The organism is Micrococcus sp. SL257, from assembly GCF_026625585.1.
In the GTDB taxonomy this organism is placed as follows: domain Bacteria; phylum Actinomycetota; class Actinomycetes; order Actinomycetales; family Micrococcaceae; genus Micrococcus; species Micrococcus luteus.
On sequence record NZ_CP113053.1, the window covers coordinates 1,012,178 to 1,068,481 of the forward strand.

General features: G+C 74.4%; 51 protein-coding genes (1 of these 51 running past the window's edge). 37 read left to right on the top strand and 14 right to left on the bottom strand.

What is annotated here, in order from left to right; translation table 11 throughout:
* A protein-coding gene (gene istB, locus OVA32_RS04815; protein WP_010078636.1) for an IS21-like element helper ATPase IstB crosses the window boundary here: on the top strand, positions 1–217 show its 3' portion. It extends 569 nt beyond the left edge of the window; 217 of the gene's 786 nt are visible here — the last part of the coding sequence; its start codon lies off the left edge, out of view; the stop codon is at positions 215–217.
* Positions 218–527: 310 nt separating this feature from the next.
* Here the strand turns inward: istB and OVA32_RS04820 are convergent, their stop codons facing one another.
* Positions 528–1,328 carry a peptidoglycan recognition family protein gene (locus OVA32_RS04820; RefSeq protein WP_044659421.1) on the bottom strand — a complete coding sequence of 267 codons (801 nt, stop codon included), beginning with the start codon at positions 1,326–1,328 and terminating at the stop codon, positions 528–530.
* Between the two features lie 160 nt (positions 1,329–1,488).
* Here OVA32_RS04820 and glmM point away from each other — a divergent pair, with 160 nt between their 5' ends.
* Both glmM and OVA32_RS04830 read left to right on the top strand, forming a co-directional pair.
* Positions 1,489–2,844 carry a phosphoglucosamine mutase gene (gene glmM, locus OVA32_RS04825; protein ID WP_029248315.1) on the top strand — a complete coding sequence of 452 codons (1,356 nt, stop codon included), beginning with the start codon at positions 1,489–1,491 and terminating at the stop codon, positions 2,842–2,844.
* 8 nt (positions 2,845–2,852) lie between these two features.
* On the top strand, positions 2,853–3,080 hold the full coding sequence (locus tag OVA32_RS04830; protein WP_010080407.1) for a hypothetical protein: 228 nt from the start codon (positions 2,853–2,855) through the stop codon (positions 3,078–3,080).
* A 94-nt stretch (positions 3,081–3,174) separates the two neighbouring features.
* On the opposite strand, the gene mscL is transcribed toward OVA32_RS04830, so the two are convergent.
* From mscL to coaA, 3 genes are read right to left on the bottom strand one after another with little or no spacing between them, the layout of a single operon-like run.
* Positions 3,175–3,597, bottom strand: coding sequence for a large conductance mechanosensitive channel protein MscL (mscL, locus tag OVA32_RS04835; RefSeq protein ID WP_063190071.1), 423 nt, complete (start codon positions 3,595–3,597; stop codon positions 3,175–3,177).
* A gap of 59 nt (positions 3,598–3,656) precedes the next feature.
* Complete coding sequence (locus tag OVA32_RS04840) at positions 3,657–4,400, bottom strand: M15 family metallopeptidase (protein WP_186313104.1); 744 nt, start codon at positions 4,398–4,400, stop codon at positions 3,657–3,659.
* Positions 4,401–4,403: 3 nt separating this feature from the next.
* Positions 4,404–5,414, bottom strand: a complete 1,011-nt coding sequence (gene coaA / locus OVA32_RS04845) for a type I pantothenate kinase (protein ID WP_036383009.1) — start codon at positions 5,412–5,414, stop codon at positions 4,404–4,406.
* Between the two features lie 74 nt (positions 5,415–5,488).
* On the opposite strand from coaA, the gene galE reads away from it, so the two are divergent.
* The 12 genes from galE (at position 5,489) to OVA32_RS04905 (ending at position 18,222) form a co-directional block, all read left to right on the top strand.
* Positions 5,489–6,544, top strand: a complete 1,056-nt coding sequence (gene galE / locus OVA32_RS04850; protein ID WP_144825608.1) for a UDP-glucose 4-epimerase GalE — start codon at positions 5,489–5,491, stop codon at positions 6,542–6,544.
* Positions 6,545–6,594: 50 nt separating this feature from the next.
* Positions 6,595–8,466 (top strand): glutamine--fructose-6-phosphate transaminase (isomerizing), encoded by a 1,872-nt coding sequence (gene glmS, locus OVA32_RS04855; RefSeq protein ID WP_063190073.1) that lies wholly within the window; start codon positions 6,595–6,597, stop codon positions 8,464–8,466.
* 157 nt (positions 8,467–8,623) lie between these two features.
* Positions 8,624–10,753 carry a glycogen debranching protein GlgX gene (gene glgX, locus OVA32_RS04860; RefSeq protein WP_159228151.1) on the top strand — a complete coding sequence of 710 codons (2,130 nt, stop codon included), beginning with the start codon at positions 8,624–8,626 and terminating at the stop codon, positions 10,751–10,753.
* Positions 10,750–11,481, top strand: a complete 732-nt coding sequence (locus OVA32_RS04865; protein ID WP_210078942.1) for a hypothetical protein — start codon at positions 10,750–10,752, stop codon at positions 11,479–11,481. Before glgX ends, OVA32_RS04865 begins: the two co-directional genes overlap by 4 nt.
* Positions 11,478–11,858 (top strand): holo-ACP synthase, encoded by a 381-nt coding sequence (locus OVA32_RS04870; RefSeq protein WP_144786696.1) that lies wholly within the window; start codon positions 11,478–11,480, stop codon positions 11,856–11,858. Before OVA32_RS04865 ends, OVA32_RS04870 begins: the two co-directional genes overlap by 4 nt.
* Positions 11,855–13,432, top strand: a complete 1,578-nt coding sequence (locus tag OVA32_RS04875; RefSeq protein ID WP_144786695.1) for an NAD(P)H-hydrate dehydratase — start codon at positions 11,855–11,857, stop codon at positions 13,430–13,432. Before OVA32_RS04870 ends, OVA32_RS04875 begins: the two co-directional genes overlap by 4 nt.
* On the top strand, positions 13,429–14,634 hold the full coding sequence (alr, locus tag OVA32_RS04880) for an alanine racemase (protein WP_210078940.1): 1,206 nt from the start codon (positions 13,429–13,431) through the stop codon (positions 14,632–14,634). The genes OVA32_RS04875 and alr overlap by 4 nt, the downstream gene beginning before the upstream one ends.
* Positions 14,631–15,257, top strand: coding sequence for a tRNA (adenosine(37)-N6)-threonylcarbamoyltransferase complex ATPase subunit type 1 TsaE (gene tsaE / locus OVA32_RS04885; RefSeq protein ID WP_036338011.1), 627 nt, complete (start codon positions 14,631–14,633; stop codon positions 15,255–15,257). Before alr ends, tsaE begins: the two co-directional genes overlap by 4 nt.
* 10 nt (positions 15,258–15,267) lie before the next feature.
* Positions 15,268–15,939, top strand: coding sequence for a tRNA (adenosine(37)-N6)-threonylcarbamoyltransferase complex dimerization subunit type 1 TsaB (gene tsaB / locus OVA32_RS04890; RefSeq protein ID WP_210078938.1), 672 nt, complete (start codon positions 15,268–15,270; stop codon positions 15,937–15,939).
* A gap of 83 nt (positions 15,940–16,022) precedes the next feature.
* Positions 16,023–16,523, top strand: a complete 501-nt coding sequence (locus tag OVA32_RS04895; RefSeq protein WP_241247800.1) for a GNAT family N-acetyltransferase — start codon at positions 16,023–16,025, stop codon at positions 16,521–16,523.
* Positions 16,524–16,549: 26 nt separating this feature from the next.
* Positions 16,550–17,641 (top strand): tRNA (adenosine(37)-N6)-threonylcarbamoyltransferase complex transferase subunit TsaD, encoded by a 1,092-nt coding sequence (gene tsaD / locus OVA32_RS04900; protein WP_061867103.1) that lies wholly within the window; start codon positions 16,550–16,552, stop codon positions 17,639–17,641.
* A gap of 50 nt (positions 17,642–17,691) precedes the next feature.
* Positions 17,692–18,222 (top strand): hypothetical protein, encoded by a 531-nt coding sequence (locus tag OVA32_RS04905; protein WP_210078935.1) that lies wholly within the window; start codon positions 17,692–17,694, stop codon positions 18,220–18,222.
* A gap of 8 nt (positions 18,223–18,230) precedes the next feature.
* Here the strand turns inward: OVA32_RS04905 and OVA32_RS04910 are convergent, their stop codons facing one another.
* The 5 genes from OVA32_RS04910 to OVA32_RS04930 form a co-directional block, all read right to left on the bottom strand.
* Entirely contained in the window at positions 18,231–19,262 is a 1,032-nt protein-coding gene (locus OVA32_RS04910) for a cation diffusion facilitator family transporter (protein WP_210078934.1), read from the bottom strand.
* The gene (locus tag OVA32_RS04915; RefSeq protein ID WP_210078933.1) at positions 19,259–19,753 is read right to left on the bottom strand and encodes an ABC transporter substrate-binding protein; all 495 of its coding nucleotides are present in this window, start codon (positions 19,751–19,753) and stop codon (positions 19,259–19,261) included. Before OVA32_RS04915 ends, OVA32_RS04910 begins: the two co-directional genes overlap by 4 nt.
* 5 nt (positions 19,754–19,758) lie before the next feature.
* Positions 19,759–20,790, bottom strand: coding sequence for an NAD-dependent epimerase/dehydratase family protein (locus tag OVA32_RS04920; protein ID WP_210078932.1), 1,032 nt, complete (start codon positions 20,788–20,790; stop codon positions 19,759–19,761).
* Complete coding sequence (locus tag OVA32_RS04925) at positions 20,787–21,962, bottom strand: alcohol dehydrogenase catalytic domain-containing protein (RefSeq protein WP_144825900.1); 1,176 nt, start codon at positions 21,960–21,962, stop codon at positions 20,787–20,789. Before OVA32_RS04925 ends, OVA32_RS04920 begins: the two co-directional genes overlap by 4 nt.
* A gap of 82 nt (positions 21,963–22,044) precedes the next feature.
* On the bottom strand, positions 22,045–23,241 hold the full coding sequence (locus OVA32_RS04930; protein ID WP_135019237.1) for a glutamate--cysteine ligase: 1,197 nt from the start codon (positions 23,239–23,241) through the stop codon (positions 22,045–22,047).
* Between the two features lie 69 nt (positions 23,242–23,310).
* Here OVA32_RS04930 and OVA32_RS04935 point away from each other — a divergent pair, with 69 nt between their 5' ends.
* The 5 genes from OVA32_RS04935 to OVA32_RS04955 all read left to right on the top strand — a co-directional run bounded on the left by OVA32_RS04935 (position 23,311) and on the right by OVA32_RS04955 (position 28,765).
* A complete protein-coding gene (locus tag OVA32_RS04935) occupies positions 23,311–24,642 on the top strand; it encodes a THUMP-like domain-containing protein (RefSeq protein ID WP_210078931.1) in 1,332 nt (443 codons plus the stop codon).
* A 170-nt stretch (positions 24,643–24,812) separates the two neighbouring features.
* Positions 24,813–25,877, top strand: a complete 1,065-nt coding sequence (locus OVA32_RS04940; protein WP_102708506.1) for a siderophore ABC transporter substrate-binding protein — start codon at positions 24,813–24,815, stop codon at positions 25,875–25,877.
* The gene (locus OVA32_RS04945) at positions 25,874–26,932 is read left to right on the top strand and encodes an ABC transporter permease (RefSeq protein ID WP_115165981.1); all 1,059 of its coding nucleotides are present in this window, start codon (positions 25,874–25,876) and stop codon (positions 26,930–26,932) included. The genes OVA32_RS04940 and OVA32_RS04945 overlap by 4 nt, the downstream gene beginning before the upstream one ends.
* Positions 26,925–28,013, top strand: a complete 1,089-nt coding sequence (locus tag OVA32_RS04950) for an iron chelate uptake ABC transporter family permease subunit (protein WP_210078930.1) — start codon at positions 26,925–26,927, stop codon at positions 28,011–28,013. Before OVA32_RS04945 ends, OVA32_RS04950 begins: the two co-directional genes overlap by 8 nt.
* On the top strand, positions 28,010–28,765 hold the full coding sequence (locus tag OVA32_RS04955; protein WP_210078929.1) for an ABC transporter ATP-binding protein: 756 nt from the start codon (positions 28,010–28,012) through the stop codon (positions 28,763–28,765). The genes OVA32_RS04950 and OVA32_RS04955 overlap by 4 nt, the downstream gene beginning before the upstream one ends.
* A gap of 205 nt (positions 28,766–28,970) precedes the next feature.
* On the opposite strand, the gene OVA32_RS04960 is transcribed toward OVA32_RS04955, so the two are convergent.
* Positions 28,971–29,948: a hypothetical protein gene (locus OVA32_RS04960; RefSeq protein ID WP_210078928.1), complete on the bottom strand. Its 978-nt coding sequence runs from the start codon at positions 29,946–29,948 to the stop codon at positions 28,971–28,973.
* A gap of 634 nt (positions 29,949–30,582) precedes the next feature.
* On the opposite strand from OVA32_RS04960, the gene groES reads away from it, so the two are divergent.
* The 3 genes from groES (at position 30,583) to OVA32_RS04975 (ending at position 34,669) form a co-directional block, all read left to right on the top strand.
* Entirely contained in the window at positions 30,583–30,879 is a 297-nt protein-coding gene (groES, locus tag OVA32_RS04965) for a co-chaperone GroES (protein WP_002857590.1), read from the top strand.
* A 108-nt stretch (positions 30,880–30,987) separates the two neighbouring features.
* Positions 30,988–32,595 (top strand): chaperonin GroEL, encoded by a 1,608-nt coding sequence (groL, locus tag OVA32_RS04970; RefSeq protein WP_061867094.1) that lies wholly within the window; start codon positions 30,988–30,990, stop codon positions 32,593–32,595.
* Between the two features lie 118 nt (positions 32,596–32,713).
* Positions 32,714–34,669 (top strand): BCCT family transporter, encoded by a 1,956-nt coding sequence (locus tag OVA32_RS04975; RefSeq protein WP_267715610.1) that lies wholly within the window; start codon positions 32,714–32,716, stop codon positions 34,667–34,669.
* Between the two features lies 1 nt (position 34,670).
* Here OVA32_RS04975 and OVA32_RS04980 read toward each other — a convergent pair whose 3' ends face one another.
* Positions 34,671–36,104, bottom strand: coding sequence for a dicarboxylate/amino acid:cation symporter (locus OVA32_RS04980; RefSeq protein WP_061867093.1), 1,434 nt, complete (start codon positions 36,102–36,104; stop codon positions 34,671–34,673).
* A 185-nt stretch (positions 36,105–36,289) separates the two neighbouring features.
* On the opposite strand from OVA32_RS04980, the gene guaB reads away from it, so the two are divergent.
* The 7 genes from guaB (at position 36,290) to OVA32_RS05015 (ending at position 46,348) form a co-directional block, all read left to right on the top strand.
* Positions 36,290–37,834, top strand: a complete 1,545-nt coding sequence (gene guaB / locus OVA32_RS04985; protein ID WP_036384655.1) for an IMP dehydrogenase — start codon at positions 36,290–36,292, stop codon at positions 37,832–37,834.
* 91 nt (positions 37,835–37,925) lie between these two features.
* Positions 37,926–39,062, top strand: coding sequence for a GuaB3 family IMP dehydrogenase-related protein (locus OVA32_RS04990; RefSeq protein WP_136940245.1), 1,137 nt, complete (start codon positions 37,926–37,928; stop codon positions 39,060–39,062).
* Between the two features lie 47 nt (positions 39,063–39,109).
* Positions 39,110–40,075: an SURF1 family protein gene (locus OVA32_RS04995; RefSeq protein ID WP_036340919.1), complete on the top strand. Its 966-nt coding sequence runs from the start codon at positions 39,110–39,112 to the stop codon at positions 40,073–40,075.
* Positions 40,072–40,620 (top strand): DUF3817 domain-containing protein, encoded by a 549-nt coding sequence (locus tag OVA32_RS05000; protein ID WP_144825882.1) that lies wholly within the window; start codon positions 40,072–40,074, stop codon positions 40,618–40,620. Before OVA32_RS04995 ends, OVA32_RS05000 begins: the two co-directional genes overlap by 4 nt.
* A gap of 22 nt (positions 40,621–40,642) precedes the next feature.
* Complete coding sequence (gene guaA / locus OVA32_RS05005; RefSeq protein WP_324287926.1) at positions 40,643–42,262, top strand: glutamine-hydrolyzing GMP synthase; 1,620 nt, start codon at positions 40,643–40,645, stop codon at positions 42,260–42,262.
* 98 nt (positions 42,263–42,360) lie between these two features.
* Complete coding sequence (locus tag OVA32_RS05010; protein ID WP_267715617.1) at positions 42,361–46,119, top strand: DUF4011 domain-containing protein; 3,759 nt, start codon at positions 42,361–42,363, stop codon at positions 46,117–46,119.
* A complete protein-coding gene (locus OVA32_RS05015) occupies positions 46,109–46,348 on the top strand; it encodes a hypothetical protein (protein ID WP_069941280.1) in 240 nt (79 codons plus the stop codon). Before OVA32_RS05010 ends, OVA32_RS05015 begins: the two co-directional genes overlap by 11 nt.
* A 20-nt stretch (positions 46,349–46,368) precedes the next feature.
* Here the strand turns inward: OVA32_RS05015 and OVA32_RS05020 are convergent, their stop codons facing one another.
* Together OVA32_RS05020 and OVA32_RS05025 are read right to left on the bottom strand one after the other, a co-directional pair.
* Complete coding sequence (locus tag OVA32_RS05020; RefSeq protein WP_182488358.1) at positions 46,369–46,647, bottom strand: FmdB family zinc ribbon protein; 279 nt, start codon at positions 46,645–46,647, stop codon at positions 46,369–46,371.
* 88 nt (positions 46,648–46,735) lie between these two features.
* Positions 46,736–47,401: a 5-formyltetrahydrofolate cyclo-ligase gene (locus OVA32_RS05025; protein ID WP_245245381.1), complete on the bottom strand. Its 666-nt coding sequence runs from the start codon at positions 47,399–47,401 to the stop codon at positions 46,736–46,738.
* A gap of 57 nt (positions 47,402–47,458) precedes the next feature.
* On the opposite strand from OVA32_RS05025, the gene OVA32_RS05030 reads away from it, so the two are divergent.
* From OVA32_RS05030 to OVA32_RS05040, 3 genes are all read left to right on the top strand, one after another.
* Positions 47,459–48,085, top strand: a complete 627-nt coding sequence (locus OVA32_RS05030) for a GNAT family N-acetyltransferase (RefSeq protein ID WP_041104377.1) — start codon at positions 47,459–47,461, stop codon at positions 48,083–48,085.
* Positions 48,086–48,162: 77 nt separating this feature from the next.
* Positions 48,163–49,077, top strand: a complete 915-nt coding sequence (locus OVA32_RS05035; protein WP_210078923.1) for a hypothetical protein — start codon at positions 48,163–48,165, stop codon at positions 49,075–49,077.
* A 22-nt stretch (positions 49,078–49,099) separates the two neighbouring features.
* Complete coding sequence (locus tag OVA32_RS05040) at positions 49,100–50,335, top strand: phosphotransferase (RefSeq protein ID WP_245245380.1); 1,236 nt, start codon at positions 49,100–49,102, stop codon at positions 50,333–50,335.
* 32 nt (positions 50,336–50,367) lie between these two features.
* Here OVA32_RS05040 and OVA32_RS05045 read toward each other — a convergent pair whose 3' ends face one another.
* A complete protein-coding gene (locus OVA32_RS05045) occupies positions 50,368–52,203 on the bottom strand; it encodes a hypothetical protein (protein WP_095354157.1) in 1,836 nt (611 codons plus the stop codon).
* A 159-nt stretch (positions 52,204–52,362) separates the two neighbouring features.
* On the opposite strand from OVA32_RS05045, the gene OVA32_RS05050 reads away from it, so the two are divergent.
* The 4 genes from OVA32_RS05050 to OVA32_RS05065 all read left to right on the top strand — a co-directional run bounded on the left by OVA32_RS05050 (position 52,363) and on the right by OVA32_RS05065 (position 56,207).
* On the top strand, positions 52,363–52,839 hold the full coding sequence (locus OVA32_RS05050) for an NUDIX hydrolase (RefSeq protein WP_036381048.1): 477 nt from the start codon (positions 52,363–52,365) through the stop codon (positions 52,837–52,839).
* On the top strand, positions 52,836–53,972 hold the full coding sequence (locus OVA32_RS05055) for a glycine betaine ABC transporter substrate-binding protein (RefSeq protein WP_144786650.1): 1,137 nt from the start codon (positions 52,836–52,838) through the stop codon (positions 53,970–53,972). Before OVA32_RS05050 ends, OVA32_RS05055 begins: the two co-directional genes overlap by 4 nt.
* A gap of 83 nt (positions 53,973–54,055) precedes the next feature.
* Entirely contained in the window at positions 54,056–55,294 is a 1,239-nt protein-coding gene (locus OVA32_RS05060; RefSeq protein WP_159833379.1) for a pyridoxal phosphate-dependent aminotransferase, read from the top strand.
* The gene (locus OVA32_RS05065; RefSeq protein ID WP_049145656.1) at positions 55,287–56,207 is read left to right on the top strand and encodes a PPK2 family polyphosphate kinase; all 921 of its coding nucleotides are present in this window, start codon (positions 55,287–55,289) and stop codon (positions 56,205–56,207) included. The genes OVA32_RS05060 and OVA32_RS05065 overlap by 8 nt, the downstream gene beginning before the upstream one ends.
* Positions 56,208–56,304 lie beyond the last annotated feature (97 nt).

Below are 56,304 nucleotides of genomic sequence, written 5' to 3' on the forward strand. Positions count from 1 at the left end.
GGGCCTCTACCGCATCGTGGACGCCGCCTACGAGAAACGCTCCGTAGCGATCAGCTCGAACCTGCACCCGGCCGGCTTCGACGAGCTGATGCCCAAGACCCTGGCCACCGCCACCGTGGACCGGCTCCTGCACCACGCCCACGTGTGCCAGACCACCGGAGACTCCGTACGGATGACCCAGGCAATGGCCGGGAAGGGAGTCATGCCACTGAACTGATCCCATCACGGTGGCCAGCACCACCACCCAAACGGGCAAACCAGCTGGCCACCAGTGGGCAGTTCTGATGGCCACCAGCGGGAAGAAACACTGGCCGCCTATGGGCAGAACTCAATGGCCCTTGACACCCGGACAAGGACGAGCGCATCGTCCACCGCCCCGACCCGCAGATCTGCGGCCCGGCCAACGAGCTGGCCGAGTACGGCGAGGTCTCCGGCGGATCGTTCCCGCGCGTGCGCTGACCGGGCCGCGCACGACGGCGCCCCTCACCGTCCGGTGAGGGGCGCCGTCGTGGGGAGCGGGGGCGGGTTCAGCCGCGCTCCTCCTCCACGTACTCCGGGGTGACGTGTGCGTCGTCGAAGAGGTTGTCCGCCCCGAAGCCCTCCGAGACGTGGTACTCGCCCGAGGCCAGGGAGAGGCGGACGTCCTCGCGCAGGATCGGCAGCTTGGCGTAGAACGCGTCGCCGCAGCAGCTGGTGGCGGTGACGTCGCGGTGGCCGATGATGCGGGACGGCGGCAGCTCGTACTGCTGGCAGATGTAGGCGACGAGCGGCACCAGGCCGGCGTAGAGGCTCTGCGGCGGCGGGTTCAGCATGTACAGCCCCTCGCACTCGATGCCGAGCGCATACGCGTTGAACCCGAGCGCGTGGACGCCGAGCATGAACGTCTGTCCGCCCTCGAGCGCGTGCCGGGAGCCGTGGCGGCCCTCCATCGCGAAGCCGCCGCGGGAGACGGTGAAGTGCTGCCCGGTGTCGCCCCAGTCGTTCGCGGGGCTCATGTGCGCGTTCTGGACCACCTGCGCGATGCTCTCCGCCGCCTCCCGGGAGCCGTCCGTGACGTTCGGCGTGGTGGTGTGGTGGATCACCAGGTAGGAGGGGCGCTCGTTCAGGGTCTGCAGGTAGTAGTTGGGCTGCATGGCGCCCCACTGCGCGGTGGTGATGATGTCCGGGGCGGGCAGGCGGGTGGCCTGCTCGTCGCCCTCCGAGCTCTGCTCGGCCTGCTCATCACGCCCGCAGCCGGCCACGCCGGCAGCGATCGCCAGGCCCGTGCCGCCCAGCACGCTGCGGCGCGTCCAGGAATGGGGGAGCGGGGGCGGGGTCACGTCGGGCATGGATCGAGGTCCTTCGGGTTCGGGGCGGGGCCTCCCGGGCGGATGTGAGCGGACGGGCGCGGCCGCGGGGGCTCGACCGGTCCGATGCTACCGCCCCCCGGCCCGTTTCGTGACCCTCCCGTGATGCAGGCCGCAGGGGCGGCCCCTACACTGACTGATCATGTCGAGATTGTTCGGAACCGATGGCGTCCGTGGCCTGGCCAACGAGACCCTCACCGTGGAGTTGTCCGTCCAGCTGGCCCAGGCCGCCTCGCCCGTCCTCGGCGCGGAGGCCTTCGACGCCGGCCGACGCCCGGTCGCCGTCGTGGCCCGGGACCCGCGCATCAGCGGTGAGTTCATCGCGGCCGCCGTGCAGGCGGGCCTGGCGTCCTCCGGCGTGGACGTGTGGGATGCGGGTGTGCTGCCGACCCCCGCCGCCGCCTATCTCGTGGGGGACCTGGACGCCGACTTCGGTGTGATGATCTCCGCCTCCCACAACCCGGCCCCGGACAACGGCATCAAGTTCCTCGCGCGCGGCGGCGAGAAGCTGACCGACGCGCAGGAGGACGAGATCATCCGCCACCTCGAGGGCGTGACGCCGCGACGGCCCCAGGGCGCGGACGTGGGCCGCGTGCGCGTCTTCGCGGATGCCGAGGACCGCTACGTCCTCCACCTCCTGCAGACCCTCCCGCACCGGCTGGACGGGCTCAAGGTCGTCCTGGACTGCGCACACGGCGCGGCCGCCGGCTGCTCGCCCGAGGCGTTCCGCGCCGCCGGCGCGGAGGTCGTCGTGATCGGCGCGTCCCCGGACGGGCTCAACATCAACGACGGCTACGGCTCCACCCACCTCGAGAAGCTCCAGGCGGCCGTGCGCGAGCACGGCGCGGACCTCGGCATCGCGCACGACGGCGACGCCGACCGGTGCCTCGCCGTGGACGAGCGCGGCGAGGTCGTCGACGGCGACCAGATCATGGGCGTCATGGCCGTGGCACTCAAGGACCGCGGCGTCCTGCGCGACGACACCCTGGTCGTGACCGTCATGTCCAACCTGGGCCTGAAGCTGGCCATGGGCCGGGAGGGCGTCCAGCTCGTCGAGACCCAGGTGGGCGACCGCTACGTCCTGGCCGGCATGAAGCTCGGCGACTACTCGCTCGGCGGCGAGCAGTCCGGCCACGTGATCTTCTCGGACCACGCCACCACCGGCGACGGGGTCCTCACCGGCCTGCAGCTCGCCTCGCGCGTCGCCGAGACCGGCACCCCGCTCTCCGAGCTGGCCGCGGTGATGGACCGGCTGCCCCAGGTCCTCGTGAACGTGCGCGGCGTGGACAAGTCCCGCGCCGCCGAGGACGAGGCCGTCCAGGCGGCGGTGGCCGAGGCGGAGGCCCGCCTCGGCGAGACCGGCCGCGTGCTGCTGCGCCCGTCGGGCACGGAGCCGGTCGTGCGCGTCATGGTCGAGGCCCCGGACGAGGAGACCGCCGGCCGGGAGGCCCAGGTGCTGGCCGACGTCGTGCAGCGCGAGCTGCGCCTGCACGACTGACCGGACCGATGACGTCGGACGCGGCCCCCCGGCCCCGCCGCTGGACCCTGTTCGCGGGGCTGCTCGCGGGGCTGGCGGTCCTGTGGTCGGCCGCGTTCCTCGCCGTGGACGCGCCCGTGTGTGCGCGGCAGAGCGCCCCCGTGGAGTGGTTGCCGTGCCTGGATCCGGACCGGCAGGACTCGGAGGTCGCCCCGGACGCCGGGTCCAGCGCGGACCGGACGACGTCGCGGCCCTGAGGGCACGGCCCCGGTGCCGCCGAGGGCATGAAGGAAGGGCCCGGGGCGACTCGCGTGAGTCGTCCCGGGCCCTTCGGCGTCGGACAGGGGGAGATCAGAGGGCGGTGGTCCCGGAGGTGGGGCCGCCGCGGCGCTCGGCGAGCAGGTCGCGGATCTCGGTGAGCACGGCGACGTCGGCGGGCACCTCCTCCTCGGCGGGGTCGATGCCGAGGCGGCGGTTGCGGGCCTCGACCATCTTGTTCATCGGCATCACGATGGCGAAGTACACGGCCGCGGCGATGAGCAGGAAGTTGACGATGGCGGTGAGCAGCACACCGAACTTCACGTCGTTGCCGTTGACCGTCAGCACGGCGAACGAGTCGAAGTTCGGCGAGCCCACGGCGGCGGCGATGAGCGGCATGAGGACCGCCTCGACGAGCGCGTTCACGATCTTGCCGAAGGCGGCGCCGATGATGACGGCGACGGCGAGGTCGAGGACGTTGCCCTTCATGATGAAGTCTTTGAATCCCTGGAGCATGGCGAGAATCCTACGTGTGACGAAGGCGGCGCGGTACAGCGTCGAGCGAGCCGTGCGTCTCAGTCCGCGTAGTCCGGCGCCGGAGGCAGGCCCCATGCGGTCTCGAGGACGCCGCCGACCGCCTCGACCCGGGCCGCCTCCGCGGACCCGACATAGCGCAGGTGCCAGGGCTCGTGGGCGAAGCCCGTCACGTCCTCGGCCCCGCCGGGGTAGCGGATGACGAACCCGTGCTCGGCGGCGTGCGCGGCCACCCAGCGGCCCGCGGCGGTGTCGCCGAAGCACGCTTCCAGGTCACACGCGGGGGTCGCGGCGTCGCCCACGTCCCAGGCCAGGCCGGTCTGGTGCTCGGAGTACCCCGGACGCGCCGAGACGCGGTCGGCCTCGGCGCGGCCCAGCTCGTCGACCCAGTGGCCGTACGTCCGGACCTGGTAGTCGTACGAGCGGTAGGCGCTCAGGGTGGTGAGGCGGTGGCCCGCCGCCGCGGCGGCATCCAGCAGGTCACCGGCCGCCGTCGCGGCCTCCGCCCGCAGGGACAGCTCGCTGCCGGGCACGGCCACCAGATCCGAGGGCGCCCAGTCGGGCGGAGCCACGGGGCGGGTCTTGTTCACGACGACGTCGAGGGCGGCCGGGTCGGCGTGCGTGCTCGACGACGGCGCCGTGCTCGAGGCGGCGCGGGACGACGCGGCCGCGCTCGCGGAGCCGGAAGCCGGCGTCGCCGAGGACGGGCCCGCGGCGGGCGTGCCGCAACCGGCCACGAGCAGCGCGAGCGCGGCCAGCGCGGCGAGAGGGAGGGTGCGACGCATGGATCAGACCTTCCTCAGCAGCACGCGGGTCACCTCGTGTTGCGCGTTCTTCGTGAGCACCAGCCGGGCGCGCCCGCGGGTCGGGCGCACGTTCTGCTCGAGGTTCGGGCCGTTGATGGAGTCCCAGATGGACTCGGCCGTCGCCTGAGCCTCGGCGTCCGACAGGGAGGAGTACCGGTGGAAGTAGCTGCGCGGGTCGGCGAAGGCCCCCGAGCGCAGACCCATGAACCGGTCGATGTACCAGGACCGGATCCAGGACGCGCGCGCGTCCACGTACACCGAGAAGTCGAAGAAGTCGGAGACGGAGAGCCCGGCGGTGCCGTCGGCCCGGGTGCGCGGCGGGGCCAGCACGTTGAGTCCCTCCACGATCAGCACGTCGGGACGGTGCACCACCTGTTCCTCGCCCGGCACGATGTCGTAGGTGATGTGCGAGTACACGGGCGCGCGCACCTCCTGCGCCCCGGACTTGACGTCCGCCATGAAGCGCAGCAGCGCGCGGCGGTCGTAGGACTCGGGGAAGCCCTTGCGGGACAGGATGCCGCGCTCGTGCAGCACCGCGTTGGGGTGCAGGAAGCCGTCCGTGGTGACCAGCTCGACGCGCGGCGTCGTCGGCCAGCGGCGCAGCATCTCCTGGAGCACACGCGCCGTCGTCGACTTGCCGACGGCGACCGACCCGGCCACCCCGATCACGTACGGGGTGCGCCCCGTCCGCTCGCCGAGGAACGCGTTGGTCGCGCTGCGCAGGGCCGCGGAGGCCTCCACGTTGATGCTCAGCAGGCGCGAGAGCGGAAGGTAGACCTCGGCAACCTCGCGCAGGGACAGATGCTCGCCGAGGCCGCGCAGACGCTCCACGTCCGCCTGGTCGAAGGGCTGCGCCATCTCCGAGGCGAGACGGGCCCAGGTCTGGCGGTCCAGCTCCACGAAGGGGGAGCGCTGGTGGCCGTCGGGCACGGCGTCCGCGGGCTCCTCGGGGCCCACGAGGGGCAGCTCGGAGGTCGGGGGGGTGTAGGTCACCCGATCCATTATGGCCGCGGCCCGCCCGGAGCGGGCCCCCGCGTGACGTCACAGGGCCCGGATAGGATCGGCCCATGCGCGTTCTCGTGACCGGCGGTGCCGGATACCTCGGATCCCACACCGTGCTCACGCTGCTCGAGGCGGGCCACGACGTCCTCGTCCTGGACAGCCTGGTCACGGCGACGACGACGGCGCTCGAGCGCGTCGCCGAGCTCGCCGGGACGCGTCTGGGCGGGTCGCGGCTGCGCCTGCACGTGGCCGACATCCGCCGCCCCGAGGACTACCGCGGGGCGCTCGCGGACTTCGGCCCGGCCGCACTCGTGCACTTCGCCGGGCTGAAGTCGCCCACCGAGTCGATGACCCGCCCCGCCGCCTACTACGACGTGAACGTGGGCGGCACGGCCGCCGTCGCCGAGGCCGCGCTCGCGGCCGGCGCCCGCACGGTCCTGTTCTCCTCCTCCGCGACCGTGTACGGCGACCGCGCGCCGGTGCCGGTCGCCGAGGACGCCGCCACAGACCCGGTCTCGCCCTACGGGCACTCCAAGCTCATGGCGGAGCAGGTGCTGCGCGACGTCTGCGCCATGATCGACGGCGGCGGGCTGGCGATGCTGCGCTACTTCAACCCGGTCGGCGCGCATCCCTCCGGGCGGCTGGGCGAGGACCCGAGCGGGGTGCCGGCGAACCTCATGCCCTTCGTGGCGCGGGTGGCCTCCGGCGCGTACCCCGAGCTGCGGGTGTTCGGCGCGGACTTCGACACGCGCGACGGCAGCGCCGTGCGCGACTTCATCCACGTGATGGACCTCGCGGAGGCGCACGTGGCCGGGCTCGAATGGCTCGCGGCCCGGGTGGCGACCGGGGGCGGTACGACGACCCGGGTCTGGAACATCGGCCGGGGTGAGGGCGTCACCGTGTTCGAGATGGTGCGCGCCTTCGAGGCGGTCACGGGCGGCCGCATCCCCTACCGCGTGGTCGAGCGCCGGCCCGGGGACATCGCCGAGTCGTGCGCCGCCGTGGACGCGATCGGCGCCGAGGTGGGCTGGCACGCCCGACGCGATGTGACCGCGATGGTGCGGGACCTCTGGGCCTGGCAGGAGGCCAACCCCGCGGGGTTCTCGTCCCGGACGGAGTGACCCGGCCCGCCGTGCGCCGAAGTCGGGTCCGGCCCGGTATTCTCGTGCGCATGTGCGGAATCGTCGGATACATCGGCCAGCCCCAGTCGGATCGTGAGCACGGCGCTCTCGACGTCCTGATGGAGGGCCTGCGTCGTCTTGAATACCGCGGATACGACTCCGCCGGTGTGGCCGTGGTGGACGGCGGTCAGCTGTACCACCGGAAGAAGGCGGGCAAGCTCGCCAACCTCGCCGAGGAGCTCGCCGAGCACCCCATCCCCACCGGCCTCGTCGGGATCGGCCACACCCGGTGGGCCACCCACGGCGGCCCCACCGACCGCAACGCCCACCCGCATGTGGCGGACGAGGGCCGGCTGGCGCTCATCCACAACGGCATCATCGAGAACTACGCCGAGCTGCGCGAGGAGCTGCTCGCCAAGGGCGTCGAGTTCCTCTCCGAGACGGACACCGAGGTGGCCGCCCACCTCCTCGCCGACGTCTACCGGCACGCGGCCGGCCAGGACCTGACCCGCGCCATGCAGCTGGCCTCCCAGCGCCTCGAGGGTGCCTTCACCCTGCTGGCCGTGCACGTGGACCACCCCGACCGCGTGGTGGCCTCGCGCCGCAACTCGCCGCTCGTCGTCGGCCTGGGCGAGGGGGAGAACTTCCTGGGCTCGGACGTCTCCGGCTTCATCGACTTCACCCGCGAGGCCATCGAGCTCGAGCAGGACCAGGTCGTGACGATCACGGCCGACGCCGTCGAGATCTCGGACTTCCGGGGCGGCCCCGCCGAGGGCAAGCGCTTCACCGTGGACTGGGACGCCTCGGCCGCGGAGAAGGGCGGCTTCGAGACCTTCATGGAGAAGGAGATCCACGACCAGCCCCAGGCCGTGCAGGACACCCTGCTGGGCCGCACGGACGCCGCCGGCGCCCTGATGTTGGACGAGCTGCGGATCGACCCCGAGGAGCTCAAGGCCGTCGACAAGATCATCGTCCTGGCGTGCGGCACGTCCGCCTACGCGGGCACGGTGGCCAAGTACGCCATCGAGCACTGGTGCCGGATCCCCGTGGAGGTGGAGCTCTCCCACGAGTTCCGCTACCGCGACCCGATCATCGACCCGCACACCCTCGTGGTGTCCATCTCCCAGTCCGGCGAGACCATGGACACCCTCATGGCGGTCCGCTACGCCAAGGAGCAGGGCGCCCGCACCGTGTCCATCTGCAACACCAACGGCTCCACGATCCCGCGCGAGTCGGACGCCGTGCTCTACACGCACGCCGGCCCCGAGATCGCCGTCGCCTCCACCAAGGCGTTCCTGGCGCAGATCACCGCCGCCTATCTGCTGGGCCTGTACCTGGCCCAGCTGAACAAGAAGCTGTTCAGCGGCCAGATCAAGGACATCCTGGCGGACCTCGGGGCGATCCCCGACAAGATCGAGGAGATCCTCGCCGCCAAGGACCAGGTCAAGGAGCTCGCCCGCTCGATGGCCGACGCCACCTCCGTCCTGTTCCTCGGCCGCAACGTCGGCTACCCGGTGGCCATGGAGGGCGCGCTCAAGCTCAAGGAGCTCGCGTACATCCACGCCGAGGGCTTCGCCGCGGGCGAGCTCAAGCACGGCCCGATCGCCCTGATCGACGACGGCCAGCCGGTCTTCGTGGTCATGCCCTCGCCCCTGGACCGTCACTCGCTGCACGCCAAGGTGGTCTCGAACATCCAGGAGGTCCGCGCCCGCGGCGCCCGCACCTTCGCCGTCGCCGAGCGCGGCGACGCGGCCGTGCGCGGCCAGGCCGAGGTCGTCTTCGAGGTCCCCGAGACCCAGCCGATGCTCATGCCGCTGCTGACCACGGTCCCGCTGCAGATCTTCGCCCTCGAGCTCGCCACGGCGAAGGGCTACGACGTGGACCAGCCGCGCAACCTCGCCAAGTCCGTCACGGTGGAGTGATCCGCCGCTGAGGCCACCGAGACCTCTCCTGCCGGGCCCGGCCGCCACACAGCGGCCGGGCCCGCGACGCGTCCGGGACGGTGTCCTCCCGCCCCAGTAGACTCCCCGAGGAGGCCCGCCGCACCCGGCGGGCCGCACGACGAGACCCCGGAGAGTCATGCACACAGTGGAGATCGGCCAGCCGTACCCCCTCGGGGCCACCGTGGACGAGACCGGCACCAACTTCGCCCTCGCGGTCTCCCGCGAGGTGGAGGCGGTCGAGCTGTGCCTCGTCGCCGACGACGGCACGGAGACGCGCATCCCCCTCGAGGAGCGGCACGGCACCACATGGCACGCCCACGTGGCGGGCATCGGGCACGGGCAGCGCTACGGCTACCGCGTGCACGGCCCCTGGGACCCCGCCCGCGGCCTGTGGCACAACCGGGCCAAGATCCTCGTGGACCCGTACGCGCGGGCGTTCACCGGCGACTACGAGTGGGGCCAGCAGCACCACTCGTACGACTTCGACGAGCCGGACCGCATCGACACCTCGGACAACCTGGGCACGAGCATGCTCGGCGTCGTCGTCGCCGAGGACTTCGACTGGGGCGATGACGCCCCACCCGCCGTCGAGCTCACGGACACGGTGATCTACGAGACCCACGTCAAGGGCATGACCAAGCTGCACCCCGCCGTCCCGGAGGAGCTGCGCGGCACCTACGCGGGCATGGCCCACCCGGAGGTGGTCCGCCACCTGACCGAGCTCGGGGTGACCGCCGTCGAGCTGATGCCCGTGCACCAGTTCGTCAACGACGCCACCCTGCAGGAGAAGGGGCTGAGCAACTACTGGGGCTACAACACGCTCGGCTTCTTCGCCCCGCACGCCGCCTACGCCTCCTCCTCGGAGGTGGGCGGCCAGGTCCGCGAGTTCAAGCAGATGGTGAAGGACCTGCATGCCGCCGGTCTCGAGGTGATCCTCGACGTGGTCTACAACCACACGGCCGAGGGCAACGACAAGGGCCCCATGCTCAGCCTGCGCGGGCTGGACAACGCCGGCTACTACCACCTCGTCGAGGGTGACGAGCGGCACTACATGGACTACACCGGCACGGGGAACTCGGTGGACCTCTCCAGCCCCAAGGCCCTCCAGCTGGTCATGGACTCCCTGCGCTACTGGGTCACCGAGATGCACGTGGACGGCTTCCGGTTCGACCTGGCCACCACCCTCACCCGGGTGGAGGGGGAGCAGGGCCCCGACATGTTCTCCGGGTTCTTCGACGTGGTCCGCCAGGACCCGGTGCTGCGCACCGTCAAGCTCATCGCCGAGCCGTGGGACGTGGGCTGGGGCGGCTACCAGGTGGGCAACTTCCCCGGCCTCTGGTCCGAGTGGAACGGCATGTACCGGGACACGGTGCGCGACTTCTGGCGAGGCGAGCCCGGCACGCTCGGCGAGTTCGCCACGCGCCTGACCGGCTCGGCGGACCTCTACGAGGGGGACGGGCGCAGCCCCGGCGCGTCCGTGAACTTCGTCACGGCCCACGACGGCTTCACGCTGCGTGACCTCGTCTCCTACAACGAGAAGCACAACGAGGCCAACGGCGAGGACAACAACGACGGCGACGCGCACAACCGCTCGTGGAACTGCGGCGTCGAGGGGGAGACCGACGACCCCGAGGTCGTGACGCTGCGCGCCCGCCAGCGCCGCAACTTCCTGGCCACCCTGCTGATCAGCCAGGGCGTGCCCATGATCAGCCACGGCGACGAGCTGGGCCGCACCCAGGGCGGCAACAACAACGTCTACTGCCAGGACAACGAGATCTCGTGGATCGACTGGTCCGCCATGGACGACTCGCTCGTGGCGTTCACCCGCGACCTGATCGCGCTGCGCCGTGACCACGCGGTGTTCCGCCGTCGCCACCACTTCGACGGTCGCCCCGCGGCCCGTGACATCGAGGCGCCCCTGCCGGACATCGTGTGGCTCGAGCCGGACGCGACCGCCAAGACGGAGGACGACTGGGGCGCCGAGGCCCGGTCGCTCGGCTTCTACCTCAACGGGCACACGCTCCCCCGCGGGGACGAGGACGGGGAGGGGCCCTACCGGGACTTCTACGTCCTCATGAACGCGTGGTGGGAGCCCGTGCCGTACACCCTGCCCGGGCCCACGTTCCCAGCCGAGTGGGAGGTCGTCGTGGACACCTCGTCCCACGTCGCCCCGAGCGGCTCGCACCCCCGCGTGCGTGCCGGGGACGTGCTCGAGGTCCAGGCCCGTTCCACCGTCGTGCTGCGGCAGGTCCCCGAGGGCGCATGAGCGCGCAGGCCGACCGGGGGCGCGTCCGCCGTGGGCTGCCGCGGTGGGCGCGGGCCCTCTGCGCCACCGTGGCGACCCTGGCGGCGCTGGGACTGGCCTTCGGCGCGGGATGGGCCACGCACGCCGTGACGGACCCGCACCCGGACGACGCACCGCGCGTGGACGCCCTCCTCGTCCTCTACAGCCAGCCCCGCGTCTACGACGCCGCGATCGAGCTCGCCGCGTCCGGTGTCACCGACCGGCTCTTCGTCTCCGCGTACCTGGGGCCGGACGGGCACGAGAAGCTGTGCGGCGGCCCGGAGGAGCGCGACCCGCGGCTGGAAGGCGTCAGCGTCGAGTGCTTCGCGCCCGATCCGGTGACCACCCAGGGCGAGGTCATCCACGCGGCCGACCGCATGCGTGAGCTCGGCCTGCACCACCTGGGCGTGCTCACCTTCCACCAGCACGTGGAGCGTGCGCGGCTGCTGGCGGAGCGGTGCCTCACACCCGAGGAGGGCCGTGTGTCCCTGTACGCGTTCGACGCCGGCTTCGACCGGCTCGACCGCCTGCAGCACGGCGTCTACGGCGTGCTGGCCTACGGGAAGGCGATGCTCACGCCGGGCTGCGACCAGCAGCTGCCCGGCGTGCTGCAGTGGCCGCTCGACCTGGCCAAGCGACTGCGCGGGCAGCCCGTCGGGGACGAGGCCGGCGCCGTCGTCGTGGGCGCCCGGCGGGCGGGGGCGGTGTGATCGTCGGCGTGGGGGTGGACGTGGTGGACGTCCCGCGGTTCCGGGCGCAGCTCGAGCGCACGCCGGCGCTGCGCGCACGCCTGTTCACCGAGGACGAGCGGGACCTGCCGCTGCGCTCGCTGGCCGCGCGCTTCGCAGCCAAGGAGGCGATCGCCAAGGCCATGGGCGCCCCGCCCGGGATGATGTGGCACCACTGCTGGATCCCGCGCCCGGACCACGGCGACGGCCGCCCCACCGTGCACCTGACCGGCACCGTCCAGGCCCAGGCCGAGGCCCTGGGCATCACCCACTGGCACCTCTCCCTCAGTCATGACGGGGACGTCGCCACTGCCTACGTGGTCGCCGAACGCCGCGCGGCCGGGGAGGAGTCCGCATGACCGCCGATGACCTGACCCGCATCGCCGTGACCGGCTCGGCCGTGCGCACGGCCGAGGAGCCCCTGCTCGCGGCCGGCCGTGGCCCCGAGCTGATGCGCGCCGCCGCCTGGGCCCTGGCCGAGCACGCCGCCGCCCTGCTGCGTGAGCGCGGCCCGGTGGCCGGGGCGACCGTGGCCGCCCTCGTCGGCCCCGGCAACAACGGCGGGGACGCGCTGTTCGCCCTCGCCTTCCTGCGCCGCCGGGGCGTGGCCGCGGTCGCCGTGCCCGTCCGCCGGGACGACGACGGCGCCCCGCGCTGGCACGCCGAGGGCTGGGCTGCGCTGCAAGCGGCCGGGGGACGCCACGCCGACGCGGTGCCACCCGAGGCCGCGCTCGTGGTGGACGGCGTGCTCGGCACGGGCTTCACCGGCGAGTATGAGCTGCCCGCCGCGGCGCGCGCGCTGCCGGCGGATGCGCTCGTGCTGGCGTGCGACGTCCCCTCGGGGGTGGACGCGGACACCGGCGAGGTGCGGGGGGAGGCCCTCCGCGCGGACGCGACCGTGACGTTCGGCGCCCTCAAGTCCGGTCTCGTCATCGGGGAGGGAGCCACGCGTGCGGGCACCGTGCACGTGGCGGACATCGGGCTGGGACCGCACCTGCCGACGTCGCCGGCCGCGCGGCTGGGCGTGATGGACGAGGCCGCAGCACGGACCGCCCACCCGGCCCCCGCAGCCAAGGCCCACAAGTACACGCGCGGCGTGGTGGCCGTCGTCGCCGGATCGGAGCGCTACCCGGGGGCCGCCGTGCTCGCGAGCGCGGGCGCGCTGCAGACGGGCGCGGGCATGGTGCACCACGCCGGCCCGCAGACCACCCGGGACCTGGTGCTCGCCGCCCACCCCGAGGCGCTGGTCTCGGCGGAGGGGCCCGAGCCGTCGCGCGCGGACGCCTGGGTGGCCGGCCCCGGCCTGGACACCGAGCACGACGCGCGGCGGCGCTGGGCCGGCGTCCTCGCCGCGCTCGAGGAACGGCCGGAGGCGGCCCTGGTCGCCGACGCCTCGGCCCTGGACCTGGTCACCGCCGCCGAGCTGCGGTCGCTGCGCGCGGCCGGCACGCCCGTGGTCCTGACGCCGCACGCCGGGGAGTGGTCCCGGCTGCGCGAGCGCGTCCCCGCGGACGGCGACGACGCCGCCGACCCGCTCGCGGCGCTGCGGGCGTGGACCGCTGCGCACGGGGCCACCGTCCTGCTCAAGGGCCCGCGCACCCTCGTGGTCGCCCCGGACGGCGAGGCGTGGGCCGTGACCGGCGGCGGGCCCGACCTCGCGATGGGCGGCACCGGTGACGTGCTCTCCGGGGCGATCGGTGCCGTCCTGGCCGCGGACGTGGCGCGGCGCTCGCGGGCGCGCCGGGCCGGGGAGGATCCCGGCCCGGCGCCCACGGCCCGGCTCGCGGCCGCCGCCGCCTGGCTGCACGCCCAGGCCGGGGCCGACCAGGCCCGCGCCGGGCGGATCACCACGGCCACGCTGCCGACCGCGCTGGGCGCGCGCGTCGCGCGCCTGTGGTGGCCGGACGACGCCGAGCCGGAGTCCGTCCGATGAGCCTTGCCGACGTCGACCCGGCGGACACCGAGCGCGCCGTACGCATCGACCTGGCGGCCGTCCGGCACAACGTGGGCGTGCTGCAGGAGCGGATCCGCCGCCCCGACGGCAGCCGGCCGCTGCTGACCGCCGTCGTCAAGGCCGACGCCTACGGCCACGGCGCGGTGGCCGTCGCGCGCGCCGCCGCGGCCGCCGGCGCGGACCGGCTCGGGGTGGCCCACGTGCGCGAGGCCCTGGCCCTGCGCGCGGCGGGGGTGCCCCTGCCCGTGCTCGCGTGGCTGCACACCGGGGCCACGGACTTCGCCGCCGCGGTGGAGGCGGAGGTGACCCTCGGCGTCTCGGGCTGGGACCTCGACGCCGTCGCCGACACCGTCCGCGGGCTGCGGGCCCGCGGCGGGGCCGGACTCGACGTCCGCGCCGTCCTGCACCTGAAGGCGGACACCGGCCTGGGCCGCCACGGCTGCGCGCCCGAGCGGTGGCCCGCGTTCGTCGCGCGTGCCGCCGAGCTCGAGGCCACGGGCCTCGTGCGGGTGGAGGGCGTGTTCTCCCACCTCGGCGTGGCGGACGAGCCGGACCGGGCCGCCGAGACCACGGCGCAGCTGCTGCGGTTCGAACGGATGGCCGCCGAGGCCGCCGAGACGCTCGGCCACCCCCTGCTGCGGCACCTGGCCAACACGCCCGCCGCCCTCGCCCGGCCGGACACGCACCTGGACATGGTGCGCGTCGGCCTGGGCCTGTACGGGCTCTCCCCGTTCGCGGACGTCACCGCGGCCGAGTTCGGACTGCGCCCGGCCATGTCCCTCGTCACCGTCCTGGCCAACGTCAAGGCCGTCCCCGCCGGGCAGGGCGTGTCCTACGGGTTCCGCCACGTCACGGCGGAGCCCACCACCCTCGGGCTCGTGCCCCTCGGCTACGCCGACGGCGTCCCGCGCGTCGTCGAGGGCACGCGCGTCCACGTCGGCGGCCGGACCGTCCCCGTGGTGGGCCGCATCGCGATGGACCAGTTCGTGGTGGACCTCGGCCCGGACGCCGCGGACGCGCCCGGCGACGCCGTCGAGCTGTTCGGACCGGCCTCCGGCATTCCGGTGGAGGAGTGGGCCGCGGCCGCCGGGACGATCAACTACGAGCTGGTGACCCGCATCGGAGGCCGCGTGGACCGGGAGCACGTGGACCCCACGCCGACCCAGGAGGCCCGCCCATGAGCGACCACGAGTTCCCCGCCCCCGGCCCGACCCTGCCCGAGCCCGTGCTGACGGCGACGGTCCCGCTCGAGGGCGCCGACGGCACCCGGGCGTTCGGCCGCGCCCTCGCCGGGGTGCTCCGCGCCGGCGACGTACTGATCCTCACGGGCGACCTCGGCGCGGGCAAGACGACCTTCACCCAGGGGCTGGCCAGCGGATTCGGCGTGGCCTCCGGCGTGGTCTCGCCGACGTTCGTCCTCTCCCGCGTCCACCCCGCTCCGGCCGACGCCCCGGCGGGCACCCCGGACCTCGTGCACGTGGACGCGTACCGGCTGCGCTCGGCGGGGGAGCTCACGGACCTCGACCTGGACGCGAGCGTGGACCGCTCCGTGACCGTCGTCGAGTGGGGCCGGGGCATGGCCGAGTCCCTCGCCGGGTTCCCCGAGGACCCGGACGCCTCGTGGCTGGACATCGAGATCGTCCGGGCCCGCGGGGGTGAGGACGCCCCCGCGGCCTCGGCGGGGGAGGGCGAGGACGGCATCGTCACCGACTTCTCCGACGAGGACGGGGGCCAGGCCGAGGAGCTGCGCTCGGCCGTCGTGACCGGCCGCGGCCCGCGCTGGGCCGGCGTCGTGCTTCCGTAGACTGGCGGTCATGGCCCTGCTCCTCGCGATCGACTCCTCCGCCGCCGCCTCCGTCGCCGTCCTGCGGGACGGTGAGGAGCTCGCGCGCTGGGCCACGGACGACACCCACGCCCATGCCGAGGTGCTCGCCCCCGCGGTGCAGGCCGTGCTCGGCGAGGCCGGCGTCACCGGCACCGCGCTGGACGCGCTCGCGGTCGGCGTCGGCCCCGGACCGTTCACGGGACTGCGCGCGGGCCTGGCGACGGCGGCCGCCCTCGGCCTGGCGTGGGACGTGCCCGTGCACGGGGTCCGCAGCCTCGACGCGCTCGCCCATGCGGCCGGCGTCGACGCCTTCCGCCACGGGATCGAGGAGTTCGTGGTCGCCACGGACGCCCGCCGCCGCGAGGTCTACTGGGCCCACTACGCGCAGGTCGGCGGGCAGCCGACCCTGCTGCACGGCCCCTTCGTCTCGCCGGCGGACGAGGTCACTCCGCTGCCCGTCTACGGCGCGGGGGCCGGGCTCTACCCCGAGGCGCTGCGCGCGGTGCCGGACTGGGAGACGGCCACGCCGTCCGCCGTCGGGGTGGGGCAGGTGGCCGAGCTCGCCCTGCGGCGCGGCCGCGGTCTCGTGCCGGCCGAGCCGCTCTACCTGCGCGAGTCCGACGCCAAGGTCCCCGGCCCCCGCAAGCGGGCGGGCGCGTGAGCCCGGCCGAGCCGGCCCCGACCAGTGACGGGCGCCCCGTCGAGGATGAGCACGGGCTGCCGCCCGGGTACCTTCTGCGCCCCATGACCGTGTGGGACGTCCCCGAGGTGCTCGCCCACGAGGCCACGCTCTTCCCGCTCGACGCCTGGCCCGCGCACTTCTACGAGGAGGAGCTCGCCCAGACCGGCCCCGCCGGCGGACGGGACGCGCACGGCCGCCCGCCCACCCGGGACTACCGCGTGGTCGTCCGCGACGTGGCCGCGCCCGGTTCCGCGGACGACGACGGCCCCGCCCCCGGCGAGATCGTCGGCTACGGCGGGATCATGGTGGTCGGCGACGTCGCCGACGTGCAGACCGTGGGCACCGTCGCCGCGGCGCAGGGAAGGGGGATCGGCGCGGCCCAGCTGCGCTGGATGGCCGCGGAGGCCACGGTGCGCGGCGCGAGCGCCCTCATGCTCGAGGTCCGGGCCTCCAACGCCGCCGCCCGGCGCCTCTACGTGCGCCACGGATTCGAGGAGCTGCACGTGCGCCGCCGCTACTACCCGGGCGGCGAGGACGCCGTGATCATGCGCAAGGCCCTGTGACCGGGCCGCTCACTAGACTGGAGCCCATGCCCACCGCCACCGCAGCCCCCCTCGTGCTCGGCATCGAGTCCTCCTGCGACGAGACCGGCGTCGGCGTCGTCCGCGGCACCGCCCTGCTGGCCCACGAGGTCGCCTCCTCCGTCGAGGAGCACGTGCGCTTCGGCGGCGTGATCCCGGAGATCGCCGCCCGTGCGCACCTCGAGGCCCTCGTGCCCACGATCCGCCGCGCTCTGGACGCCGCCGACGTCACCCTCGCGGACCTCGACGCGATCGCCGTCACCTCCGGTCCGGGTCTGGCGGGCGCGCTCATGGTGGGGGTCGCGGGGGCGAAGGCGCTCGCCACGGCCCTCGGCACGCCCCTCTACGGCATCAACCACCTCGTGGCGCATGTGGGCGTGGGCATGCTGGACGGCGTGCGGCCCGCGCAGTGGGACGACCTGCCCGCGGACCTGGGCGCGCTGCTCGTCTCCGGCGGGCACACCGAGATCCTGCGCGTGGGCCGGATCAGCTCCGAGGTCGAGCTGCTGGGCTCGACCATCGACGACGCGGCCGGCGAGGCGTACGACAAGGTCGCCCGGCTCATCGGGGCGGGCTACCCCGGGGGCCCCGTGATCGACCGGCTCGCCGCCGAGGGCGATCCGAGGGCCTTCCGCTTCCCGCGCGGGCTCACCGCGGGCAAGTTCGTCGGCAGCGTCGAGGAGCCCGGCCCGCACCGGCACGACTGGTCCTTCTCCGGGCTGAAGACCGCCGTCTCCCGCGCCGTGGAGCAGTTCGAGGCCCGCGGGCTCGAGGTGCCGCGCGCGGACATCGCCGCCTCCTTCCAGGAGGCCGTCGCGGACGTGATCACCGCCAAGGCCGTCCGCGCCTGCCGCGAGCACGGGCTCACCCACCTGATGCTCGGCGGCGGCGTCGCGGCGAACTCGCGCCTGCGCGCCCTGCTCGCCGACCGGTGCCGCTCCGCGGGCATCGAGCTGACCGTCCCGCCCGTGGACCTGTGCACCGACAACGGGGCGATGGTCGCCGCGCTCGGCGCACGCCTGGTGCGCGACGGCGTCGCCCCCTCCGACGCGTGGTTCGGCGCGGACCCGGGGCAGCCGGTCGAGGTCGTCAGCGTCTGAGCGCGCCCGGCCCCTTGCCGCCACGCCCGCACGTTTCGTACACAGGGCCCATGACCGGCCATGAGCACCCCCGCCCCGAGTCCACCTCCGCCGCCGTGGACGAGCAGATGCTGGAGGACTTCCTCAATCAGCACCTGCTCGGCTCCCGCTCCGGTGTGAAGGCGTTCCGCGCCGCCGAGCAGACCTGGGCCGGCACCCCGCAGGAGGCCGCGCTGCGCCGCCTCGGCGACGCCGTCCAGGACGACCAGGACCGCCTCGAGGCGCTCATCGGCGAACTGGGCCTCCGCACCCCGCTGGTGGACCGGGCCGCCGGCGCGGCGGCCGAGGTCGGCGGACGTCTCAACCCCGTGAACGCGCTGCGCACGCGCGGCTCCGGCTGGACGCAGATCGAACTGGACCTGCTGCAGGGCATGCTCCAGGCCAAGTCCGCGATGTGGCACGTCCTCGAACAGCTCGCGCCGCACCTGCCGGCGGTCGACGCCGCCGAGATGCACGCTCTGCGCCAGAGGGCCGCCGACCAGCAGCGCGAGATCCAGCGCATCACCTCCGCCACCCTCGAGGGACGGTTCCTGGCCGGCTGAGGCCCGGGCTACTCCTCGCCCGTCTGATGCTCCCCGGACCGGCCGCCGTGCACCTCGGCGGGCAGCTCGTCCACCGGGGCGACGACGACGTCCTGCAGCTTCCAGTCCAGGGCGGTGATCGCGTCCCGCAGCGCGCAGCAGCGGGCCACCGTCACGTCCGCCCTCTCGTGCGGCACCACGAACATCTCCACGTGGAACACGTGGCCCTCGTCCCGGACGCGGGCGCCCGCGTGGCGCACCCACGGCTCCGCCCAGGCGACCCGCTCGGCACGGTCGATGAGCGGGTGCGGCCGGGCGCCGTCGATCGTGGCGGCGCGGCGGTCCGCCAGGTTCGTGACGGCCTCCTTCAGGTTCTTCCAGCCGTCCAGCACGATGCTCACGCCCACGAAGATCGCCGCAGCGGAGTCCGCCCACCACCAGCCCAGGCCGATGCCGGCCACGCCGACGATGGTGGCCACGCCCGTCTGCCAGTCCGCCTTGTTCATGTCTGCGTCCGCGTACAGCACGCGGTCGTGGAGTTGCTCGGCCAGTTTGAGCTTCTTGTGGCCGAGGATCATGGGCCCGGGCACGGACAGGGCCATCACGGCCATCATGAACCAGCCCTGCCACACGGTGTGCCCGAACAGGTGGAACGTGCCGATGGGCGGGTGCTCCGCCGTCACCAGGCCCAGGATGGAGTCGCCGACGAGGACCACGCCCATCACGGACAGGGCGACGGCGGCCACGAGGTGCCCCACCCCGACGGACCGGTGAGAGCCGTAGGGCCGGGCCCGCGTCGGGGCCATGCGGGCCACGCGCAGGGCGACGAGGAACGCGATCGGCGGGATCAGGGACAGCAGGTCCTCGATCCACGCGGCCCGCATGGCCTGCGAGGAGCCCATCACGACCGCCACGAGGACGATCGTGACCACGATCACCCCCAGCGTCGCCCATTCGAGCCGCTTAGCCTGCCGGACCACGCGCTCGATCTCCGGGGGTAGCTCCGTGGTGCCGAACCGGTGCCCGCTCGGCCCCTTCTCCCGGGTGTCCCGCCGCGTCATCGGGCGGCCTCCGCTGCGCGCTGGTCGAAGTACGCCTCGAGTGCCGTGAGCATCTGATTCTCACCCAGGGGCACGGCCATCACGAGCTTCACCGGCTCGCCGTCCGGGCCCTGCGCCTCGGCGTAGTCACGGGTGATGCTCGCGTGCGACGTCCACGGGGACGCCGAGGTCAGGCCGCCGGCCACCAGGTCCATGTCGCCCTTCTCCAGCGCGGTCATGAGCGCCTCCTCCCCGGCCACGGTCCACTCGACGCGTGCGTCGTGCGCCGCCGCGAAGCCGCGGATCAGGTCGGGCTCGGGACCGACGGGCTCGGCGCCCGAGGCGTCCACGTGGGGCGGGTGGTGCACGACGCCGGCGCGCAGCACCCCACCCGTGACACGGTCCAGGGTGCCGTCCGGGTCGGCGGGATAGCCGGAGGAGGTGCAGGCGGTGAACCCGAGGGCGGCACCCCCGAGCAGGCCCGTCAGGGCGGCCCGGCGGGTGATGGTCATCGTCCTCATTCCGTGGGCGAGTGCGAGCGGTGCCCGGCGTTGCCGAGGCCTTCGGCGCCGTCGAGATGGTCGAGCACGAGGCGGACCGCCTCCCGGGCGTCGGTGGTCTCGGACCAGCCGGTCGCGGCGCGCAGGGCCGTGGTGTCCATGATGGGGACCGCCGCCGCCATGTCCACCCACCCCGGGTCGGTGGGCTGCAGCCGTGCCCGGTAGGTCAGCGCCGCGGCCGCTCGGAACAGGCCCACGGGCAGCTCCAGGATGCGGCGCGCCCCGAGGACGGTGCCCAGGGTGTGCGCGTCCAGCACGGGGTCGGCGGCCACATTGAAGGCCCCGCCCGCCCGATGGGCGATCACGCGCCAGTACGCGTCCGCCACGTCTTGAGCCGTGAGCGCCTGGAATCGCAGGCCCCGGGGGAACGGGAGCACCGGAGTGCGCAGGCGCGCGACCAGCCGGGCGGGGACGAGGTCGCCCAGGAAGTAGTCCTTGATCTCGGGCCCGGCGGAGGACTGGAAGATCAGCCCGGGGCGCAGCCGGGTCACGAGGAGCTCGGGGTGCTCGGCCTGCACCCGGTCGAGGATCGACTCGACCTCGGCCTTCTGCGCGGCGTAGTGCGAGGTGGGGACCCCGGTGGTGGGGTGGGACTCGGCCACGGCGCGACCCTTCGGCCCGGGACCGTACGCGCCCACCGAGGACGCGTAGACCAGGTGGGGCACGCCCGCCTCGGCCACGGCCCGGAACACCCGCTCGTTGCCGGCCACGTTGACGGCGCGCAGGTGGTCGCGGTCGCGGTTGGGGCGGATCACCCACACCAGGTCGACGACGGCGTCCGCGCCGGCCACGATCTCGCGCAGCCGCCCCGCCGCCGTGGGCTCCGCCACGTCCAGGCGGTGCCACTCGACGCCGTCGTAGGGCGCTCCGGCCCGGTCCGGGCCGCGCCGGCTCACGCCCACGATCGAGCTCACCTCGTCTGCGGCCTGGAGGCGGTGCAGGACAGCGGTGCCGACGTTGCCCGTCGCGCCCAGGACGACGATCCTCACGGCTTCAGTACCACCTTGACGCAGCCGTCCTCCTTCTTCTGGAACGTCTCATAGAGGGCGGGCGCGTCCTCGAGCGGGGCGGTGTGCGTGGTCAGGTCGAGCACGCCGAGGGGGTCGGACGGGTCGTCGAGCAGGGGCAGCAGGTCGTCCACCCAGCGACGGACGTTGCACTGGCCCATCGTCAGGGTGACCTGCTTGTCGAACAGGGTGAGCATCGGCATCGGGTCCTTCATGCCGCCGTAGACCCCGGAGAGCGACACCGTGCCGCCGCGCCGGACCGCGTCGATCGCGGTGTGGAGGGCGCTCAGGCGGTCGACGCCGGCGGTCTTCATGGCCGCCCGGCCGAGCGCGTCGGGCAGCAGGCCCACGGCGGTGTGGGCCGCATGCCCCGCCGGGGAGGCGTGCGCCTCCATGCCGACCGCGTCCACGACCCCGTCGGGGCCGCGGCCGCCGGTGCGCTCGCGGAGCACCTCGGCCTCGCCGCCGTCGGCGTCCAGGACCTCGATGCCGTGCCGGGCCGCCATCGCGCGGCGCTCGGGGACCGGGTCGACGCCGATCACCCGGTACCCCAGGTGCACGCCGATGCGTGCCGCCAGCTGGCCGATGGGGCCGAGGCCGAGCACCGCGAGCGTGCCGCCGTCGGGGACGTTCGCGTACTGGACCCCCTGCCAGGCGGTGGGGACGACGTCCGAGAGGAACAGCCACTGCTCATCCGGGCCGGTGTGCGGCACCTTCACGGGGCCGTAGTCCGCGTGGGGCACGCGCAGCAGCTCGGCCTGTCCGCCGGGGACGGAGCCGTAGAGCCGGGAGTAGCCGAAGAGCGCGGCGCCGGAGCCCTGCTCCCGCACCTGGGTGGTCTCGCACTGGGACTGCAGCCCGCGCTGACACATCCAGCACCGCCCGCAGGAGATGGTGAAGGGCACGACCACCCGGTCACCGGGCCGGATGTGGGTGACCTCGGACCCGACCTCGCGGACGATGCCCATCGGCTCGTGGCCGATCACGTCTCCCGCGTCCATGAACGGCCCCAGGACCTCGTACAGATGCAGGTCCGACCCGCAGATGCCGGTCGAGGTGACCTCGATGATCGCGTCCGTCGGCTCCTGGATCCGAGGATCCGGGACGTCCTCGACGGTGACGTTGCGCTTTCCCTGCCATGTGAGTGCTCGCATGGTGGGACCGTAGCCGCGCCGGGCGGGCCGGCGGAAGCGTGCAGGCGCGGCGGGGCGGCAACCTCGCCGGGGGAGCGGCCGCTCAGCCGGTGCGGCCGTCCAGCGACGCGCGGGTGCGGGCGGCGGCGTCCAGCACGACCGCGCGCAACGGGGCCACCGCGTCATCCGTGTCCTCACCCGCGGCCGGCGGGCCGGCCAGGGCCTGTGCCTCCACGCGACGCTGACGCGCGGCGCCACCGTCGTCGATCATCGCCTGGACGCCGGCGAGCTCCGCCGCGCAGCCCAGCCGCTCGGCGACCGGGGTCAGTCGCTCGATCTCCGCCGGCAGGTGCTCCGCCAGCGGGACCTGGGTGCCCCGGGCGTCCACGATCACGGTGGCGTCCATGCCGTACCGGGCGGCGCGCCACTTGTTCTCCTGCACGTGCCACGGCGGCAGGACCTCGACCGTCTCACCGCGCTCCAGGCTCGCGGACAGGTCGTCCACGAGGCACTGCGTGTAGGCGGTCACGGCGGCGATCTCCTCGAGCGTGGCCAGGCCGTCGCACGCGCGCATCTCCACCGTGCCCAGGCGGGGCACGGCTCGCACGTCCCAGCGGCACTCGGTGACGTCCGCGATCATGCCCACCTGCTCCATCTGGGCCACGCAGCGCTCGAAGTCCTCCCACTCCTGGAACTGGAACGGCAGGCCGGCCGTGGGCAGCTGCTGGAACAGGAGGGTGCGCTGGGACTGGTAGCCCGTGTCCGTGCCCGCCCAGAAGGGGGAGGAGGCCGAGAGTGCGAGCAGGTGCGGCACTCGGTTGACCAGGCCGTTCACCACCGGCATGGCCTTGGAGACGTCGTCCAGGCCCACGTGCACGTGCACGCCGAAGATCAGCAGCTGCCGACCCCAGTACTGGGTGAGATCCAGCATGCGATCGTAGCGCTCACTGGGCGTCGAGGGCTGCGCGATCGCGTCCGCGAACGGGTGCGTGCCCTGGCAGAACAGGGAGATGCCCCGCGCAGCCGCGGCGTCGGCCACACGCGCGGCGATCCGGCCGAGGTCCGCCGTCGCGGCGTCGACGCGCTCGTGCACACCCGTGACGAGCTCCACCGTGTTCTGCAGGAGCTCGCTGGTCATGTGCGGGTTCACGTCGTCCTCGGCGAGGCCCTCGGTCACATGCAGGGCGCGCAGCAGGTCCGGGGCCTCGGAGCGCAGCTCGCCGGACACGGCGTCCACGAGCGCGAGCTCCCACTCGATTCCGAGAGTGGACTGCGCGGAGTCGGCGAAGGGCAGAGTCATGCCGCCCATCCTAGAAGCCCCTGCCGGGTCTGCGCCCGGTGTCCACGCTTCGGACCTAGGGTGGGGCGCATGGCCCGTCCCCGCCCCGCCTCCCGCCCGCCGCGCCCCACGGCCGCCGCCTCGGAGGCGGACGCCACCGCCCTGGCCCCCGTCCTCGAGCCGGAGGGCCGCGCGCTGCTCGACTCCCTCGCCGGGTACCGCGAGGCCGACGCGCTCGCGGTCTCCTCCCGCCTGCGTGCGGCCGGGCATCCTCCCGAGCGCGTGGCCGCCGCGCTGACCCAGGCCGTGCTGCGGTCCCGAGCGGAGGCCCGCCTCGGGCCGGAGGCGCGCCGGATGCTGTTCACCCGCGACGGCCTGGAGCAGGCCACCCGCCCGCTGGTCGCGGGCCTGCACGCGGACCGGCTGGCGGCCGCGGGGGCCCGGCGCGTCGCCGACCTGGGCTGCGGTCTCGGCCTGGACGCGCGCGCCTTCGCCGACCGGGGCCTGGACGTCGTGGCGGTGGAGCGGGACGCCGTCGTCGCCGCGGCCGCCGAGGTGAACCTGGCCGGCCACCGCGGTGCGCGTGTGGTGCACGGCGACGCCGTGGACTGGGCCCGTGCCCACGTGCCCGGTGACGCGGACGCGGTGTGGCTGGACCCCGCCCGCCGTCAGGTCGGCGGGGGCGGGTCCGCGCGCGTGTTCGACCCCGAGGCGTTCTCCCCGCCCCTGAGCGTCGTGACGGACATCGCCGCGACGGGCGTGCCGGTCGGGGTCAAGCTCGGCCCGGGGCTTCCGCACGAGGCCGTGCCGGCGGGCGCCGAGGCCGAGTGGGTGAGCGTCGACGGCGACGTCGTGGAGGCCGCCCTCTGGTTCAACGCGGCGGCCCGCCCCGGGGTGCGGCGGGCGGCGCGCGTCATGACCGTCCGGGGCGGGAAGACGACGACGGCGCAGCTCGTCTCCGGCGCGGACTTCGGCGACTCGCCCGAGGTCGAGGCCGTGGGGGAGGAGGGCATGGCAGGGCTCGTCGGCGCGGTCCTGCACGAGCCGGACGGCGCCGTCATCCGGGCCGGCCTCGTGACGGACCTGGCCGCGTCCTGGCCCGTGCCGACGCGGCAGCTGGACCCCCACCTGGCCTACCTCGTCGCGCCCGAGCCGGTGCGGGACGGCCTGGCCCGCGCCCATCGGATCGAGGCGGTGCGCGGCTTCCACCTGGCCTCCCTGCGGCGCTGGGCGAAGGAGACCGGGGTGGGCCGGCTGGACGTGAAGAAGCGGGGCATCCGCGAGACGCCCGAGGAGGTCCGTCGCGCCGTCCTCGGCGGGACGAAGCCGGGCCGGCGTGGCGGGGCCGGACGGCACGCCACCCTCGTGCTGGCGCGCGTGGGTCGGTCGCGGTTCGCCCTCGAGGTGACGCCGTTGGACTGACGGGGCTCGAGGCCGCGGGCCCCGGGCGGCGGGAGCCGTCGAACCCCCGTTGGGGGATTACGGCACCCTCGTGTACGGTATTCGACTGAGGCAAGGCTCACCTCCACGGGAGCGCGCCCACCACCCCGACTGCTCATCCCGGGGCAGCCCCGCCGCCCAGAAGGAGAACCATGCCGCGTTCCGTCAGCGCCCCCCGCCTCGCCCGTCTCGCCCTGACCTCGGTGGCGGCCCTCGCCCTCGTCGGCTGCTCCGCCGGCGGCGCGGCCACGGGCTCGTCCTCCGCGAGCGCCTCCGGCGAGTCCTCGGCCTCCGCGAGCGCCGCCGGCGGCTCCTCGGCCGCCTCGGGCGGCATCGCGGCCGGGGTCACCGTCACCGACATGTCCGGCGCCGAGGTCACCCTGCCGGAGGAGGTCGACTCCGTCATCGCCACGGACAACCGCACCTTCCGCACGCTGGACGACTGGGGCGTCGAGCTGTCGGCCGCGCCGAAGCAGATCATGTACAAGGGCGAGGGCGGGCCCTCCTACCTCCAGGACGACTCGGTCGCCGACATCGGCAACCACCGGGAGCCGGACATGGAGCTGTTCGTCACCGCCGAGCCGGACGTCGTGTTCAACGGCCAGCGGTTCAACGAGCGCAAGGCCGAGATCGACGAGCTGACCGGCGACGCCGCCGTCGTGGACACGGACTTCGACGTCACGCAGACCCCCATGGACGAGGGCCTGAAGGAGCTGACCACCCTGCTGGGCGAGGCCACCGGCCACGAGGCCGATGCCGAGAAGCTCATCGCCGACTTCGACGCCGCCACCCAGCGCGCCAAGGACGCCTACGACCCCGAGCAGACCGTCATGGGCCTCATCGCCTCGGGCGGCGAACTGTCGTACGTCGCGCCCAGCACCGGTCGCGCCATCGGCCCGTTCTTCGACATGCTGGAGCTGACCCCGGCCCTCGAGCAGTCGGGCACCGACAACCACCAGGGCGACGACATCTCCGTCGAGGCCATCGCGAAGTCGAACCCGGACTGGCTGATCGTCATGGACCGCGACGCCGCCATCGGCGAGGAGAACGCCACCGCCGCCGAGCTGATCGAGCGCTCCGAGGCCCTCCAGGACGTGACCGCGGTGAAGGAGGGCAACATCGTCTACCTGCCCGCCGACTTCTACGTCGCCGAGGACATCCAGAACCACACCACCGTCATGGAGGACCTCGCGAAGGCCTTCGAAGGCGCGCAGTGACTCTCGACGTGCGTCACCACGTCGCCGACGCCCCGCCCCGGCTCGAGGAGCCGGGGCGGGGCGACCGCGTGTGCTGGGTCCCGCCCGCCGTCCTGCGGCCCGAGCGCACCCGCTGGCAGCGCACCTGGCCGCTGCTGGTCGGCGTCGTGGTGACCGCGGCCCTCGTCGTCGTCTCACTGTTCGTGGGCGTGTACGACGTCGGCGCGGAGGGCGGACGCGAGATGTTCGCCATCACGCGCGTGCCGCGCACGGTCGCCCTCGTGCTGGCCGGCGCCTCGATGGCGATGTGCGGGCTGATCATGCAGCTCATGACGCAGAACCGCTTCGTGGAGCCCAGCACCACGGGCACCACCGAGTGGGCCGGCCTCGGCCTGCTGGTGACCATGGTGCTCGTGCCGGGGGCGGGCCTGGTGACCCGGATGGTCGGGGCCATCCTCTTCGCCTTCGTCGGCACCCTCGTGTTCTTCCTCTTCCTGCGGCGTGTGCGCCTGCAGTCCTCCCTCATCGTGCCGATCGTGGGCATCATGCTCGGCGCCGTCGTGGGCGCCGCGTCGACGTTCCTCGCCCTCCAGACGGACATGCTGCAGCAGGTGGGCGCGTGGTTCGCGGGCTCGTTCACCTCCGTGGTCCGCGGCCGGTACGAGCTGCTCTTCCTCGTGCTGATCGTGTGCGTGGCGGTCTTCGTCATCGCGGACCGCTTCACCGTGGCCGGCCTCGGCAAGGACGTCGCCACGAACGTCGGCCTCAACTACGACGCCGTGATCCTCACCGGCGTGGCCATGGTGGCCGTGGCCACCGGCGTGGTCACCGTGGTGATCGGGGCCCTCCCGTTCCTGGGGCTCGTGGTCCCCAACCTCGTGTCCATGGTGCGCGGCGACAACCTGCGGACGAACCTGCCCTGGGTGGTCATGGTCGGCGTGTGGATCGTGATCGTCTGCGACCTGATCGGGCGCACCGTGATCGCCCCGTTCGAGGTGCCCATCTCGCTGATCCTGGGCCTCGTGGGCGCGATCGTGTTCCTCGCCCTGCTGCTGAGGCAGGCCAAGCATGGTTGAGCCGCTCGCGACCGCCCCGGGTCGCATCCCCGCCCCGCCCGGCGGCGCCACCGCGGCCGGGTCCGTCGACGCCGACGCCCCGCGCCGGTCCGGGGCGTTCGTCACCGCCGCCGACCGCCGGAGGTATGCGGTCGTCGTCGCGGTGCTGGCCGTCGTCGCCGTGCTCTCCACCGCCGGGGTCCTGCTCTGGGGCAACGAGGCCGAACCCGGTTCGCGCGCGTTCTGGATGATCGCGCGGATGCGCGTGGAGTCCCTGGGCGTGATCGGCATCGTGGCGCTGTGCCACTCCTTCGCGACCGTCAGCTTCCACACGGTGACGGGCAACCGCATCATCACGCCCTCGATCATGGGGTTCGAGGCGCTCTACACGGCCGTGTCGACCGCCGCCGTGTACGTGCTGGGGGCCGCGGGCGTCGCGGTGCTGACCGGGGTGGGGCCGTTCCTCGCCCAGGCCGCGCTCATGGTGGCGCTGGCGACGGCCCTGTACTCGTGGCTGCTCTCCCGGCCCTACGGCAGCGTCCATCTGATGCTGCTCGTGGGCGTGGTGCTGGGCGGCGGGCTGGCCGCGCTGAGCACGTTCATGCACCGACTGCTGGACCCGAACTCGTTCGACCTGCTGAGCGCGCGGCTCTTCGGCAACATCTCGAACGCCCGGACCGAGTACGTGGCGATCGCCGCGCCCATCGCCGTCGTCGTGTGCGCGCTGCTGTGGCTGCGCTCCCGCCGCCTGAACACGGTGGCGCTCGGCGCCGACGCCGCGACCAACCTGGGCCTGCACCACCGGCGCGAGCTCATGGTGACGCTGCTGCTGGTCTCCGTGCTGATGGCCATGACCACCGCGCTCGTGGGCCCGATGACGTTCCTCGGGTTCCTCGTGGCGACGCTGGCGTACAGCCTCGTCGACACCCACGACCACCGGTTCATCCTCCCGGTGGCGGCGCTGGCCGGGTACGCGGTGCTCACGAGCGCCTACTTCGTGCTGCGGCACGTGTTCTACGCGGGGGGTGCGGTCACGGTGGTCATCGAGCTGATCGGCGGCATCACCTTCCTGGTCGTCGTGATGAGAAAGGGACGTCTGTGATCGAGCTGCGCGGCGTGGTGAAGCGCCACAGCGACGAGGTGTGCATCGGGCCCGTGGACCTGGACATCCAGGCCGGGGGAGTGACCGCGCTCGTGGGGCCCAACGGAGCGGGCAAGTCCACGCTGCTGACGATGATCGGCCGGCTGCAGGACGCCGACGCCGGGACGATCGCCGTGGGCGGGCACGACATCACCACGACGCCGTCCCGGAAGATCGCGCAGACCCTGTCCATCCTGCGGCAGGAGAACCACTTCGTGACGCGGCTGACCGTGCGACAGCTCGTGGGGTTCGGGCGCTACCCGTACACGTGCGGCCGGCTGACCCTGGAGGACGAGCGGCACGTGTCCGACGCGATCGACTTCCTCAACCTCGGCCCGTTCGAGAACCGCTACCTCGACCAGCTCTCGGGCGGCCAGCGGCAGCGCGCGTACGTGGCGATGGTGCTGGCGCAGAACACCGAGTACGTGCTGCTGGACGAGCCGCTGAACAACCTGGACATGCAGCACTCGGTGCAGATGATGCAGCAGCTGCGTCGGGCCGCCGACGAGCTGGGCCGGACCGTGGTGATCGTGCTGCACGACATCAACTTCGCCGCCCACTACGCCGACCGGATCGTGGCCATGGGCGACGGCCAGGTGGTGGAGACCGGCACCCCGGCCGAGATCCTGTGCCCTGAGGTGCTGGAGCGGATCTTCAAGACCCCCTGCAGCGTGGTGGACGGACCGCACGGGCCGCTGGCCGTGTACTACTGAGCGGGGCGACGGTGAGGCCGGCCCGGGTCGGTCCGGGCGGGGGTCGGGTGCCCGGCCGACGCGAGCGTTCCGTGGGCAGAACCCGCCGGGTCTCGCCTTCCGGGGGCAGGACCCGCGTGTTTCCAGGTTCCGTGGGCAGAAGCACCCTCGCTTCTGCCCACGGAACCCCTGCGCATGGACGGCAGGGCCATACGCGACGACGACGTCAGGCATCCCAGCCGTTCGAGACCTGTGCCCGTCGTCTGAGGACGGCCTCGATCACCCGCGCATATCCCTCGCCGACGTCCCGGCCCGTGACGTGCAGGGTCATCTGCCCACGCTCCGCGTAGTACTGGTCTCGCCGGGCGTCCCGGGCGTGTTGCTCGGCACTCCGGTGCACCTCGCCGTCGTACTGGAGGACGAGCCGGCAGTCCTCGAACCACAGATCGGCCTCGGGGGCGTCCCGCCGCCCGGGGTCGAACACGTGCTGCAGCGTCGGCTCGCCCAGCCCCGCCTCGACGAGCGCCAGCCTCAGCCGGGTCTCCTGCGGCGAGTCGGCACCCACCCGTACGCGCTCGAGCGCCGCCGTCGCCCGCGGTCTTCCGACGAACCGCCCGAGCGGCCGCATCTCCTCGTGCAGCGCGGTGACCGTGGTGATGGGAGGCCGCCGGCCGCGCGGGGACCAGGGGTGACGGACCAGGTGGTCACCCGCCGACACGAGGGATGCCTCGTCCCAGGGGTGGCCGATCGAGCACAGATCGAGCCAGGTCCGTTCCGGCGTCGTCACCCGTAGCCCGAGCACGGAGGTGACGTGGCCGGCGGGCAGGGGTCTGCGGTGCTCCATGACGCCGGGGATCCGCGCCCGTGCGGTGCCGCGGTGCAACGTGATCTCGACGGCGGCGCGTCGCGTGGCCCCGCCCGGGGGAAGCGGGAGGCCGTGGAGGTGCGCCGCCGTCTCGTGGGAGAGAACGGCGTCGGGACGGGACCGCAGGAGGGCGGTCAGCAGGTCGAGGCCGACCCCGTGGTGCGGCGGCGGGAGCCCGGCCGACTCCCAGGTGCGCAGCGGCATGTCACGGCGACGGTGGATGCCGCGGGCGAGGCGGAGGACGTCGGACCGCCGCACCCGGCTGGGCGGCAGACCGCGTTCGAGCACGTCGCGGGTGGTGAAGACGGGGACGAGGGGGAGATCGGGGGCGAAGGACATGGGTCGACCTTGACGCGGTCGGCCCGACGGCGGCCGGGCGGGCCGCGTGTCTGTGCACACCGGCGCGGGGTGGGCCGGCTGTGCAGGACTCGGCGGCGGCCGGTTGTCCCGCCGGGACGACGTCGTCATGGCTCGGTGGGCAGAACTGCGAGGAGTTCCGCCCACGCAACATCCGTGGGCAGAAGAGAGGGCGCTTCTGCCCACGGAGACCGAAAACCTGCGGATGCTGCCCACGCGATGGGCGGGGGTGCGGTTTCTGCCCACGGAGGGGGGAGGGGGGAGGGTGGGGAGTGGGGGAGGGACAGGTTGCGGGCCGCCGTCGTGACCACTCCGCGTGCTCTTGGGCTCGGAACCCGCCCCACCCGCCGCCCCACGGTGCCCCACCGCACCGCGCCCCACGCCTCCGCCCGCGGCGGACGGCGGGGACACGGCTGGCACTCATGTTGAAGGAGTGCCAGAACCCGGAGTAGAGTCTGGACTGGCACTCGGGGGTACCGGGTGCCAATGCCCGAGGTGGACCGTCCGGCACCGCGACGACGGAGGGTCTGACGCCCGTGGCGCACCCGCAGACCACAGCATCAGCGGACCGGCGAGCCCGCCGGAGCCGCACGTCGACGAAGAAGGAGTGTGCAGCATGTCTGTCTCCATCAAGCCCCTCGAGGATCGCATCGTTGTCCGCCCCCTGGAGGCCGAGCAGACCACCGCGTCGGGCCTCGTGATCCCGGACACCGCCAAGGAGAAGCCGCAGGAGGGCCAGGTCGTGGCCGTGGGCCCGGGCCGGGTCGCGGAGAACGGCAACCGCGTGCCGGTCGACGTCGCCGAGGGTGACGTGGTGCTGTACTCCAAGTACGGCGGCACCGAGGTCAAGGTCGGCGGCGAGGAGTACCTGGTGCTCTCCGCCCGCGACGTGCTGGCCGTCGTCACCAAGTGACCCCGCCGCGACGGGCCCGGTGAGCGGCGCGCACCGCACCGGTGCGCGCGCCCCGGGCCCCTCGCGTCCCCGCACCCCCTGACTCCCTGAACGAAAGGAGCGTCCGTCATGGCCAAGCAGCTGGCTTTCAACGACGACGCACGCCGCGCCCTCCAGGCCGGCATCGACAAGCTCGCCGACACCGTCAAGGTCACCCTCGGCCCCAAGGGCCGCAACGTGGTGCTCGACAAGGCGTGGGGCGCCCCCACCATCACCAACGACGGCGTCACGATCGCCCGTGAGGTGGAGCTGGAGGACCCGTACGAGAACATGGGCGCCCAGCTCGCCAAGGAGGTCGCCACCAAGACCAACGACATCGCGGGCGACGGCACCACCACCGCCACCGTGCTGGCCCAGGCGCTCGTGAACGAGGGCATGCGCCAGGTCGCCGCCGGCGCCGCGCCGGGCGAGGTCAAGAAGGGCATCGAGGTGGCCGTGGCCGCCGTCGAGCAGCGCCTGCAGGAGAACGCCCGCCCGGTTGAGGGCCAGGAGGTGGCCCACGTGGCCGCCATCTCGGCCCAGAACGACGAGGTCGGCGAGCTGCTGGCCCGCGCGTTCGACACGGTCGGCACCGACGGCGTCATCACCATCGAGGAGTCCTCCACGACCTCCACCGAGCTGGACGTCACCGAGGGCATGCAGTTCGACAAGGGCTTCCTGTCCCCGTACATGGTCACCGACGCCGAGCGTCAGGAGGCCGTGCTCGAGGACGCCTACGTCCTGATCAACTCGGGCAAGATCTCCAACGTGCAGGAGCTGCTGCCCCTGCTGGAGAAGGTCCTGCAGGCCAACAAGCCGCTGTTCGTGATCGCCGAGGACATCGAGGGCGAGGCCCTGTCCACCCTCGTGGTGAACAAGATCCGCGGCACCCTGAACGTCGTGGCCGTCAAGGCCCCGGGCTTCGGCGACCGCCGCAAGGCCATGATGCAGGACATCGCGATCCTCACCGGCGCCCAGGTCGTCTCCCCGGACCTCGGCATGAAGCTCGAGCAGGCCGACCTGGACGTGCTCGGCTCCGCTCGCCGCATCACCGTCACCAAGGACGAGACCACCATCGTCGACGGCGGCGGTGCGGCCGAGGACGTCGAGGCCCGGGTCGCCCAGATCAAGGCCGAGTCCGCCGCGACCGACTCCGACTGGGACCGCGAGAAGCTCCAGGAGCGCCTCGCCAAGCTCTCCGGCGGCATCGGCGTGATCCGCGTGGGCGCCGCCACCGAGGTGGAGCTCAAGGAGCGCAAGCACCGCATCGAGGACGCCGTGTCCTCGACCCGCGCCGCCCTCGAGGAGGGCATCGTGGCCGGCGGCGGCACCGCGCTCATCAACGCGCTGACCGCGCTCGACACCGACGCCGACGTCCAGGCCCTGACCGGCGACGCCGCCGTGGGCGTGGACATCGTCCGCAAGGCCCTGAAGCAGCCGCTGCGCTGGATCGCCCAGAACGCGGGCGAGGACGGCTACGTGGTGGTCTCCAAGGTCGCCGAGCTGGAGCCGAACCACGGCTTCAATGCGAAGACCGGTGTCTACGGCGACCTGATCGCCGACGGCGTGATCGACCCGGTCAAGGTGACGCGCTCCGCGCTGGCCAACGCCGCCTCCATCGCGGCCCTCGTGCTGACCACCGAGACCCTCGTGGCGGACAAGCCCGCCGAGGAGGACGAGGCCGACCACCAGCACTGACCCCTCCGTCGGCCCTGACGCGGCCGGCCGACGACGGCCCCTCGCCCGCCCGGGTGAGGGGCCGTCGTCGTGCGGGCGGGAGACGACCGCCGTCCGGGGCGCCCTCTATGGTGTGCCCATGGACACACCCACGCCGCCCCGTCCCACCGGGTCCCACCCGACCCGGACCCCGGCCCGGCCACGGCTGCGCCGCTTCGTCCGCGAGTTCTCCTATCCGCACGGCATCCACCCGGCCCTCGTGCCGGGCGTGTCCGTGGAGGACCGCCGGGTGCGCTACGGCGTGGACCGGGCGATCCTCACCGTCGTCGGCCTGCTGGTGGTCGGCTTTGTGGTGTGGGGCGTGCTGCAGCCGGACACCGTTCTGGCCGTCTCGAGCGCGGCCCTCGACTGGGTGATGCTCCACGCCGGCTGGCTGTTCGCCCTGCTGGCCATCGGGATGGTGGTGTTCCTGCTGGCCCTGGCGTTCTCCCGGTACGGCGAGATCCCGCTGGGCCTGGACGGGGAGAAGCCGGAGTACTCCACGGCGAGCTGGTCGGCCATGCTCTTCGCGGCCGGCATCGGCATCGGCATCATCTTCTTCGGCCCGTACGAGCCGCTGACCTACTACCTGGCCCCGCGCCCGGGGGCGTACGAGCCGGCGAGCGAGGAGGCGGTGACGGGCGCGCTGGCCCAGGCCGCGCTGCACTGGGGCGTGAACGCGTGGGCGATCTACGCGATCGTCGGCCTGTCGGTCGGCTACGTGTCCTACCGCCGGGGCCGGGTGCCGCTGATGAGCTCGATCATCGCGCCGCTGTTCGGCGACTCCCAGCGCAGCGACTCGGTCGGCGCGCGCCTGATCGACGGGCTCGCGATCATCGCCACACTGTTCGGCACGGCGGCCTCGCTGGGCATCGGCGCCCTGCAGATCGGCCGCGGCGTGGAGATCGTCTCGGGCTGGTCGGCGCCGGGGAACACGGTGGCGCTGGGGATCATCGTGGTGCTCACGATCGGCACCATCTTCTCGGCGGTGTCCGGTGTGGCCCGCGGCATCCGGTGGCTGTCCAACATCAACATGCTGCTCGCCCTCGGGCTGGCGCTGTTCTTCTTCGTCGTCGGCCCGACGGCGTTCCTGCTGAACATCGTGCCCGGCGTCCTGATGGACTACGTCTCCTCCGCCCCGGACGCCCTCGGCGCCTCGATGGCCGAGGGGGAGGACATGCAGGAGTTCCTCTCCAGCTGGACGATCTTCTACTGGGCGTGGTGGGTCAGCTGGGCCCCGTTCGTGGGCGTGTTCATGGCGAAGATCTCGAAGGGCCGGACCATCCGCCAGTACGTCCTCGGCGCCCTGTTCATCCCGGCCGCGGTGATCGTCGGCGCGTTCACGATCATCGGCGGCACCACCATCTGGCTGCAGCGGACCCAGGGCTCCGTGGCGCTGGACGGCACGGCCGCCTCGCTGCCCGCGCCGGCGGAGATCTTCTGGGTGGTCCTGGACCAGCTGCCCGGCGGCGGGCTGGTGGCCCCGGTCGTGATCGTCATGCTGGCGGTCTTCTTCATCACGACGGCGGACTCCGCCTCGATCGTGAACTCGCAGCTCTCGCAGCGCGGCGCCCCGGCCCCGCGCCGCACGATCACGGTGTTCTGGGCGCTGTGCATGGCGGGCATCGCCGTCGTGATGCTGCTGACCGGCGGCGACACCGCGCTCACCGGCCTGCAGAACCTCATCACCATCACGGCGCTGCCGTTCACCGTGGTGCTCGTCCTCATGGCGGTCGCGCTCCAGCGCGAACTGGCCAACGACCCCTTCGCGATCCGTGACCGGTACCAGCGGGCCGCCGTCGAGAAGGCGACGGTGCGGGGCCTGGTGGAGTACGGGGACGACTTCGCGTTCACGGTGGAGCGCACCCCGCCGGGCAGCTGGTACGCGGCCGGCGAGGGGTTCGACTCCACCGCCGCGGAGATCACCGACTGGTACCGCCGCACGGACGAGGACGGGAACCCCGTGGACGACGACTACGTGCTGGGCGAGTATCTGGACGAGGGGGACGAGGACGGCGCGGACGGACCCGCCGGAGCGGGCCCGTCCGGCCGCTGACTCAGGCGCGCGGCTCCGGGGTGCCGACGAGCTGGGCGCGGGAGTCGGCGGTCGCGTGGGCGCGGGCCTCGACGATCTCCTCCTCGTCCTCGCCGAAGATGTCGCCGCGCGGGGCGTCGTAGCGGTCCCGGTCGAGGATGCCCTCCTGGGAGGCCACGAGGGCGGGGATGAGGGCCTGGCCGGACACGTTGAGGGCGGTGCGACCCATGTCCACGATCGGGTCGACGGCCAGGAGCAGGGCCATGCCCTCGAGGGGCAGCCCGGCGGTGGACAGCGTGAGCGTGAGCATCACGGTGGCGCCGGTGGTGCCGGCGGTCGCGGCCGAGCCCAGCACGGACACGAGTGCCACGAGGGCGTACTGGCTCAGGCTCATGTCGATCCCGTAGAACTGGGCGATGAACACGGCGGCCACGGCCGGGTAGATCGCGGCGCAGCCGTCCATCTTGGTGGTGGCGCCCAGCGGGACGGCGAAGGAGGCGTAGCCGGTGGGCACGCCGAAGTTGCGCTCGGCCACCCGCTGGGTGACGGGCAGCGTGCCGAGGGAGGAGCGGGAGACGAAGCCGAGCTGGAACGCCGGCCACACGCCGGTGAAGAACTGCTTGACGGAGAGCCCGTGCAGGCGCGCCAGCACCGGGTACACCACGAGCATCACGAGGGCCAGGCCCACGTAGATCGCCACCACGAACTTGGCCAGCGTGCCCATCGTGGACCAGCCGTACGAGGCCACGGCGTTGCCCAGCAGGCCGATGGTGCCGATCGGGGCCAGGCGGATGATCCACCACAGCAGCTTCTGGATGATCGCGAGCACCGAGCGGGAGAACGTGAGGAACGGGGCGGCCTTCTCGCCGACCTTGAGCGCGGCCACGCCCACGACGATCGCGATCACGAGGATCTGCAGCACGTTGAACGTGGGGGAGGAGGCGAGCGCGCCGTCCTCGCCGGCCGTGGTCTTGACGGTCAGGCCGAGGAAGTTCGCCGGCACCAGGGAGGTCAGGAAGTCGAGCCAGCCGACGTCCTTGGCCTGGTACGACGCCGGCGCGGTCTGGCCGGTGCCCACGCCCGGCTGCAGCACGACGCCGACGGCGAGGCCGATGAGCACCGCGATGAGGCTCGTGATGGCGAACCAGAGCAGAGTCTTGGCGGCCAGGCGGGCCGCGTTGGTCACCTGGGCCAGGTTGGCGATGGAGGCGACGACGGCGAAGAAGACCAGCGGGACGACCGTGGCCTTCAACAGGCTGATGTAGATGCTGCCGACGGTGGCCAGCGTCTCGCCGAGCCAGGTCGGGTGCTCGGAGGTGTGCCCCGTCGCGCGGGCGATCAGGCCCAGGACGAGGCCGAGGACGAGGGCGGCGGCGATCTGCCAGCCGAAGTTCGACGTCCAGGCGGGAAGCCGGCGTCGGGGCGCCGGTGCGGGGGAGGATTGTGCGGTGCTCATCCGGGGAGGTTAGGCAGTCCAATACCATGACGCGGAAACGGATTGCGCCATGTGACGTCGTGGTGACGTCCGTCTCGTCCCCGCGTGGCCCAGTGCGAAGGCCCTGTGACGTGGCCCGCACCCGGGTCGCCGGTTTGACCCCCGGGCATAGAATCGCGGAAACACCCGTCCCGAAAGGCGCCTTCGTGACCACCACCAGCACCGGTCCCAGCCCCGAGCCCGTCCACTCCTCCTCGGATCCCTTCGGCTTCTTCGGCCTCACCTATGACGACGTCCTGCTGCTGCCCAACGCCACCGACGTGATCCCCGCGGACGCGGACCCGGGCACCCGGCTGACCCGCAACATCCGCTTGAACATCCCCATCGTCTCCGCGGCGATGGACACCGTGACCGAGGCCCCCCTGGCCATCGCCATGGCCCGCCAGGGCGGCATGGGCATCATCCACCGCAACCTGTCCATCGAGGACCAGGCCCGCCACGTGGACACCGTGAAGCGCTCCGAGTCGGGGATGATCAAGGACCCCGTGACCATCGGCCCCGACGCCACGCTCGCCGACCTGGACGAGCTGTGCGCCCAGTACCGCGTCTCGGGCCTGCCGGTGGTGGCCGAGGACATGACGCTGCTGGGCATCATCACCAACCGCGACACCCGCTTCATCCCGCGCGAGGAGTGGGCCACCCGCACGGTGGACACCGCCATGACCCGCATGCCGCTGGTCACCGCGCAGGAGGGCGTCTCGCGCGCCGAGACGATCCGCCTGTTCTCCCAGAACCGTGTGGAGAAGCTGCCGCTCGTGGACGATGCGGGCCGCCTGACCGGCCTGATCACCATCAAGGACTTCGACAAGGCGGAGCAGTACCCGGACGCCGCGAAGGACGACGAGGGTCGGCTGCGCGTCGGCGGCGCCGTCGGCTTCTTCGGCGACGGCTGGGAGCGCGCCATGGCGCTCGTCGAGGCGGGCGTGGACGCCCTCGTGGTGGACACCGCGAACGGCCACACGCACGGCGTGCTGGACATGATCGCGCGCCTGAAGAAGGAGAAGGCGGCCGCGCACGTCGACGTCATCGGCGGTCAGGCCGCGACCTACGCGGGCGCCAAGGCGATCGTCGACGCCGGCGCGGACGCCGTGAAGGTGGGCGTGGGCCCGGGCTCGATCTGCACGACCCGTGTGGTGGCCGGCGTCGGCGTCCCCCAGATCACCGCCATCTACGAGGCGGCCAAGGCCACGCGCCCCGCGGGCGTCCCGCTGATCGCCGACGGCGGCCTGCAGCACTCCGGTGACATCGGCAAGGCCCTCGTGGCCGGCGCCGACTCGGTGATGCTCGGCTCCCTGCTGGCCGGCACCGCCGAGTCCCCGGGCGACCTCGTGTTCTACCAGGGCAAGCAGTTCAAGACCTACCGCGGCATGGGCTCCCTGGGCGCCATGCAGACCCGCAACGGCACGCGCTCCTTCTCCAAGGACCGCTACTTCCAGGCGGACGTGCCGGACGAGGACAAGCTGATCCCCGAGGGCATCGAGGGCCAGGTGCCCTTCCGCGGGCCGGTCGCCTCGGTGGTCCACCAGCTCGTGGGCGGCCTGCGCCAGACGATGTTCTACACGGGCGCGTCCACGGTGGCCGATCTCAAGGAGAACGGCCGCTTCGTGCGCATCACCGCGGCGGGCCTGAAGGAGTCCCACCCGCACGACATCATGATGACCGTCGAGGCCCCGAACTACCGTTCGCGCTGACCCGCACGTCGGGTCCGGGGGAGCCCCCGGACGGGGCGGCGCCGACGACACGGTCGGCGCCGCCCCGCGGCGCCTGGGCTAGGCTGGCCCGGTGACGAACCAGATTGAGATCGGCCGCGGCAAGCGCGGCCGCCGGGCCTTCTCCCTCGACGACGTGTCCGTGGTGCCCGCGCGGCGCACCCGGGATCCCCAGGACGTCAGCCTCACGTGGCGCATCGACGCCTACACGTTCGACATGCCCGTGATCGGTGCGCCCATGGACTCCGTGATGAGCCCGGAGACCGCCATCGCGATGGGGCGGCTGGGCGGTCTCGGCGTCCTCAACCTCGAGGGCCTGTGGACCCGCCACGAGGACCCGCGCCCGCTGCTCGAGGAGATCGCCGCCCTCGAGGCCGGCCCGGCCGGGACCGAGGCCACCCGCAAGCTGCAGGAGGCCTACGCGGCCCCCATCCGCTCCGATCTGATCACCGAGCGCCTCGCGCAGATCCGCGAGGCCGGCGTCGTCGTCGCGGGCTCGCTGACCCCGCAGAACACGCAGGAGTTCTACCGCACCGTCGTGGCGGCGGGCGTGGACCTGTTCGTCATCCGCGGCACCACCGTCTCGGCCGAGCACGTCTCCTCCACCCAGGAGCCGCTGGACCTCAAGCAGTTCATCTACGAGCTGGACGTGCCCGTGATCGTGGGCGGGGCGGCCGGCTACACGCCGGCCCTGCACCTGATGCGCACCGGCGCGGCCGGCGTGCTCGTCGGCTTCGGCGGCGGCGCGTCCACCACCACGCGCCGCGCCATGGGCATCCGCGTGCCGATGGCCACGGCCATCTCGGACATCGCCGAGGCGCGCCGCGACTACATGGACGAGACCGGCGGCCGCTACGTGCACGTGATCGCCGACGGCGGCGTCTCCACCTCGGGGGAGATCGTCAAGGCGATCGCCATGGGCGCGGACGCGGTCGTCCTGGGCGCCGCCCTGGCCCGCGCCACCGACGCCCCCGGCGGCGGCTGGCACTGGGGCCTCGAGGCCGCCCACCCGGAGCTGCCGCGCGGGCACCGCACCCACGTGGGCCAGGTGGCTCCGCTCGAGGAGGTCCTGTGGGGTCCCGGCCGCCACGCGGACGGCACGTCCAACCTGATGGGCGGTCTGAAGCGTGCCATGGCCACCTGCGGCTACACCGAGCTCAAGGACTTCCAGAAGGTGGAGGTCCTCGTGACCCCCACCCAGGCCGTCTGATCCCCGCCGCCGCATGGCGGCACCCCGACCGGAAGAGTTGATACGGCGTGCTACGCACCGCCCTCAAGCCCGTCTGGCTGGCCACCCTGGTGCTGGCCCTCGTGGCGGCCGCGGTCTTCGTGGCGCTGTCCAAGTGGCAGTTCGAGTCCGCGGAGACGAACGCGCCGCCGCCGCGCACCCAGACCGAGCACGCCGTGCCGTTCCTGGAGCACGTGCGCCCCTACGAGGCCCTGCTCGGCTCGCAGGCAGACCAGGTCGTCACGGTCGAAGGGGAGTTCGTGCCCGGCACGGACGTCCTGGTCGGCCCGCGCCTGCTGAACGGCCGCGACGGCTACTGGACGGTCACGGCCCTCCGGGTGGCCGGCGCCCCGGACGGCGAGGTCGTCCCGGTGGTCCGCGGCTGGTCGGCCCGCGCCGACGTCGTGGACCCCGCGCCCGCCGGGCAGGTCACCGTCACCGGACGCCTGCTGCCCCCGGACGGGCCCCTGCCGCGTGAGGCAGCGGCCGAGGACACCGCCGACCGGCTCCTGTACCGCAGCCTGGCCCCGGCCCAGCTGGTGAACGTGTGGGACGAGCCGTCCTACGCGGCGTACGTCGCGGCGTTCGAGATGGTCGACGCCGCGGGCGCCGAGACGGGCGCGGCCGGCCCCGGCGGGCTCGAGCCGGTGTGGGTGGCCCCGCAGCCGGAGGAGACCCAGATCATCTGGCTCAACGTCTTCTACGCCGTGGAATGGATGCTCTTCGCCGGCTTCGCCCTGTTCCTGTGGTGGCGGTTCGTCCGCGACGACCACGTCCGGGACGAGCACGAGCGCCGGCTCGACGAGGAGTGGGCCGCGCAGTGGCGCGCCGAGGAGCTCGAGCGGCGCCGGGCGGCCGCGCGCGAGGCCAAGGAGCGGGCCGTCGCGGCACAGTCCGCGGCGCACCCACGCCAGGACCACGACGACGACGGGGCCGCGCGCCCCGACCCCCGCGACCCGGGCCCCCGTGGGCCCCGAGAGGAGCAGAGCCGATGAGCACCCAGCACCCCGGCCCCCAGCCGGTGGACCCGGCGAGCCTGCCGGATCCCGAGGACATCACGGAGGCCGACCTGCCCGAGCCGCCCCCGCGGCCAGGCCGGGAGCATCGCCGTTTCGCCGGCACCCAGCAGCAGATCCGCTCCGCCACCCGCCTCTACGTGGTGTGCGCGTGGATCACCGGCATCATGCTCCTGCTGCTCGTGGCGGAGATGGTGCTGAAGTACGGCATGCACGTGGAGCTCTACGCGGGAGGCACCACCCTGGACGGGGACGCCAACGGCCTGGGGCTGCACCCCACGGACAGCGTGACCGGGGGAGTGAACCTGTCCCTGTTCATCCTCATCGCCCACGGCTGGATGTACGTGGTGTACCTGCTCGCCTCGTTCCGCCTGTGGTCCCTGATGCGCTGGGAGCCGCTGCGCCTGCTGGCGATGGCCGGCGGCGGCGTCGTGCCGTTCCTGTCCTTCGTGGTGGAGAAGCGCATGACCCGCGTGGTCCGGGACGAGCTGCACCGCTTCCCGGACGCCGCGCGGCGCTACTGAGCGCCTCGACTATCCTGGACGGGTGACGCAGAACGCCCCCCACCCCGACACCCCCGCCCCGCTCAGCGACGTGATGCCCACGGTGCTGGTGCTGGACTTCGGCGCCCAGTACGCGCAGCTCATCGCGCGTCGTGTGCGCGAGGCCAACGTCTACTCCGAGGTCGTGCCCGCCTCCACCCCGGCGGCGCAGATCCTGGAGCGCAAGCCCGCGGCGCTGATCCTCTCGGGCGGGCCGTCGTCGGTGTACGAGCCCGGTGCCCCGCAGCTGGATCCGGCGCTGCTCGAGGCCGGGGTGCCCGTGCTGGGCCTGTGCTACGGCTTCCAGTCGATCGCGCACGCCCTCGGCGGCACCGTGGCCAAGACCGGCACCCGGGAGTACGGCTCCACCCGCCTGGACTCGGTGGATGCCGACTCCGTGCTGTTCGCGGACCAGGACCTCGAGCAGGTCGTGTGGATGTCCCACGGCGACGCCGTGACGCAGGCGCCCGAGGGCTTCGCCGTGACGGCCTCCACCGCGGGCGCCCCCGTCGCCGCGTTCGAGGACCGCGAGCGCCGCATCTACGGCGTGCAGTGGCATCCCGAGGTGGGCCACTCCTCCCGCGGCCAGCGGGTGCTCGAGCAGTTCCTGCACGTGGGTGCGGGCCTGGGCGCGGACTGGACGGCCAGCGGCGTGATCGAGGAGCAGGTCGAGCGCATCCGTGAGCAGATCGGGGACAAGCGGGCCATCTGCGGCCTGTCCGGCGGCGTGGACTCCGCCGTGGCCGCGGCCCTCGTGCAGCGCGCCATCGGCGACCGCCTCACCTGCGTCTACGTGGACCACGGCCTCATGCGCGAGGGCGAGTCCGCCGAGATCGAGCAGGCCTTCGGCGAGGCCCACGGCGGCGCCCGCCTCGTGATGGTGGACGCGCGCGAGGACTTCCTGTCCGCACTGGCCGGCGTCACCGACCCCGAGGCCAAGCGCAAGATCATCGGCGAGCGGTTCATCCGCACCTTCGAGAAGGCGCAGGCGGACATCGTCCTCGAGTCCGAGCACGACCCGGACGCCACCGAGGTCCGCTTCCTCGTGCAGGGCACGCTCTACCCGGACGTCGTCGAGTCCGGCGGCGGGGACGGGGCGGCCAACATCAAGTCCCACCACAACGTGGGTGGCCTGCCGGACGACATCGAGTTCGAGCTGTGCGAGCCGCTGCGCGAGCTGTTCAAGGACGAGGTCCGCGCCGTGGGCGCCGAGCTCGGCCTGCCCGAGGGCATCGTGCACCGCCAGCCGTTCCCGGGCCCGGGTCTGGGCATCCGCATCATCGGCGAGGTCACCCAGGAGCGCCTGGACCTGCTGCGCCGCGCGGACGCGATCGTGCGCGCCGAGCTCACCGCGGCCGGACTGGACCGCCAGATCTGGCAGTGCCCGGTGGTGCTGCTCGCGGACGTGCGCTCCGTGGGCGTTCAGGGCGACGGCCGCACCTACGGCCACCCGGTCGTCCTGCGCCCCGTCACCAGCGAGGACGCCATGACGGCGGACTGGGCGCGGATCCCGGACGACGTCCTGTCCCGCATCTCGAACCGCATCACCAACGAGGTCGACGGCATCAACCGCGTCGTGCTCGACGTGACCAGCAAGCCGCCGGGCACCATCGAGTGGGAGTGAGCGGCGCGTCCGGCGCCGCATCCGGCCGCCCCTGACCGGGGCGGCCGTCCGCACGAAGACCGCCTGGACCCAGGCGACGGAGGAAGGACCGCACGCACGTGACCGAGCAGGAGTTCCCGCGCCTGGCCCGCGCCCGCGCCGCCGCACGCCCCGACGAGGGGCAGACCCGCCCCGACCCGGCCGCCTGGGTGTCCTCCCTGGGCTCGGGCGCCGAGAACGACACGATGCTGCGGTTCGCGCCCTCGGCGGCCAACAGCATCGACCTCACGGAGGCGAACTCCTCCGGCGTCTCGCAGCTGCTGCTGGGGCGGCGCACCCGCCTGTCCACCCTGCTGCCGGCCGGCCCGGAGCTGGACGCGGCGCACGAGGTCTCCCTCGGCCTGCGCGCCAAGGTCCGCGAACTGGCGGAGGAACGCGGCATCGACGTCGGTGCGCTCGCCGTGGGCGTGGCCACGTGGACGGCCGAGGAGGACGGCCGGCGGGAGCGCCGCTCCGCGCCCGTGTTGCTGGCCCGCGTGGCCCTGACGGTGCGCCGCGGCGCCCGGGGCCGGGACGAGCTGGAGATCCAGATCACCGAGCCGGCCCGCCTGAACCCGGCGCTCGTGCGGAACCTGCGTCGGCACCACGGCATCGCCCTGGACCCCGAGGCGTACCGGCAGGCCGCCTACGCCACGGCACGCCTCGAGCCCGCCCCCGCGTTCGCCCGCCTGCGCGAGGAGGCCGCCGCGATCGCGGACCTGCACGTCGAGGACTGCCTGCTCGTCTCCACGTTCGCTGACCTCGGCGAGACCGCCTCGCTGCCCGCCTCCCTCGAGGATCTGCCGGTCGTGCAGGCCCTGTACGACGCCGGCACCGGCATGGTGCCGCGCCCGGCGGCGCTGCAGCCCACGGGCGCGGCCACGGAGGACGACGTCGCCCCGGCCGACGAGCGCCTCGTCCTGGACGTCGACGCCGCCCAGGCGCGCGTGCTCGAGCACGCCGCGGCGGGGGAGTCCCTCGTGGTGGCGGCCGCCCCCGGCACCGGGCAGACCCAGACCGCCGCCGCCCTGGCCGCGCGCCTGGCCTGGGAGGGTCGGCGCGTGCTGGTCGTGGCCGAGCGCTCCGCCGCCCTGGCCGACGTGCTCGACCGCCTCGAGGAGGCGGACCTGCGCTCGATCGCGCTGGATGTGCCCGCCAACGCGGACCCCGAGCTGCTCCGCCGCCAGCTCGTGCAGGCCGTCCTGCGCTCCGAGCGGGCCGTGGACCCCGACACCGCCCGGGACGAGGCCGCCCTGACCGAACGACGGCGCCGGCTGCAGGAGCACGTCGGCTCACTGCACCACGTCCGCCCCCGCTGGGGCTGCTCGCCGTTCCAGGCGATGCAGGCCCTGGCCGCCCTGACCGGGCTCGAGACGCCGCCGGCCACCACCGTGCGCCTCAAGCGCTCCGTGCTGGACTCCACCGTGAACCGGCAGGCCGTGGGCGAGCAGCTCGTGCGCGCCGGGGAGCTCGGCGCGTTCTCGGCCGCCGCCACCGAGAGCCGCTGGTTCGGCGCCCGCGTGCGCAACGTGCAGGAGACCGAGGCCGCCTCGGAGCTGGCCGACGAGCTGGCGGCCGCCCTGCACACCACCCGGCGTGCCGTGGACACCGCCGCCGCCCAGGCCGGCCTGCGCCCTGAGCGCACGGTGGCCGGCTGGGCGGAGCAGGCGGACCTCTACCGCCGTGTGGCCCGCACCCTCACCGAGTTCACCCCCGAGGTGTTCTCCCTCGACGTGCCCCAGCTGGTCGCGGCGACCGCCACCAGCTCGTGGCGGCGCCTCCACCTGGTCGAGATGTCCTCGGTGACCCGGTCCCGCCTGCGCCGCGCGGCGAAGGACGCGGTCCGCCCGGGCGTGCAGCCCACGGACCTGCACGGCGCCCTCGTGGACGCCGCCGCCGTCCTGGAGGACTGGAACCGCCACGCCGCCGAGCCGGGCACGCCCCCGCAGGTGCCGGACCAGGGCGAGCACGTGATGGGCCAGGTCGGCCAGGTGCGCGAGCACCTGCGCCGGCTCGAGGGCGTCCTCGCCCCCGAGGCCGTGGCCGAGGGGCCGCTGGACGAGCGCGACGTGGACGACCTCGTGGCCGCCGTCGACGGGCTCGTGGCGGACCGCGACACCCTGGCCACGCTGCCCGAGCGCACCCTCGTGCTGGACAGCCTGCGCGACCACGGCCTGGCGGAGCTGCTCGAGGACCTGCGCGACCGCGAGGTGCCCACCGAGGCCCTGACCGCCGAACTCGAGCTCGCGTGGTGGCAGTCCGCCCTCGAGGCCATGATCTCCGGGGACGACTTCCTGGCCATGATGAGCGGCACGGACCTGACCGAGGTCGAGCGCGGGTTCCGCGACCTGGACCGCGCCCATCTCGAGCACGGCGGCGCCCGGCTCTCCGCCGCGCTGGCCGCGCGCTGGCGGGAGGCGCTGCGCACCTATCGCGCGGACGCGGCCGTGCTGCGCACCCTGCTCAAGCAGGGCAGCCCCACGGTCGAGTCCCTGGCCACGATCACCCCCGAGCTCCTGCAGCCGCTCGTGCCGGTGGTCACCACCTCGCCCATGGCCCTGTCCGAGTTCCCCCCGGAGTGGCGCGCCGACGTCGTCGTGCTGCTGGAGGCCGACGCGACCGCCCTGGCCACCGCGATGGGCGCGCTCACCCGCGCCCCCCAGGTGGTGGCCCTCGGCGACCCGGTGATCGGACGCCCGCAGTCGTTCCAGGTGTCCGTGGACCCGACGGCGACCGCCGGGCCCCTGCGCCCGCTGCGCTCGGCCCACGACGCGCTGGACGAGGTGCTGCCCACCCTGCCGCTGCGCACCGTGCACCGTCCCCTCGAGCGGCGCCTCGTGCGCCTGCTCTCCGCGCTCGCCTATGACGGCGCCCTGGACGCGCTGCCCACCGCGGGCGAGGCCACCGGCCGGGATCGTGCCGTCACGGCCGAGTACCTGCCCGAGGGCACCGGCATCCCGATGACCGGCGGCGACGTGGTCGAGTCCACGAACGCCGAGGTCGCCCGCACCGTGGAGCGCGTGTTCGAGCACATCCGCGACCGGCCCGAGCAGTCCCTGGCCGTGGTCACGGTGTCCGAGCAGCACGCCCGCCGCGTGGCCGCCGCCGTGCAGGCCACGGCCGCGCAGGCGCCGTGGGCCCACGAGTTCCTCGCCCGCGGCCGCGGCGAGGACGCCGCCGAGGCCGAACCGTTCGTGATCGTGCCGGTCGTGCGCGCCGCCTCCGTGACGCGCGACGCCGTGATCCTCACCCCCGGCTACGGCCGCACCCCGCACGGCCGCGTGGTGCACCACTTCGGCGCCTTCTCCGACCCGGACGGCGAGCGCATGGTCACGGTCGCGCTCACCCGCGCCCGCCGGCGCCTGCACCTCGTCTCCGCGCTGCGCGCCGCGGACCTGGACGAGGACCGGCTCGACGGCGGCGCCCTCTGGTTCCTGCGGCTGCTCGAGGCCTACCTGGGCGACGACGCCGCGGACCCGGTGGGCATGGTGGGCGACCCGCTGCTGGCCGATCTGCGCGACCGGCTCGAGGAGCACGGCGCCCGCGTCCTGCCCCGCTACGCCGGCGTCATGGACCTGGCCGTGCTCGATCCGCGCGCGGACGAGGCGCCCCGTCCGCTGGCCCTGGCCGGCGACGGCGGCGAGGTGTACCGCGCCCTCACGGTGCGGCAGCGCTCGCGGACCCTGCCCGAGGGGCTCGAGGCCCGCGGCTGGGAGCCCCGGACCCTGTGGGCGATCGACGTGTTCGCGGACCCGGAGTCCGTGGCCCGCGAACTGGCCGACCGGCTGGGCGTGGAGCCGACGGACGAGACGGACGAGACCGACGACGATGTCCGCTGACGGCGCGCCGCGCCGCCGCGGCCCGCGCCGGGCGGACGCCCCGGGCACCGGGCCGGCAGCCGCCGACGGCCGCGAACCGCGCCTGCCCGGGATGCCCCGGCTGACCGGCCAGGCCGGGACGTCGCCGGCGACCACGCCGACCGGGAACGCGGCCGGGGTCGAGACCGGTGCGGCCGAGGCCGAGCGCGATCGCTGGCTGCGCGAGCAGCGCCCGCCCCACTGGGGCTGAGCCGGCCCGATCCGGCCGGGTCAGTCCGCGGCGGCGGAGGCCGGGGACGACGTCGAGGACGTCGAGGACCCGGCGGCCGAGTCCGAGGTCGAGCCGCCGGACGAGCCGGTGCCCCCGGTGCCAGAGCGCGAGTCGGTCCGGTAGAACCCGGAGCCCTTGAAGCTCACGCCGACCGAGCCGTACTGCTTGCGCAGGACGCCGCCGCACGCGGGGCACTCGGTGAGGGCGTCGTCGGTGAAGGCCTGGACGACGTCGAAGGCGTAGCCGCAGTCCTTGCAGCGGTAGGCGTAGGTGGGCATGCTCAGCTCCAGCTCGCTCGGGGCGCGCCGGGGCGCGCGGTTCTGGGGGGATCCGACCCCCGATGCTACTCCGCGCCGCGGGCCGGGCTCAGACCCAGCGCAGCCCGGCCGCGGTGACGACGCCGTCCACGGGCCGGTCCGTGGGCTCGGCGGGGATGGCGCCCGCCGGCAGCAGCTCGTCCTCGAACACGAGGGCCACGGTGGGCACGCTCCGCGGCAGCTCGGCGAGGAAGCGGTCGTAGTAGCCCCCGCCCTGGCCCAGGCGCATCCCGTCCTCGGCCACCGCGAGCGCCGGCATGACCACCGCGGTCGCCGCCGCCAGCGCGTCGGTCCCGAGCCGTTCGCCCACGGGCTCGTCCACGGGGGCGTTCGCCGCGCGCGCCGTTGCGACGTCCGGGTGCCACGGAGCCCAGCTCAGGCGGCGTTCCGGCTCGATCACGGGGACGAGCACCCGCGCCCCCGAGGCCAGCAGGCGGGTGCGCAGCCCACCGGTGTCCGGCTCGGTGGCCATCGGCAGCACGGTGGCCACCACCGGGGCGGTCCCGTCCGCGGTCGCCGCGGCCACGCGCGGACCCAGCCACGCCCACAGGTGCTCGACGGCGGCCGCGGACTCGGCGGCGCGGCGCGCGGGGGAGCGGTCGCGGCGGGCGGTGCGCAGGCGCGCACGCAGGGCGGCCTTGGCGTCCACGACGTCGTCGACGCCGGCGACGGGGCCCGTGGCGGCGGGCTCGGGCACGGGAGGGGGAGTGCGCATGTCCCCATGATGCCCGCCGCACCGGTGCCGCGCCCGGCCGCGCATAGGATCGACGCCATGTCCTGGCAGCGTTCCCCCTGGCCCGTGACCCTGCGGCACGGCACCCTCGCCCTGCGGCCGCTGCGGAGGCGGGACCGGGAGGCGTGGGAGGAGCAGCGGGCGCACAACCGCGAGTGGCTGACGCCGTGGGATGCGACGAGCCCCGTGCCGGGCGCGGGTCCGGCGTCGTTCGGGCAGATGGTCCGCTGGCACGGCCGCCAGGGCCGGGACGGCAGCGCCTACACGTGGGGCATGGTCCTCGACGACGACCGCCCGGACCGGGACCGCCTGGTGGGGCTGCTGTCCCTGGGCGGGATCCAGTACGGCTCGGTGCTCTCCGGCTCGATCGGCTACTGGATCGACCGTCGCGAGGCCGGCCGGGGGCTGACGCCGACGGCCGTGGCCATGGCGACGGACTGGGCGTTCCGCAGCGCCGGTCTGCACCGGGTCGAGGTCAACATCCGCCCGGAGAACGCGGCCAGCCTGCGGGTCGTGGCGAAGCTCGGCCTGCGCGACGAGGGCCTGCGGCGCGCCTACCTGCACGTGGACGGCGCCTGGCGGGACCACCGGACGTTCGCGGTGACCGCCGAGGAGGTCCCCGACGGCCTGCTGGCCGGGTGGCTGGCCACCCGGCCGCGCCCCTGAGCGGCCCCGCGGGACACGCCGCGTGCGGACACGCCGCGATGGCCGGACCGGTCCGCCCCCGGCGCTAGGCTGACCGCATGGACGAGACCACCGCGCCGACGAGGGCCGTGCAGGCCGCGCTCGACGCGCTGGCCGACGCCCGGGTGAGCGCGTCGCTGGTCATCGTGGCCCTCGTGGCCTTCCTAGCCTGGCGGCTCGTGCTGCGCCGCCATCGTCTCGCGTCCGCCCCCGCCCGCCCGTCGATGCCGAGGTCCTTCATGCACCGCCTGCAGAGCTCGCCCGCCGTCCGTGCCCTGACCGCCCGGTTCTCGGGCCGCCTGATCGCCGCCGCCGACGCGGCGCGCACCGCCCGCGGCCGGACCGGCCTGCACATCCGGTGGGGGCGCACGGCGCTGTTCCTCGCCGCCCTCGTGGCCCTGCTCGTGTTCCTCGTGGCCGGGCTGGCCGCGGCGTTCGGCGCGGGCACGCTCGCCCTGGCAGGCTGGTCGCTCCTGTTCGCCGTGGCCGGGCTGGCCGGCCTGCGGGCCCTCGCGGTCCGCGACCGCACCCGTCGCGCCCGGCCCGCCGCCGCCGTCGTCGTCCCGGAGCGCCCCACCGCCCCGGCGGCCGAGGAGCGGCAGGCCCCGCCCGCGGACCCCGAGCGGGACCGCCGCGTGCTGGAGACCGTGCTGGCCTTCGAGACCGAGGCGCCGCGCCCGGCCGCCGCGCCCGCCGCACCCCGGGTCGAGCCCGTGGTGGTGACCGCCTCCGCCGCCGCCCCCGCAGCGGACCGCGCCGTGACCATCCCCGCGGTGCCGCGCCCCACCTACCTGGACGCCCCGGAGATGGCCCGCCCCCTGCCGGCGCCGCTCGAGACCCCCGCCCCCACCGGCGCGGACACCCGGCCCCAGGACGCCGCGCGCACGGCGGACGATCAGATCAGCGCCGCCGCCGAGCAGGACATCGCCGCCCTGGACCTGGACAACGTCCTGGCGCGGCGCCGGGCAGGCTGAGCCGCGCCGGGCGGGCGTGCCCGTGAGCATCGACCGAGCCGCCGCGCGCCAGGCCGTCCGCGCGGCGGGCGAGCGCTGGCTGCGTACGCGAGCCGACGCCCTGCACCTGCAGCGGGGGCGTCGGCTCGCGCGCGTCCTGGACCTGGATGTGATGACCGGACGCGCGGGCGACGCCCGCGTCCGCTCCCGCACCCTCGTCCTCGCCCGCGACCCCCGGCACCCCGCCGCCCCCGGCGCGGCGTGCCCGCCCGTCCCGGGCGAGCGCGGGATCCTGGAGGACGGCACCCTGTGGTGGTGGGCCCCCACCGACCCCGTCCTGCCGGGCCTCACGCTGACCGCCGATCCGGACGCGCTCGCGGCCCTGCTCGGCACGGCGCCGGGCCGGGCCCGCCTCACGTGGCGCGGCTACCGGCCGCGGGACCGCGCGGTCCTGGCCGTCGAGGCGACCGGCGACGACGGCGTCGTGGCCCGCACGTTCCTGAAGGTGCTCCCACCCGCGCGCGCCGCACGGGTCGCCCGGCGCATGGCCGCGGCGGGGGCGGCCGGGGTGCCGGTGCCCGCCGTCCGCGCGGCGCCGGAGCACGGGGTGCTCCCGCTCGCCAGCGTGCCGGGCCTGCCCTGGCGGGCGCTGCTGGCCGGGCCCGAGGCCGCCGCGCTCGACCCCGCGCGGGTCGCCGCGCTGCTGGACCGGCTGCCGCCGGTGCTCGAGGAGCCCCCCGGCCCGACGGGCCCCACGGCCGGGGCGGCCGCGGACGCCGACGCGGACGACGGCGGACCCGCCGTCCTGCTCGAGCACGCCACATGGGCCGCCGTCGTGCTGGACCCCGAGGCCCAGGACGAGGCCGCCGCCCGGGCCGACCGGCTCCGCGCGGCCCTCGCGGCCGGGGAGCCCGGCCCGTGCGTGCCCGTGCACGGCGACCTGCACCCGGGGAACCTGCACGTGGACGCCGCGGGGGAGCGGATCACCGGCGTGCTGGACGCCGACGACCTGGGCATGGGGCACCGCGTGGACGACTGGGCCGTCCTGATCGCCCATCTCGAGGCGGGCGCCGTCGACCTCGGCGCCGGCGGCGCCGCGCTGCGCGCCGTGGCCGAGCGGTTCGGGCGCCACGCCCGCAGCGAGGTCGACGAGACGGCGCTGGCCGCCCGCGTCGCGACCGTCCTCGCCGCCCTCGCGGCGCAGCCGACCGCGCCCCGCGCCGTGCGGTCCGCCCGCCGGGCCGCCGCCGACGCCGCCCTGGCCCGCGTCGGCCTCTGACCCGCGACGGCGGCCACCCCCTCGAGCGGCGGTCAGTCCGCGCCGAGCCCCTCGCGGAGCGCGTCGAGCTCGTCCCGGACGCGCGCGGCGCCGTCGTGGTCCCCGAGGGCGGACAGGCACTGGTGCAGGCCCGTGAGCGCGCCGAGGCGCACGAGCGTGGAGTCGGTGGAGTCGCACACCAGGCGGAAGAGCGTCGCGGCCTGCTCGGGGCTGCCGTCCTCGGCCACCACGTAGGCGGCGAAGAGCTCGGCCTGCGCGGCGCCCTCGCGGTCCCCGGCGGCGGTGAACAGGTCGGCGGCCTGCAGTGCGGTGGCGATCGCCTCCGGCCCCCGCTCGAGCGACCACAGGGCCCGGGCGCGGGTGTCCGTGTAGTCGGCCACCTGCCAGTCGGCGCCGGCGTCCCGCACGAGGACGAGCGCCTCCTCGAGGAGGTCGAGGCCCTCCGCCTGGCCGGACTCGCACAGCAGGTACCCGTGCGCGTGCAGCGCGGCCGGCAGCACCGCCGGGTCCTCGTCCACCGCCTGGCGCGCGGCCGCGACCGCCCGCTCGAACAGGTCGAGGGCGGAGGGCCGGGTGCGTTCGTCGCGCTCGCGGTTCACGAGGGCGCCGGCGGCCAGGAGCGTGCGCGCGGCGTCCTCCCACTGGCCGTGGGCCTCGAACAGGCCGGCCGCCTCCCGCCACAGGGGCAGCGCGTTCTCGGCGCGGTCCTGGTCGTGGTGGGCGTGGCCGAGGTCCACGAGGGCACGGGCCTGCTCGACGTCCCGGCCGTGGGTGGCCTCGCGGCGCACCAGCCGGGCGAGCAGGGGCTCGGCCTCGTCGGCGCGGCCGGCGAGCACGAGCTGGTGCGCCCACCAGTAGCTCAGGCTCGAGGCCTCCGGCGCCTCGGCCTTCTCCGCGTGCACGGAGGCCAGCTCCCACGCGGCCACGGCGACCTCCTCGTACCCGCCGAGGTCGCCGGCCACGCGCCCGGCCAGAGCCGCCGCGGAGGCGGCGCCGCGCCGCAGCCCGACCGAGGCCATCCGCTCCGCCGCCTCGAGCGCCAGGTCGAGGGCCGCCGTCGGACGGTCCAGCTCGTGGGCGGCGATCGCCCGCACCGTGGTGGCGGAGGCGAGGACGGCCCGGGCGGCGGGCAGCGCGGTGACGACGGCGGCCGCCGCGTCCGCCTCGGCGTGCTCGCCCCGCCACAGGTGCAGGCGGGCGAGCAGCAGATGCGCGCTGGACCACGAGCCGGTGGGCAGCAGGGCACCGGTCGCGCGCAGCCCGCCCAGGACGCCGATGACGCGGCGGGCCAGCTCGAGCGCGGCGTCCAGGTCCCCGGTGTGCACGCGGTGCACGGCCAGGGCCAGGGCGGCCTCGGGCAGGACGGTGTCCCCGGGGTCCTCGCCGGGAGCGCCCGGCTCGTCCTCCACGACGCCGGCCAGCACCGCCGCCTCGACCGTGTCCGGGTCGCGCACGAGGGCGGCGCCGAGCTGGGACTCGAGCTCGGCCTGCCGGGGCCGGCCGAGGTGGCGCAGCAGCGCCGCCCGGGCCTCCACCCAGCGGGTCAGGGCGGCCTCGTCCCCGACCTGGCCCGCGGCGACGGCGAGCGCCCGCAGCAGGGCGAGGCGGACGTCGTCCTGGCCGGGCCCGAGCGCGGCGAGACCGGAGTCGGCGAGGCGGGCGGACTCCCGGGGCTCGTCGCGCAGCGCGGCCTCGAGGGAGAGCTCCCACCAGCCTCGGGCGTCCAGGGCGGTCGGGGCGTCGGGCGCCGCGGTGCCGCGGGCCTGCCGGAGCAGGGCGCGCACCCGGTCCAGGGCGGCGTCGACGGCCGGCTCCACGGGGCCGCCGGAGGGGCCGTCCCGGCGGGGCGGGTCCTGCGGGGTGTCCACGGGCGCTGCTCCTTCCGGGGGTGGGACGGGTGGTCCTCCAGCCTAGGGCGCGGGTCGGTGGACCGTGCCGCTGTTCGCGGTGGGCGGTGCTCGTAGACTGGCCGGGCCCGCAGCGTCGCCCGCCGCGGGCCGTCCCACTGCCGCCAGGAGCCCGCAGCCATGAGCACCACCCCCGCCGCCCCGGACGCCGCCGGAGCACACCCCGCCGGCCCGTTCCAGACGCGCGCCGGCGCCTACGCCCTGATCGTGGACGGCGGCCGCGTCCTGCTCAGCTCGTGGCAGGGGCCCGAGTTCCTGCAGTGGACGCTGCCCGGTGGCGGCATCGAGCTCGGCGAGAGCCCGGAGGAGGCGTGCCTGCGCGAGGTCTGGGAGGAGACCGGCCACACCGCCGAGCTCACGGGCCTGCTGGGCGTCACGACCGGGACGATCCCGGTGGAGAAGCGCCTGCGGGGCGAGCCGCTGCCGCTGCTCACCGTGCAGGTCCTCTACACCGCCCGCATCACGGGCGGCGTCCTGCGCCCTGAGGTCGGCGGATCCTCGACGGACGCGCGCTGGTTCGACCTCGCGGAGCTCAGCGGGCTGCGCACCGCCTCCTGGGTCACCGAGGCGCTCGCCCGTGCCGGGGTGGCGGCGTGAGCCGCCCCGCCCACCGCCGCCCCGCGGCCCTCGCCGCCTCGGCCCTCGTGCTGTCGCTGGCCCTGGGGGCGTGTGGGCGGCAGGCGGACGCCCCGCCGACGCCCTCCGCGTCAGGCGCGCCGATCACGGTCGTGCACGGCGGCGAGGGCCTCGAGGCCGCCGTCGCGGCGGTCCTGTCCCGTCACCTGCGCCTGCACGGCCACGCCGTGGCGGACGAGGACGGCGTCGCCGTGGAGCAGCCCGCGTGGTCCGCCGCCGGCGGGGACACGGTCGCCGTCGTGGACACCCTGGCCCTGGCCGTCGCCGCCGACCCCGCAGCGGCGCTGCCGTCCCCGCCGTCGCCGTCGTCGACGCCGACCGGGACGGAGGCCGGCACGTCCACGGACGCTGTGCCCACCCCCTCGGCCACCGCCTCGACCGCCGCCCCGAGCCCCACCGCGCTGCCCGTCGGCGACCCCGCGGCCGACGCCCCGGCGGCCGGGCGCGTCCTGGGGACGCTGCTCGCCGGGCAGACGGCCGCGGCGGGGACACCGCAGGACGAGGCCCCGGCGGTGCTGTCCTCGTCGGCGGGCGTGCTGCGCCTGACCGCGGTCGTCACCCAGACCACCGCGGCCCGGCTCGAGCTCGAGTCGATCACGGACCTCAACGGCTGGTGCGAGTCGCTCACCGCCGTCGCACCCCCGCCCCTGACCGCCGCGGCGGACCCGGACGCGGCCACGGCCCTGCGCGCCCGCCTGGACCGGCTCGCCGGCTGCCGCCCCGAGACCTGGCTGGCCGACACCGAGGACCCGACCGCCGCCGTCGTCGCGGACGAGGCCCAGGTCGCGCTGCTGACCGGCACGGATCCGGAGATCGACGCGAACACGCTCGTCCCGCTCGAGGACGACGGCCGCGTGCTCCCGGAGGGGCGGCTGACCGCCGTCGGCTCCGCCGCGACGCTGGACGACGACGCCGAACGGCGCATCGCCGAGGTGATGTCCGCCCTCGACGGCGACGGCCTGCGCGAGCTCGAACGGCTCACCACGGGCGACGACCCGCTTCCGGTCGCCGAGGCCGCGCAGTACTGGCTGGTGGACCACGGCCTGGAGGACGCGCCCGAGGACTGGTTCGTGCCCCGCGGCTCCTGGTTCTGAGCCCGCACGGGGGAGGGGTGCCGGCCCGCGTCGCACGACCGCGACTGTGATGCACACCGCCCGGGGGGTGCCATGATGGGGGCATGCCGACCCCGCATCCCCGCCAGATCCGCCAGTCCGCCAAGCTGCTGAACGTCCGCTACGACGTGCGCGGCCCCATTCTGGAGGAGGCGCAGCGGATGGAGGCCGCGGGCCACCGGATCATGAGGCTGAACATCGGCAATCCGGCCCCGTTCGGCTTCGAGGCGCCGGACGCCGTCCTGGCGGCGATGCACCAGCACCTACCGCACGCGCAGGGCTACTCGGACTCCAAGGGCATCTACTCGGCGCGCACCGCCGTCTCGCAGTACTACGAGTCCCGGGGCATCCGGGACATCGGCGTGGACGACGTGTTCATCGGCAACGGCGTGTCCGAGATGATCACGATGGTCCTGCAGGCCCTGGTCGACGACGGCGACGAGATCCTCGTCCCCTCGCCCGACTACCCGCTGTGGACCGGCGCCACCACCCTGGCCGGGGGCCGGGCGGTGCACTACCGCTGCGTCGAGGAGGAGGGCTGGGAGCCCGATCTCGAGCACATCGAGTCCCTCATCACGGAGCGCACCAAGGGCATCGTCCTGATCAACCCGAACAACCCCACCGGCGCGGTCTACTCCCGCGCCGTGCTGCAGGGCATCGTGGACGTGGCCCGCCGCCACAACCTCGTCCTCATGGCGGATGAGATCTACGAGAAGATCACCTACGACGGCGCCCGCCACATCAACGCCGCCGGCCTGTCCGACGACGTGCTCACCCTGACGTTCTCCGGCCTGTCCAAGGCGTACCGGGTGGCGGGCTACCGCTCCGGCTGGGTGGCCGTGTCCGGGCCGAAGCACCGGGCCGCCGACTTCCTCGAGGGCCTGACCCTGCTGGCCAACATGCGGATGTGCGCCAACGTGCCGGCGCAGCACGCCATCCAGGTGGCACTGGGCGGCTACCAGTCCATCAACGACCTCGTCCTGCCCGGCGGTCGACTGCTCGAGCAGCGCAACCTCGCCCAGGACCGCCTGAACGCCATCCCCGGCGTGTCCGTGCAGCCGGCTCACGGCGCCCTCTACCTGTTCCCGCGGCTGGACCCGGAGGTCTACGCGATCGACGACGACGAGGCGTTCGTCATCGAGCTGCTGCGGGCGAAGAAGATCCTCGTCTCGCACGGCGGGGCGTTCAACTACCCGCACAGCGACCACTTCCGGCTCGTCACGCTGCCCAGCGTGAAGGACCTGAGCGTGGCCCTGGACCGCCTCGAGGACTTCCTCGAGGACTGGAGGGAGCGCCATGGCTGACACCCCGGCCACCGCGGCGGGCCGGCCCGCCCGCGCCACCGACGACGACGGCGTCTTCGACGCCCCCGCGCGGGAGCTGTTCGCCGCCCGCCGCGGGGACGAGGTCCGGGGCCCGGCCGACGTCGACGCCGCCGCGACGCCCGGCTACGGCGGGGACAAGGCGAAGGGCAAGAAGGACCTGGCCGCGCGCGGCCGGGCGCTCGCCGACCTGCAGGAGCTGCTGTTCGCCCAGTCGGTGCGCGACGCGCCCGTGGGAGAGGTGCCGTCCCTGCTGGTGATCCTGCAGGGCATGGACACCGCCGGCAAGGGCGGGATCATGCGCCACGTGATCGGGGCGATGGACCCGCAGGGCGTCCACCTGCACGCGTTCAAGGTGCCGACCCCGGAGGAGCGCGCCCACGACTTCCTGTGGCGCATCCGACCGCATCTGCCGCGGCCCGGCCTGGTCTCCGTGTTCGACCGCTCGCACTACGAGGACGTGCTCGTGCACCGCGTGCGCGGGCTCTCCCCGCTGGCCGAGGTGGAGGAGCGCTACGGGGCGATCCGCGAGTTCGAGGCGGCCGTGCGCGCCGCGGGGACGCGGATCGTCAAGGTGATGCTGCGGATCTCGCCGGAGGAGCAGGCCGAGCGCCTGCTGGCCCGCCTGGACGACCCCACGAAGCACTGGAAGTTCAGCGAGGGCGACCTCGACGACCGCGCGTACTGGGACCAGTACACGGACGCGTACCGGATCGCGATCGAGCGGACGGACACCGAGGACGCGCCGTGGTTCATCGTGCCGGCGGACCGCAAGTGGTTCGCGCGGCTGGCGGTGCAGCAGCTGATCATCGAGACCCTGCAGGGGATGGGGCTGGACTGGCCGGAGGCCGACTTCGACGTCGCGGCGGCCCGCCGTCGCCTGCTGGCGGGCTGAGCGCCGCCGTCGTCGCGGTGGGCGGGGCAGTGGTGGTCGGACCTTGCCAAGCCCGGGGCCGCGGTGAGTGGATGGAGGAACACCGGGCGCCGCAGAG

Coding starts and splice junctions, on each gene's coding strand:
- OVA32_RS04875 (WP_144786695.1), top strand. CDS start 11,855: ATGACCGCCGATGACCTGACCCGCATCGCCGTGACCGGCTCGGCCGTG.
- OVA32_RS05020 (WP_182488358.1), bottom strand. CDS start 46,647: ATGCCCACCTACGCCTACCGCTGCAAGGACTGCGGCTACGCCTTCGAC.
- OVA32_RS04895 (WP_241247800.1), top strand. CDS start 16,023: ATGACCGTGTGGGACGTCCCCGAGGTGCTCGCCCACGAGGCCACGCTC.
- OVA32_RS04840 (WP_186313104.1), bottom strand. CDS start 4,400: ATGCGTCGCACCCTCCCTCTCGCCGCGCTGGCCGCGCTCGCGCTGCTC.
- alr (WP_210078940.1), top strand. CDS start 13,429: ATGAGCCTTGCCGACGTCGACCCGGCGGACACCGAGCGCGCCGTACGC.
- tsaB (WP_210078938.1), top strand. CDS start 15,268: ATGGCCCTGCTCCTCGCGATCGACTCCTCCGCCGCCGCCTCCGTCGCC.
- OVA32_RS05015 (WP_069941280.1), top strand. CDS start 46,109: ATGTCCGCTGACGGCGCGCCGCGCCGCCGCGGCCCGCGCCGGGCGGAC.
- OVA32_RS04865 (WP_210078942.1), top strand. CDS start 10,750: ATGAGCGCGCAGGCCGACCGGGGGCGCGTCCGCCGTGGGCTGCCGCGG.
- OVA32_RS05050 (WP_036381048.1), top strand. CDS start 52,363: ATGAGCACCACCCCCGCCGCCCCGGACGCCGCCGGAGCACACCCCGCC.
- OVA32_RS04925 (WP_144825900.1), bottom strand. CDS start 21,962: ATGCGAGCACTCACATGGCAGGGAAAGCGCAACGTCACCGTCGAGGAC.
- glgX (WP_159228151.1), top strand. CDS start 8,624: ATGCACACAGTGGAGATCGGCCAGCCGTACCCCCTCGGGGCCACCGTG.
- OVA32_RS05025 (WP_245245381.1), bottom strand. CDS start 47,401: ATGCGCACTCCCCCTCCCGTGCCCGAGCCCGCCGCCACGGGCCCCGTC.
- OVA32_RS04820 (WP_044659421.1), bottom strand. CDS start 1,328: ATGCCCGACGTGACCCCGCCCCCGCTCCCCCATTCCTGGACGCGCCGC.
- OVA32_RS04975 (WP_267715610.1), top strand. CDS start 32,714: ATGGACACACCCACGCCGCCCCGTCCCACCGGGTCCCACCCGACCCGG.
- glmM (WP_029248315.1), top strand. CDS start 1,489: ATGTCGAGATTGTTCGGAACCGATGGCGTCCGTGGCCTGGCCAACGAG.
- groES (WP_002857590.1), top strand. CDS start 30,583: ATGTCTGTCTCCATCAAGCCCCTCGAGGATCGCATCGTTGTCCGCCCC.
- OVA32_RS04905 (WP_210078935.1), top strand. CDS start 17,692: ATGACCGGCCATGAGCACCCCCGCCCCGAGTCCACCTCCGCCGCCGTG.
- OVA32_RS05030 (WP_041104377.1), top strand. CDS start 47,459: ATGTCCTGGCAGCGTTCCCCCTGGCCCGTGACCCTGCGGCACGGCACC.
- OVA32_RS05035 (WP_210078923.1), top strand. CDS start 48,163: ATGGACGAGACCACCGCGCCGACGAGGGCCGTGCAGGCCGCGCTCGAC.
- OVA32_RS04960 (WP_210078928.1), bottom strand. CDS start 29,948: ATGTCCTTCGCCCCCGATCTCCCCCTCGTCCCCGTCTTCACCACCCGC.
- OVA32_RS05000 (WP_144825882.1), top strand. CDS start 40,072: ATGAGCACCCAGCACCCCGGCCCCCAGCCGGTGGACCCGGCGAGCCTG.
- OVA32_RS04830 (WP_010080407.1), top strand. CDS start 2,853: ATGACGTCGGACGCGGCCCCCCGGCCCCGCCGCTGGACCCTGTTCGCG.
- OVA32_RS04910 (WP_210078934.1), bottom strand. CDS start 19,262: ATGACGCGGCGGGACACCCGGGAGAAGGGGCCGAGCGGGCACCGGTTC.
- OVA32_RS04950 (WP_210078930.1), top strand. CDS start 26,925: ATGGTTGAGCCGCTCGCGACCGCCCCGGGTCGCATCCCCGCCCCGCCC.
- OVA32_RS05065 (WP_049145656.1), top strand. CDS start 55,287: ATGGCTGACACCCCGGCCACCGCGGCGGGCCGGCCCGCCCGCGCCACC.
- OVA32_RS05060 (WP_159833379.1), top strand. CDS start 54,056: ATGCCGACCCCGCATCCCCGCCAGATCCGCCAGTCCGCCAAGCTGCTG.
- tsaD (WP_061867103.1), top strand. CDS start 16,550: ATGCCCACCGCCACCGCAGCCCCCCTCGTGCTCGGCATCGAGTCCTCC.
- OVA32_RS04980 (WP_061867093.1), bottom strand. CDS start 36,104: ATGAGCACCGCACAATCCTCCCCCGCACCGGCGCCCCGACGCCGGCTT.
- OVA32_RS04940 (WP_102708506.1), top strand. CDS start 24,813: ATGCCGCGTTCCGTCAGCGCCCCCCGCCTCGCCCGTCTCGCCCTGACC.
- glmS (WP_063190073.1), top strand. CDS start 6,595: ATGTGCGGAATCGTCGGATACATCGGCCAGCCCCAGTCGGATCGTGAG.
- OVA32_RS04915 (WP_210078933.1), bottom strand. CDS start 19,753: ATGACCATCACCCGCCGGGCCGCCCTGACGGGCCTGCTCGGGGGTGCC.
- mscL (WP_063190071.1), bottom strand. CDS start 3,597: ATGCTCCAGGGATTCAAAGACTTCATCATGAAGGGCAACGTCCTCGAC.
- OVA32_RS04935 (WP_210078931.1), top strand. CDS start 23,311: ATGGCCCGTCCCCGCCCCGCCTCCCGCCCGCCGCGCCCCACGGCCGCC.
- tsaE (WP_036338011.1), top strand. CDS start 14,631: ATGAGCGACCACGAGTTCCCCGCCCCCGGCCCGACCCTGCCCGAGCCC.
- galE (WP_144825608.1), top strand. CDS start 5,489: ATGCGCGTTCTCGTGACCGGCGGTGCCGGATACCTCGGATCCCACACC.
- OVA32_RS04930 (WP_135019237.1), bottom strand. CDS start 23,241: ATGACTCTGCCCTTCGCCGACTCCGCGCAGTCCACTCTCGGAATCGAG.
- groL (WP_061867094.1), top strand. CDS start 30,988: ATGGCCAAGCAGCTGGCTTTCAACGACGACGCACGCCGCGCCCTCCAG.